Source organism: Dawidia soli (assembly GCF_018598185.1).
GTDB classification, from domain to species: Bacteria; Bacteroidota; Bacteroidia; order Cytophagales; family Cyclobacteriaceae; genus Ohtaekwangia; species Ohtaekwangia soli.
Window position 1 is genome coordinate 1 of record NZ_JAHESC010000036.1, and the last position, 57,671, is coordinate 57,671.

Below are 57,671 nucleotides of genomic sequence, written 5' to 3' on the forward strand. Positions count from 1 at the left end.
CAATAATAGAGATTTTACGTTGCTTCAACGTTTTTCCCGCGAAGAATCCTCGTCGGCCAGGACCACCCCGCAGCCTTTACGGGACCTGCACAACACCCCGTGATACATGTCCTTCCGGCGCGCCGCGTTGGAATAGAGGTGACCTTTCCGGTCACCCCTATTCCAACAAGATTGTAATAACGACTGGACGAACACCCGATCCGCTCAGGGAGCCTCGTGGTACACACCGAACCGGATGGAAGGATCTTTCACGCTGGTGAACGTGAAGACCAGGTTGGTATACCGTGTCGCGCGGCCGAGATTTTCCACGTAAAACCCTTCGGGGTCGGTCAGCACATCCAGCAGCGCGTTGTACGCTTCCTCCACCTCGGGTTTCGGCACGCTGTTGGCGTCGCGGAAGCCATTGCGATGGATCACCAGGCGATCTCCTTTATCTTCAAAGGTGAGAAGCTGCCGGATGGTACCGTTCGCTACGCTGCCCGTGCCGCCAAATGCAAAGTAGTCGATGTTCGTACCCCCGAACGGCAACTGGATCCACAGGGTGAACGATGCCGTCATCCCGACCTGTACGGCCGTGTTATAATAAAGCTCTTCAAACGCCGGCGTGGTCAGCGACCCGATGTCGGGATCGCCAAAGGAAAAAAAGACGTCGGCCGTCAGCGTAGGGTCCAGCAATACCGTTTGACCGTCCACCGGTAGGATCGGCCCATCGATGTCGCCGATCGCCAGCAGCGTACCGTCGGCAAGCGTCGTTTCAAAGCGGGCTTCGTCTTCGTTATAGACGAACTCCGGGCGTTCAACAACGCTGCCGTTGCTGAGCCGGACCGAATCGACAAATATACCGTTGCGCGTAAATCCGTACCCGGTAATATATTCATCGCCGAAAGCCGCGCCATTCTCTTCCGTCTCGATCACCGAACGGATCGAGATCACCCGCCCGTCATAGGGAAAGTCGAACGCCGAACGCGCCACGACACCGTTCTTGCTTTCTTCCAACGCCCGGTATACCGATCTGCCGCCGGTAATGCGGCCGATGTTATCATACGCCGCCGTCAGATCCGCCAGCGCGGTCGGCGTAGCCCGTTTGAAAAGGACCGTATCCTGTGTGCGGTTCGTCCGGAAGATCAGGTCGCCGCCATCATTGGTGCCATAATACAGGAACTCGAAGTCACCCTTCAACCCCGAGCCCGCATCGCCGGGAATGGGTGAAAAATTAGAATCCGACAGTTTGTGCAGCGCGCTGAACGTCGAAAACGACAGTTTGGTGGTAGAGCCCTGGATCACGTCATAGTTCGACTGCCTCAGGGTCAGGTCCTCCTGCGAAAAGTCCGATGCCATTTCTACCACCGAATCTTCCAGGAAACGGAATACGAACTGGTAATAACCGGTCTCGGTGCGGCTGGGCTTATAGGAAGCCGTCCATCCATGTTCACTGGATTTCAAAAGCTCCCGCAAGGAAGTGATATTCTCAAGACTTCGCTCGGACGCAGGCTTATCAAAAACCTCTTCCACCTTGTTGTCCTGGCATGCGGCGACGGCCAGCATGACCAGGAACCATACTGCGCCGTATCCGGCGCGCTGAAATGTTGCTGTTATCTTTCTCATCGGTAGCATGCTTTTTTATTGAATAATGCGCTGGGTGGCGCGATAGACAGAATCCTGCAGCACGTAGAGGTCTACGTCGAACTCGGTCTTGTAATAGTCGACCACAATGCGTTCTTTCCGGCGCAGGCGTTCTTCGCCGGTGCCGCCGACGGCGTCGACCAGGGCATCCCATTCTTCACGGCTCATGTTCAGCATGGCCGAACCCATTTCGGCAAAATCTTCGATCTCGCGGGCGTACGGCGTGATGAAGCCCAGTGCCTGCGAATCCTCGGTGTTCTCGTTGAACCACTGCGCCGTATAGCCTTCCGGAGAGATCGACCCATAGGCCGCTTCGTCAAACGGCTTCGTTTGGTTGAGAATGTGCACATACTCGTGCTGGATCGTGTGGATGAACTGATCTACTTCCGCGCGGCTGGCCTTGTTCAGCAAGTCGATCTCGAACAACGTGATGCGTTTGCCGGCTTCCGCCAGCCCCAGCGTGATCGTACCCGAAGGGTTTACATTCCGGCCGCCGACCAGCACCAGCTGGCGCGGGGCAATCTTTTTTACAAAGTCAGGACCGCCCACGGCCGTGTACGGCTCGATCCAAAGCTTGTATACAACGTCCAGGGCCGGCTGCACGCTGTCGGCCACCGGCGGGTACAGATACCGGTCCTGGTCGACCAACGATTCCGACCAACGGTAGATCACCTCGATGTTATAGGGTGTAGTGAAGTTCTCGCTGATCCAGGTGTCCACCGCGTTCAGTTCCGCGGGGGTGACATCCAGGTTGCTGCCGGCCGAAATCTCATCGTCGTCGCTGCAGGCGGCCACCACACCGGCGGCTATTGCCAGCAACGCCCAGAGCCGTAGGATATAATTCTTTTTACTCATAAAATACTTTGTTGTCATGGATAATACATTCTTTATCGCCGGTTGGCCGGAATACCAAAAGCCTGCGCCGATTCGGGGATCTGAATGGCGCGGCGCGGATCATCTTTTCCCAGTACCACCGCGTCGCCGTTGTCCTGCGCGTGCGTCACGACCAGGTTGAATCGTTTTATATCCAGCCACCGCAAGCCCTCGTGGTAAAACTCGCGTCTTCTGAACTCGGCAATGCCTTTCACAAACGCCGCCTGATCTTCCGTAAGGGTATAGCCGGGTGTATATTCACCGGCGATAAAAGGATACGTCTTCTTCATCAGCGCAAGATCGACCTGGTCCGTCGCCGGATCGAAGTCCTCGGTCTTTTGCGACAGGTAGGCGGTGAGGTCGGCCGAAGCATTTTCGAACTGCCCCAGCATTGCGTACGCCTCTGCACGGTTCAGCAATACCTCGTCGCTGGTAAAATGCACCAGTCCTGCATACGGGTCACCGGTGCCGGCCGTCACGTTGGTGATCCGGAAGTATTCCACATACTTGGGAATGTTGTAGAACACGTCGGTACCGAAAATGGGATACGCCCAGGCCTTGCGGAACGGATTCGTCGTTCGGTCGGCAAACAACTCGTCTACCTTGGCCGGCGTCAGGCCGTAGCGGTACGACGCATAGTTCCGGCCCTGCAGCGAGCCGGGCCAGGAAACCATCAGGTTTGCGCGCTCCGTGGCCGCCGAGTATTGCGCGGTGCGCTGCGCATACGTCAGCGTATTGACCGAAGGGGACACCCAATCGCGGATCAGCACGTCCGGCGAGCCGCTGCCCAGTACGATGTCGGCCTGCTCGATCACCTTCTCCCAGTCTCCTTTATACAGGTAGAACCGCGCGGCAAAAGCATGCGCCGCTTTCTGGTTGAAGTGGAACTTGGCCTCCTGGTATTCGTTGGTCACCAGCGGCAGGCCTGCTTCCAGGTCTGCTTCGATGAGCCGGTACGTCTCGGCGATCGTCTCCCGTTCATACTGCACAATGGCGTTCTCTTCCGGCGAAAGCACGTAGGGTATCCCCGGCTCCGTACCGGCCGTGGCGGCGTCATACCGCAGGCTGAAGAAATTCACCACCATAAAGTGCGCATAGGCCCGCGCCAGCAAGGCTTCCCCCCGCAGCGCCGCCACCACCGGTTCTTCACTCCCCATGTCCGCCAGCGAGGCCAACGCCTGGTTGGCATGCGCGATCGCCGTATAGCTCTCCATCCAAAAATACGTGGGTGCATCCTCGTCGGTGATCGACTCATAGTCGTCCCAGTGATAAGCATCGGTATTGATCTGCACCTGGGTGCCCTGGATCCCCGTGTCGGCGGGTCCTTTGTCGTCCGCATTGTCCGACATCGCTTCGGCAAAGGGAGCAAACTGTGCATCGGTATACGCGTTCACCAGCAACTGACCGACCTTCTTCTCGGTGTCGATGATCGTGCGGTTATCCTGCGGCTCGTCGAGAAAGTTGTTACACGACGCCAGGCCCAGGACGATCGCTGCTATATAGTATATTTTCGATTTCATAACTGTTGACTGTAATGGTTATTAAAATCCCAGGTTCAGCGAAAGTGTATATTGCCGCGTGATCGGCTGGGCTACGCCGCCCGAGCTGTAGAACTCGGGGTCTACGCCGTTCAGCTTGTCGTCCGCATAGATCAGCCACGGGTTTTGTACCAGCCCGCTGATCGTCATGCTCTTCACGTAAAACCGGCTCAATACAGCCTTCGGTACGGTGTAGGCTACATTGACCGTACGCAACCGCACATACGAACCGTCGGCCACGCGCTGCGTAGAGAAGTTATAGGCATTGTAAGCTCGCTTGATGTCATTCTCCTCGTTTTCCTGGATCAGCCGCGAGTCCGGAATGACGGGCACCGCCGTGTAACGCTCGTCGCCGGGAAGGATCCACCGGTTCACAAAGCTCTTCGAATACATGGTCAGATCCGTAAACGAGTTTGGACCGTACATCACCGGCAAACGCACTTTATTGCCGCCCGACGCCGTAATGAAAAAGCCCAGCGACCAGTTCTTATACTGGAAGGTGTTCTGCAGGCTGATGGCCTTGTTGGCGTCCGTCGGCCCTTCGTATTTCAGGTACGACAAGAGTCCCCTGGCCTGGCCTTCCGGTGTCGTCAGGCTCGAGCCCGTGTCCTGAAAGTCGACGTCGAATGTCTTGTCCTTATCGGGAATGTTATAGACAGGCAAGCCTTTGTCGTTCAGACCGGTGAATTGGATCGAGAACAACGAGTTGCGCGGGTAGCCGATAAAGCTGGCCCCGGTATCATCCACCGCGTCGAGCAACGTAGGCTTGCTTTCGATCTTGGTCACCTTCTGCTTGAACGCCGACAGGTTCACCGTCGACGTCCAGTGAAAATCACCGGCATCGATGTTCTTCGTGCGGATCGATACTTCGATACCCCGGGTGGTCATGTTCGCATTGTTGATCAGCTTGATGTCCTGTCCGCCCAGGCCCGCGGTGCGCACGTAGTCGAACAGGTCGAAGCCTTTGCGACGGTAAACATCGGCGGTGATATTGATCCGGTTGTTGATGATGCCCATGTCCAGGCCGATGTTCGTCTCGTATTGTTTTTCGTAGGTCAGGTCGTTGTTGCGCAGGTCCTCGATCGTGATGGACGATTCGCGATCGTCCACCGAGCGGCGGCCCTGTGTGATCGTGCTGCGGAACACCGCCAGCGTATTGGTGGCCGTACCCGCAATGGCCGTCAGACCGTAAGAGGCCCGCAGGTTCATGGTCGTCAGCCAACCGGCATTCTGCATAAACCCTTCCTCGCGGATGTTCCACTTGCCGCCAAAGGTATAGGTCGGCGTCCACCGGATCTTGCCGTTGCGCAAGCCTTGCGTGTTGGAGGCATTCAGGTTTCCGGTAAAGGAGAAGAAGTATTTGCCATCCAGGCCATACGTCAGCCGCGAGAAGAAGCTGGCCGTCCGCTCGCTGGTCGTGCCGGCGCGTTCGCCCGGGTTCCGCGGACTGCCCAGCGAGAAGTAAGATCCCGTTTCACCGAGCACTTTGGAAATAATGCGCGGATCGGTGTTCGGGATCAGGCCGCCCGAATAGTTCAGACCATACCCCTCGAAGGCCGTTTCCTCACGGTCTACAAACCGCACCTCCTGCCCGATAAAAGCATCGAACTCGTGGCGCGTGTTGAAGGTCTCTTTAAACGTGAGCGAGTTCCGGATATAGTAGTTGCGCAGGAAATTATCCGTACGGAAATACAACCCTCCCTCCGGCAGGACCACCACCGGCGGACGCGTAGGGTTATCGGGATCGTTCCACAAAAAGATGTTCGCATCGCGGATCACCGTATTTTCGTCGGCCCGGTAGGCACCCGCCACGTTGCTGTTTTCAGAGATCTGGTGCTCGCTCACGCTGTTGGCATACCGCACCGCGCCCACAAAGGCATACTGTACTTTGTTGTGGAACAACGGGATCTGGAAATCCGTCTGCAGCTTGATATCCTGAACACGCACATCCGTATAGTTGTTGTCCGTCTCGTTCAGGATATTGAACGGCGCCCAGTTGAAGGTATAGTACTCCAGCTCGCCGTTGTCGCCATACGGGCGCAGCGTGCGGCTGGTGTTGAGCGCATAGCTGTAAGGGTTGATGTCGAAGTCGCGGGTAAGCGATCCGAACACATCGTCGGAGCTGCGGTTGAACGACCCCGGCGCCAGCTGCTGGCGGTACGATCCCAACATCGAGATCGTCAGCTGGGCATCACGTTGTAAAAAGAACGTGTTCCGCAGGTTCACCGACAACCGGTCCACCTTATCCGCCACCGTCCATCCCGGGTCTTTATACAACCCGATGGACGAGTAGAACTGGTTGTTCTGACCGCCGCCGGAAAGGCCGATGGTATGGTTTTGCGTGACCGATGATTTGAATACCGTATTGAACCAATCGGTATTCGCCCGTTCATACGTTTGTAAAAATTGGTTCCGCGCCTGCGGCGTATTGGCCAGCAGGAAAGCGCCGGCTTGCGCGTCATACGTATTGATGCGGTTGGCCATGATCCCATAGACACCGCTGTACCGGCTCTGGCTGATCGTCGTAATGTCCAGCCGTCCTTTGTTCTCCAGCTCCTTCAGCACGCTGAAATTGTCTTTCGAGTTGAGGATGTCGGTATTGTCATACGTGGGGATGCTGCGCGTCGTAAACTCGCCGGCATAGCTCACCGCCAGCGGTGCCGAACGGCGGCCGCGCTTTGTTTTGATCACGATCACACCGTTGAGCGAACGCGAGCCGTACAGCGCTGTCGCCGAGGCGTCTTTGAGGATCTCGAAGCTTTCGATATCGTTCGGGTTCAGCCCCGCCACCGAAGAGCCGATCAGCGTGCTCGTATTACCCGACACCAGGTCGGCCAGCGAAAGATTCACCAGGTCCTCCTGCACCACACCGTCGATCACCCACAACGGCTTGCCGTCGCCCGTGATAGACGATGCGCCCCGGATCGTGATCTTCGGGCCGGCGCCAAACGTACCCGATACGTTCTGAATGGAAACACCCGCAGCACGGCCTTGCAGCATCTGCGAAACATCGCCAACACCCTTCACATGAATATCCTCCATTTCAATGCTCTGCGAAGCACCGGTATACGACCGCTTCGAAACATCGCCGTACCCCGTGACGACGACTTCCTCCAGCGATGTAAAACCCTTCAGCGTAACGTTGATCACCGACTGCGTACCCACGGTAATCTCCTGCGACTCAAAGCCGACGAAGGAGAACACCAGCACGTCCGCCGGGTTCACACGCAGCGTAAAGTTACCGTCCGCATCGGCCGCCGTACCTTGCGACGATCCCTTGATCAACACCGACGCGCCCGGCAGGGCGCCGCCGCTTTCGTCTACGATCTTACCGGTCACTTGTTGCTGTACACGCGCCGGCGCGATATTGACAGGCTCCGCCGTCAGCACGCGCCGCGACTTCTTAAAGATCACCGTCGTGCCGTGCACCTCGTAGTCCAGCGCATAGGGAGCGGACAGCTTATCCAGCACTTCCGTAATGGTCGAGCTGTCCAGGTCCAGGCTCATGGGCTCCCGTTCGGAAACCCAGTCGGACTTATAAATAAATTTCAGGTTGGTCTTGCTGCGGATCTCCTTCAGCACGTCGCGGAAGTTCTTCTCCTTTACATGGAGGTCGATCCGGCGTACGTCCTGCGAGTACACGGTGGCGTAGGTTTCCGACAACATACCCATCAGGAGTATCGCTGTCAGCCGCATCACAACGGCTCTCTTCTTTACCTGGCAACAGTCAGGTAGTGTGCGTAAAAGATTCATCATAGGATTTAGGAAGGGTTAATGTTTCGTTCGGAAGGTTAGGTGTGGCTTCACGACACCTTCTTCCGTTTCTTGTTTTTTTATTTTACGATGATAACGTTAGGATTCACGTCAAAGGCTACGGCCCCCGTTGCCTGCATAAGCTTCAGCACTTCGGTAGCCGATTGATATTTGTCTACGTGCGCGGTAAAACGCGCTTCTTTCTGGCTGGCGTTTGCGTACTCGATCTTTACATTATACCAGCGTTCCAGGCGTGACAAAATATTGACCAGCTTCTCGTCTTCGAAAATAAAAACGCCGTCTTTCCAGCTTGTATAGATATCTGTATCCACCGCGCGGGTCGACAACACGCCGGCGGCCTGATCAAAGACAGATTGATAGCCCGGCGTCACCTGCAGCGAGGCCCCCGTTGCGAGGTCTACGGCAATCCTTCCTTCCACCAGCGTGGTAAGGGTCTGCACTTCGTCGGGATAAGCCGTAACGTTGAACGATGTGCCCAGCACAGAGATGGTCTGGCCCGCGGTGATCACCTTAAAGGGACGCTCTTTATTCCTGGCTACTTCAAAATATGCTTCGCCCGTCAGCTCGACCCATCGTACCGGGCCGGCAAGCGTCGCAGGGTAGCGGATGGTGCTCTCGGCGTTAAGCCACACCCGCGTGCCGTCGGCCAGGGTGAGCTGAAATTCACCTCCGCGTGGAATGATGAGTGTATTGATCTCTTCGGCAGCAGCACCCGCCGCGCCGGCAAAGTATTTCAGACCGGCGTCCGAAGCCTCCGCCTGGATGCCGTGCTGGTGAAGATTGACCGCGCTATCGCCCAGGTGGATCGACTGCCCCGCGCCGGTAATAAGCGTAGCCTTCGCGTGCCCGGGCAGCAGCAGGACCTCGGCCGTCTGCACAGCCGGGGCGTTATAATAATTCCAGAGCAGCGCCGCGGTCGCGGCAAGCAAAAATACCGCGGCGGCACGGTATAATATCGTGATGATATGCGAACGCCGGTCGTGGAGCGGCCGGACAGGTGTAGCATCGATCGTGCCCTTCAACTTCTGCCAGGCTTCGTCGCGCCGTGCATCCGAGATCTTACGGGGCCCCTGCTGAAAACGCTCCAACCGGTCCAGCAATTCCTGATTCTCCGGATCGGCTTCCCGCCATTGATGGAGTGTTTCCTGCTCACGGTCGTCCAGCCGGGTAAAGAGCTTTTTCCAAAGCAGCGTAAAGTCGATGCGTCTTCTGTTCATGTAGGCGGTAAGAGGTCTTCAGTGTATGAGACCTTAAAACACCTTAGTCCGCCAGAAGGGTGACAAGCAAAAGGAATATTTTTAACCGTACTTCCGAGAGGGAAAGTTTCAGGGATGCACGACCGCGCTTGATCTGCGTTTTTACCGTATTTTCCGATACATTCAGGATGTCGGCTGTTTCAGAAACGCTTTTGCCGTGAAAATAACGCAGCTCGATCGTACGCCGCACCTGCTCGGGCAGATCACGAATGCCGCGCTTGAGCTCTTCCAGCAACGCTTCGCCGTCATCGCCATCCTCCCACACATACAGCATGGCTTGTACATAACGCAGGTTGTGAGAGTCGCGTACGTTTTGGTTCCGGATCTCATTCAGGCAACGGTTCCGAACAGCAGTATACAAGTACGCGCGCACCACAAACGCCGGATCTTTCCACAGCGCACGCTGCCAAAGATCGGTAAAGACCGTTTGCACGATATCTTCGGCTGCCGAGGTATCCAGTAAAAAAGAATCGGCAAAGAGCACCAACCGCTGATAATGGGCGTCAAACAATGACTTAAAGGCTCCCTCCTCCAAGTTGCTTCCCTCCTGTATAGTGCCCTGAACGTCCATATACGAAAGATCGGCGGGCCTTGCCACAACCGTCATGGAAAGTAAAGCATTTTTCTGAAAATGTAAAAAATGCCGATGCCATTCTTTGGACGCAAAAATGCACCCGGTGCGAAAAAAGCGTTCCGCACCCGTTTTAGGTCGTTCTGCTTTGTGTTATCGGCTATTTCGCTACCGCCTGACCTGACCGTAGTTTTTCGCGGATCTCATTCAGCAACGAGCCCAGCGGATCGTTTTCGTCAACGTTCAGGTCATCGTCGAATACACCATTCGCCAGCTGCGATGCATACTCGAGGTTCAGCGTCAGCTTGTTTGTAATTTCTTCCACGGCCACAATGTTCCGCGCATTTTCACGCGTCCGTCTATTGAGATCGTGCGCCCAGAGGCAGCAGATGAAAAGAATAATGACGGCCAGAAAGCAATGAATAATAAAGGTGGTCAGGTCCATGAACTCGAGCTGCGAGAAATACACCACATTTTCGGTCCCCGTCGTAGCGCTTTGCCATTGCAGGTAGCCGAATATCGCGTGGTGAATAACGATCACAAGCGTCAACGGTATCTGCGCTTTCCAGTTCTGATACGTGATCATCAACGTAGCGCCGATAAAAGCAAAGAAGTGCATCTCAAACATGCCGTGCATCTGGTAGATGAACTGTCCCATGAAAACGCCCACCGCGGCGCTCGCAACGTATTGGATCACGGTGCCTCCCGGAAATAATTTCTTCGTGATAAAATAGAGTGCAAGCATCAACCCTCCCACGGAGATCGCGACAAACCAGGTGTCGTAATACGACGCGATCACCAACCCGAAAATAAAATAACCGATGAGGAACAGATCGATTATCTTGTTCGATCGTTCGCGGATCTTCTCGATAAAACGGTTTGCGTAAGCTTGATCTTTGTTCTTTAAAATGTTCGTGGCAGGCGTCATGTCCTTTACTGGTTAAATAAATTTGAAAGGAGGAATTCTCCATCCGGGGTATCAGACGGTAATTCACATCCGTAAGGCAGCGTGAGCTCGTGTTGGACAAAGACCGGCAGCGGCCTATGCGCCACCAGGCTATCCAACGCGATATCGACAAATCGTGTTTGTTTATGGGTACAGAATCGTGATTTATTATAATTACCTTTAAAATAGATCCGCGAAGCATCATTCAAGATCACGGCTTGTGGCGTAGCATAGATCCCACACATATCGGAGATCCGGCCATCCCTGTCGGCGATCACCGGCACGTCCAGTGCATATTTCGCGTTGAACTCATCCCGTGCATCGTCATCGTCCGTTTGAAGGATCACAAAAAAGTCAACCTGCTCATTATACTCCCGTACCAGCGCCCTGAATTCGTTCATATTAAATTTCGAGCACGGACAACGCGGATTGAAAAAATGAAGGAGCGTCGATCTGTCAGAGGAGATGCCCCAGGCCGCAAGATCGATCTCCGCACCGAGCGGCACGTCGACAAACCCGTCGGGAACCGGCGTTGGCGTAGCGTACCTGAGCTCGTGTTGCCAGAATATAAAGCCGACCGATAACATCACGATCAGGATGATAAAGGCCAATAACATCGTCTTACGAAACTTCATTTCTCTGCAAACGGGAGCTCTTTCTGATAGCGTTCTTTTATAGACAGGCTGATGGTCCGAACAATCTCGGGATTAAGAACAGTTTCATCCGTAAATTTTGATGGAGTCACATTATGCTTGATAAAAACCTTCATGTTTTGCATGACAATGATCTGCCAGCTCAGGGGTGGAAGATTTTGATTGACCCAATCGACAATCACCTTGGCGGGGACATCCATTACTACCGGTTGTTTCATAAAATAAAAATGTAAAATACGAATATTATACCCGCATCAGGAACAGAAAAACAGACACGTGTGTAATATTTACCTCCTAAAGGTATTGAATTGATAACATCGCAACACCAGGCTGTCAGATATATAATTACACATATAACGGTATCAATCTATGACACTTATTTTTATTCTTGTTTTTCAGTAGTACGAAGGGCATTCTATTCCCCTATGCCATCGATCGATTTTGATCCGATAGTTTACCATGATCTCGTGTGTACTGTTTGAATAACGCCGTAGCGCAGACGTGGTAAAATCACTGGCATACCCCACGTGAAAGTTCTCATTGAGTTGTAATTCAAATAAACCTACAACCGAATCATCCAGGCGATACGATGCCCCCAGCCCGACGACATTGTAAAACACCGTCGTCAGGTTAAGATCAAAGCTCAGCGGTGCCTTCTCCTGGAAGCGGATCAGCGCTGAGGGTGTTACCTTGACATTTGTCGAAACCTTTTGCGTGAACCCGGCGGTAAGGTAATAATACCGATACTGGCGCGCGGAACTCGAAAACACCTTCGCATTGATCACCCTGTTGTTCAGGACGTACGGAACCGACAACCCCGCATAGAACGCATGATGCTTTAAGAACAAACCGCCACCAAAATTCCAGGTCATGTTCCGGTCCACGACCCCATAGTATGGATCCGTCTGATCCCGCGGCGTGAGCTTGCCAAAATCGGATTTCAATTCGTTGAATCCCCCCTGCAAGCCAAACGACAGATACGACTTCGAATTGAATCTCGATATCGGCAACTTATAAGAGTACAGAAGATACAACGTATTTTCCGTGTGTATCCCGATCTGGTCGTTGCCGGCCAGTATACCCAGTCCTACCCGGTTTTGTTTAAAGCCGGAGCTGGCGCTGAAGGTAAATGTCTTCGGCGCGCCGGGAAAGTTCACCCATTGGTTCCTATAAATGGCGGTTGCGCTCAGCTGCACCTGCGTGCCCGCGTACGCCGGATTGATCACCAAAGGATCAAACATGTACAGTGAATTGATAGGGCGTTGCTGTGCCGATGCCGTCAGCGACATCAACCCGCCGATGATTATGGCTGTGATCTTTTTCATCAGTGTACTAATTCAAGGTACCCGTATACCGGCTTCGAGCCATCGCGTTTGTCGATTATATAGAAATACGTGCCGTCCGGAAGCTCATTTCCAAGCGCGTAAAGTCCTCTTTCACCGATGCCTCTGAACACCACATCGACATTATTATAGCCGTCCGCTTCGTAAACCTTCACCCCCGATCGGTTGAATACCTTTACATTGTTCGACGGGAAATTCTGGATACAATCGATCGTCCAGAAGTCGTTCCGATTGTCGGCGTTAACCGACACCAGGTTGTAGGAAAGGATCTCCGTGCCCACCGCTACGCGTGATTCGCCTTCGCATCCCTCCGAGCTGATGAATTGAGCGATGTAAACACCGGTGAACAGATCATACGTGGCCGGCCCGCTGCCGACCTGTAAACCGCTCTCCTCGTTGAACCACGTAACATCCGCCAGGGTCACTTCGTCTCCGTTCACGAGTCCCAGCAGTACACTTCCCGTGGGTGTCAGGCAGTATGAGGGCGTGCTCGTCAGGTTCACGATCGGTGTCTTTCGCCAATCGGGAACAGTAATCGATGCAGGCAGCGAAACACACCCCGTCACATCGTCGGTGGCGGTGACCGAATACGCGCGAATGTCGCGACCGGTGTAGTCTACACCCGTAAAGTCATGCACCCCCTCGATATACCAATCGAAAGAATAGCCAACCGTTACGCCATCGACATCTACCGTTACCCATCCGTTCGGCGTGATACAGTTTGAGCGGCCCTGCACCAACGACGGATCCGGTGCGGGCGGCGTCACCGTACCATCGGTTATCGCACCGGTAGAATCGGCAAAGCAGAACGTGGTACTGTTGGTAACGCGTACCGTATACGCCCCGGTGGTCTTTCCGATAAGTGTATTAAAATTTGTCAGCACCGGGTCCAGGGCTTCGTCACCCTGATACCAGGCAAAAGAGTATCCTCCCACCTGGCCACCGTCGGCCGTAGCCGTCAGCTGGCCGTTCGCCCGGAGCGGATCGCAATTCGTAAGCGGATTGTCCTGAACGATCGCGATCGTCGGCGGCGTTCGGTCATCCTGGATATGGGTGGAGTCGATCGTCACACAGCCGGTATTGAGATCCGTCAAACGCACCGTATACGCTCCCTCTGCCAACCCCGCGCGCAGGAAGTTGGACGTGTATGTCGGAAACTGCGGATCGTTCGCCATGGGGCCGAGATCCGGATTGTTGATGTCCGCCGGAGGCGCTCCTGCATAGAGATCCGCCTGGTAACTGTACGGGAACGGGTAATTATTGAGCGGGTTCGAAAGGTCAATCGGGAACGGTACGCCGCTGGCGAAGAGCGAGCCGTCGGCAATATCGCATCGCGTCCGCGCGCTGGTGGAGAGCGCCAGCTGCGGCAGGAAAAGCGGCGACGCATCCGGAACAATAAACATCGCCGTACTGCTACAGTTCGTGGTAACATCCAATACCGTCACGGAATAGTGATGCGCCTTCAGGTTGGAGATGGTGGAATTGGCCGGCGCTCCAAAAAGCAACGGAGGCGTACCGTCCAACGACCGATACCATTCAAACCTATAATTCGCATTTGCGCTGGTTTGCCCGTTGTCTACCGTGGCCACCAATCTGGCGGAACCGTCTACCGAGGGCTCGCACTTGACCTGCGGCAGCGTCTGTGTAATGTCCACATCCGGATATACGATGTCGGCAGAGTCGATCACGGCTTCCACCGGCGACGATTCGCAGTTGGTCGTCAGATCGCGCACTGTCACAAAATACCGGTCGGGCAGCTGGTCCGGCAACAAGGCCTGCTGATAGGGAACGTTGCCGGCATCGGCCAGCGGCGTGCCGGGGTATGTTCCCTTGAACCAGCTGTAGTCGAAATCAGCATCCAGCTGTGCGGCATCGCTTATGGTGGTGGTGCCGCCGATGGTAATTTTTACCACTTGTGCCGTTCCCGAAGGGAAGCAATTCACCGGATCGACCACATCGATGTCCACGATATTGGGAAGGCTCATCGACAGGTCGAGCTTCAACTCCATTCCCCTTTCAAAGAAGCATCCCGTCGCGGCATTGTCGATGCGCACCGAATATACTCCTTCCGGTGCACGGTTGAGCGTGCTTACCGGGTTTACATAGTCTTCTGTGGTGGCCGGATCCAGGCCGCCGCCGTTCAAAGTCCAGGTGAAAGCATACACATCCGTCACACCATCCTTGTCGCCATCCAGGCTACCGTCTCGTTCAATCGCGGTGGCGACCAGCTGGCCATTGGGCAACGCGCCCACACAGTTGGATGCCGGTGTAAACGCAAACGACACATCCGGCGCTACGCTCTTATCAAGGATTTCCCGGCGCAGCGGCGCCGATTCACAACCAAAACCGGGACTGCCCAGAATGCGCCTGGCTTTTACATAGTAGGTGCCGGCTTTAATCGTCGGCATCGTCGTCGTATTCAGGTCGAAACGATTGATGCCGCTCGCCGACGCAAGGGTATTTCCCGCCACCGGCGAATCCTTATACCAGGTAAAATCAAACTCGGTAAAGGGACGCGTGTTGTCCGTACCGACGGCCACTTCCGTTACCACTATACGGCCGTCATTCAAACAGACGAGCTGGTCCGTAACCAATGCATCGACCGTTGTGACCGGGATCAGCGACCGCGTAATCGTTGTCGATACATCCGTAAAGCAGCCGCTGACCTCATTGGTCACACGAACCACATAGGTATCGTCGCGGAGCCCGCTGAATTTATCGGCCGCACCATCCTGTCCGGCGTTGACCACCGGCGCAGGGCTGAGGGTAGCGGTACGACTATAGGTGTAGGTCGCCACCGGTGCGGGCGTTGGCATCGCCCCGGGATTATCCACATCGACCGTCAGGGCGCCTTCAAAGAACACCGGGTCACACGACGTGTTTGTCAGCGGCGTCAGCCGGGCCACCGGGTCGAAGCTCATGTCGATAATATCCTTCCGCAACGGCGCCGAAATGCAACCAGACCCCGGGCCGCCCGCCGTACGCCTGGCCGTAACGTAATACCGGTTCGCCAGCAGCTGCGAGTACTCGCCGGCATTCGTTCCCGGCAGTAACGCTCCGCCGGTAATGGCATCGCCCAGATCGTCTTTCAGGGCCGCGGTGCTGGGGTCGGCTTTTGTCCACGTGAACACAAAATCTCCGAAGGCCGCATCGGCCGGCACATAGCTATCCGTTGCACCGACATCGATGCGCGTTACCGTCACGCTTCCGTCGGGATTGCAGATAACCTGGTCCGTCACCTCGGCCGAGGCGATGATGATCGGAACAGACGAGCGCAGAATCCGGGTTGCGGCATTTACAAAACAGCCGCTGGTATTGTTGGTGATGCGCACAGAGTAGTCTCCGTCCTTTAACCCGGTAAAAGATTCCGTATCGGAATATACCGCGCCATCGGCGGGCACAGAAGGTTCTGTGGTCGTCCAGTCATAGGTATAGTTGAGCGGCGCCGGGCCGGAGCCCGCATCGGTCACCTTCACCTGAATGCCGCCTTCAAAACCACCCACCGTCTCACACGACGTGTCGTTTGACGGCGACAAGACCGCGTTCGGGTTCCTGCGCTGATCGCCCACCTCCACGCGCAGCGGCGCAGACTCACATCCCGATCCCGGGGCGCCGACAATTCGTTTCGCTTGTACAAAGTATACACCTACGCCCATGGCCGGGTATTCACCGGCATTCGTTCCGGCCACCAATTGCGGTACCTGGATCCTGGCCGCGGCATCGTCGGTCAGGAACCCCGTTGCCGGCAGCGGGCTGTCCTTAAACCAGGAGTATGAGAAGTTGGTAAAGAACTCGGCATCTGTACCGCGCACAAAGCTCGTGGGGCCTACATCGACCTGTGTCACCGTAACGCTGCCGTCGGCGATACACAAAATCTGCGGTGCCGAAGCGGCGTTTGCGATGATGATCGGAACGAATGCCGGTGTAATGGTAGTCGAACCGGTCGTCGTACAGCCGCTGGCATTGTTTGTCAACTCGAGCGTATACCCGCCGTCGTTCAGGCCGGTAAAATTATCATCCGCGCCTACCCCGTCACCATCAGACGTTGCCGGCGGCGCTATGGCCGTGGCGGCCACCACCCAGTCGTACGTATACGCCGCGCCGGGAAGCGGATTGACCGAACCCGGCGAAGTTACCGTTACGTTAACCGTGCCTTCAAAATTAGTATCACAGGCGGTATTGGAAGTGGGCGCCAGGGTAAAGACCGGCTTGACCGTTTTGTCCATTATATCCACGCGGAACGGCGCGCTAAAACATCCTACACCCCCCGTGGCACCGGCGTTGACTTTATTGGCGACGACGTAGTAAGAGCCCGCTGTTACCTTCGCCGAAGGCAATGGCGCGCCGACGTTGGAGAGTATCTCTCCTCCTTTCGCTGCCGTACTATTTCCGTTGGCGCTCAACACACGCGAGGCGACCGTAAGCCCCGCGTCGGTATACCAGTCAAAACGGTAATCCCCCAGATCATCAGCCGGACCATGGACGATCGCGATCGACCGCACCTCTATCTGTGCATTTGTTTCAAGCGACGCTTCGCAGAACAGCGCATCCCGGCTGACCACATCGCCGTCGACCAGCTCGGCCACGGCCGGCTGATTTGGAATGGAGATCAACCGCTCGGCCACGCAACCGTTGGACGATGTTACCCGAACGGTATATTCCGGCACTTCCGTATCCGGGCGCAAACCGTTGATCGTGGCCGTCTCGGGAGCACCGGCCGTTGGGTCCGGGGCAACATAAGGGCCCGTTAGTACCGTGCCGCCCCAGCCCACCGGTGCCGGCAGCACATCCAGGGAATAGGTAAAGCCCGTGGTCACATCCGCCGGGTTCCGGTTGATCGCAACCTGTGCGGAACCGTCGGCAGCATTGGTATCACAGGAAGTATTGGCCGACAAAGCGCCATTCAGCGTAATGACCGGCGCCAGGGCCTGAGACTTCACTTCCACCACTTCGTACACCGGGCAGTTCGGCGCAAAGCCCTGTCTTACCTCGACGGTATACATGCCCGGCGCGAGCGAAGCATAGGTAATCGGATTCGGATTGCCCGGCGCAGGGCCGATATCCGGTCCGACCTGATTCGCTGCCAACGGATTTTCTCCCGTGTAGAATCGATAGATATAGTCATCGATCGTTTTGCCAACGGCCAGGCTGGTAACCGTCGCTTCCACGGCACCGTTGCCGACATCATACGGACAGATCGTAGACGGGGTCACCACCGGCGTCACGACATGGGCATTCTGGAACGGCAGGAAAATCGTTTCGTAATTACCACATCCGTTTCCTCCGTCCAGGATCACCAGCGTGTAAAGATCGGAATTAAGTCCCGTGATCTGATCAGACGCACCACCGCCGAGGTTTTGATCAAAGGCAGCCGCCGGATTAAAGACCGGAGGATTATTAAAAAAGTTGACGCTGTCATTCAGCGGACCACCCCTGAACCACGCATAGTCAAACGTAGGCCCTTCGCCGCCCGTCAGTGTCGCCGTCATCGCCCCGCCCCCCACAGCGCAGTGCGCGGGCCGCACGTCGATCGAAATGGCCAGGGTTGTTTTTTCGGTATTGTCCGCCACCTGCCGGCTTACCGGCTGGGAAACACAGCGGGTCGCATTGTCTTTCGCTACAACCGTGTAGGTACCGGGAATCAGGCTGAGATATTTACCATCGTCCACGCCGGTGGCATCGGCGTGGTCGATCACATCCTCCGCCACGGTCGTTTGGTTCAACCCTTTCTCATTCAGCCAGTAGAATGTATAACCGTTTTGCACACCGCCCACGTCCGCGAGCGCCGCACCGTTGGGAAAATCACAGCGTGTCACGTCAGCGCTTACCGCCGCCGCAACAACCGGATAGGTAATGACCTCCGGCAGGAAAACCGTCTCCGTATTGACACAACCGGTTAACAACCGAACCACCTCTACCGTGTAGAACAGGTTTCCCTTCAGACGGTTAACCTGCCCGTTGATCGCGGTTGTCGTCGTGACGGCAGTTCCCGGCGTCACGATAGGGTTGCTGCGGTTAAACCAGTTGACGTCGTACAACGATGACGAGCTCTCCGTCGCCGATCCGCCGATGGCGGTCTCATCGACCGTCGCGGTGAGCATGCCGTTGGGATTCAGATCATCACACGATGTTTGGTTAACCGGTGTGACGCTGATCGGTGGCGTAAAGAAATTATTTTTTACCTCTATCGAAACGATCTCCGATGTACAGCCGATCTCATCGATTGTTACACTGGCCGAATAGAACCCGAAGGGCAACGCGCCCATGTTTCCTACGGTCGTCTGCGCCGGTATGTGCGGCGGCAGCGGCGCCCCGGTATATTCACCGTTGAACCATTTGTACACCAGGGTTTGTGCCCCCGTATACGCTCCGCTATACGTCAGCGACAGCTGCTGCACGCTGCCATTCTCCGACACCCCTGCAATGCCGGGGTCACAAATGGTATTCGGCGTTGCCGACAATGTCAGCACGGGTTTAACCTGAGCGTCCGGCAATTCTACCGCAAACGTATTTTTGCAACCGTCGTTGGTATTCGTGACCAGTACATTATAAAATTTACCGATCGCTCCCTGCAGCGTGTCGGCACTCACCGCACCGCCGGCAATAAGCTGCCCCGCTTGCGTCAGACCGCTGCGCCAGGCAAATGTATACCCGCCGAACGGCGACATATTTCCGTCCACCTCGTCAACCTGCACCAGGCCGTTGGCTTTTGCCGGATCGCAGTTCGTAGAAGGCACCGCGCTTGCCGCGATCACGGGCAATACTTGCGCCGGCGTAACCTGCGCAACAACCTCCGGCGATTTACAGCCGGTAGGAACATGCGTGACAACCGCTGTATAAAAGCTGCTGTCGCGTTCGATCAGGTCCGGCCCTGTTACACCGGCGATCACCGCGCCCGTCTCCTGGTCTGTCCATACATACGTGAAGGTTTGAGGAACGCCCACATCCGCCAGGTTGGCGATGGTCGCCGCCACCGTTCCGTTAAAGGGTTTATTGGCAACCGCCGGATCACAAATGGAGTTCGGTGTTGCCGACAGTTGCAGTACCGGAAGCACGCGCGCATCGCCGATCTCCTTCGTATCCGTCATCTGGCAACCGTCCAGCTGGTTGGTGACCAATACCGTGCGGAATACACCGACACCGCCCTGTTGATTGATAATAGAAGGCGCGGTGGCGCCGGCAATAGTACTGCTCAGATCCGCCCCATCATGCCATTGGTATATAAACGGCGCGCCAAGGCCGGATGCAGCGCCGGCCGTCACGCTGTTGATCACCACGCGGCCGTTTCCGCCTACCGGCGGGCAGTTGGTGGAAGGATCGGCATCGGCATCGATCACGATCGGTACCTTCGCGGGTATCACGTCGATGTTTGCCGGCGCCGAAACGCACCCTGTAGGCTGATGCGTAACAACGCCTGTGTAGCTGCCATTGTTGAGAAGTGAGATCGTGGCGTCGGTGTCGGCTATGGCCGATCCGGCCGTGGTGTTGGTCCATGCAAAGACAAAGGTAGGGTCGACAAACTGACTTTCAGCCGCGTTGGTAATAGTCGCCCGTACTTCGCCGTTGAATTCACGACGGGGAACCGTAAGGGTCGGATCGCAGATCGTATTCGGATCTGCCTCCAACGCTAAAATCGGCAAAAGCCTGTTGTCGGAAACGAGCTGTGTGTTCGTACTTCGGCAGCCATCATTCGTATTGGTCACGCGCACCGTGCGGAACACGCCTATACCGCCTTGTATGCCGTCCAGGCGCGCGCCCGTCGCTCCTGGTATCGGCGTTGTTTCGTCAACGCCGTTAAACCACGCAAATACAAAAGGAGAACCCGTGCCGGAGGTGGCGCCGGAGGTTACATTCGTAACAACCATCGATCCATTCGGTGCCGTGGTACAGTTCGTTGACGGTACCGGGTTGGCCGTGATCGTTGGAATAATCCGTTCATCGTCCACGAGGCCTGTCTCCGGCGCGGCCGTACATTTCAAATCCGTCCGGCTCACCACCACGGTATAAAAACCGCTGTCAAGCCCGGCCAAAGAATTTCCGACCTCGGGCCTCGGCGCGCCTACGGCCGACGTGCCGGTATACCAGGTAAAGCTGTAGTTCGTAAAATCGGTCACAGGGCTGCCGCCAAACGTAACAGACGCAGACACCGCGCCCGAAAACGCCTTGCCGGCCAGCACCTCGTCACAAATGCCGTTGGGCGTAAGCGCCAGGATGACCTCGGGAATGTTGATGATCTCCTGAACGACCGTATCCGCCACGGCGGTACATTGAAACGCCGATGTAATCCTGACCGTGTACGACTGTCCGCCGCCTTTAACGCTCTCGGCTATGCTTCCATTCGTTCCTGAAACAGTTTTATGTGCGTTCTGAGGCAGTGTATTTTGTCCCTCGAACCATTGGAACGTAAAGTCGGAAGCGCTTTGAGGAACGCCGCCGATCAGCGCTACCGCTTGCAATCTTCCGTTCGGTGCTTTCGGATCGCACGACGTTTGAGGCGCCAGCTGCGAGAGCGCGACAGAGGGCACCACGGTTTCGTTTTTAACCTCGGCTACAAAAGGAACCGATTTACATTGCGTAGCCTTATTGATGGTTTCCACCTCGTAGAATCCGGCCGCCAACCCCGTTCGGGTGGGGCCCGTTCCGTTTGCCGGCGGAAGTATACTTCCGCGGGAGCCGTCGGCGATGTTATGGAAATACCAGTTGAACGTAAAATCCGCCGCGTTTTGAAGAACGCCCTGCAGGAGTGCCTGTGCGGTAACCGATCCGCTGCCCAGGTTCGCGCAATTCACGACAGGCGTAGACGTCGCCGTGACCGTGGGCTCGAAGGCCAGGTCGTTCACCACGGCCGATGCGGTGGTCATACAACCGTTTCGTGTCACCACAACCGTATAGTTGTTACCGATCAGGTTCGACGCCGTAGCCGTCGAGACACCCAGCGACGCCGCGTTGCTGTACCATTCAAAACTAAAGCCTGTGTTTCCACCGGTTACGACCGCTTCCAGCGCGCCGTTCGGAGGGGTACAGGTAGTCTGATGCGACATTACATTGATGGTTACCGCCGGCAACGTAATGCCCAGATCGATGTGCATACTCACCAACGTAGTCTTACATCCCTTCGACAGGTTGGTTGCCACAAAAGAATAATCGCCTTCCGGCAAGCCCGATATCGTATAGTTGTTGCCGCCCAGCGTTGCCGGCACCGGATTAGACGTATCCAATCCATAATACCACTGGAATGTATAATCGCTATAGTCGACAATCTCGTCGGTACCCGCCGTCGCCGATTTGTAGATCCGCGCGCGTAATTCGCCGACGTTCGGATCGGCCGCCACGCACTTGAGATTGTCGCGTATCTTCTCTATCCCCGCGGTAAACGGGCTCGGCGCCACCGTCACCTTGTACATGTTGTTCTCGATCTTACATTCCTTCGCAGAACCACCGGTCAGGACGACCGGCAACACCGCGCCGTTATTATAGATGACGATGTACAGATCGAACAAGGTACCCGGACCGTTGAACGTAACCGTCGGTGTTTTGAAAGTCTGATTGACCTGTAGATTCGAAATGGTGAACGTCGTACTGTTCAGGAGCTTCGCGGCGGGATTGGTCGTCGGATCACCGTTGAAGAAGCTCACCGGAACCACATCCGAGATCGGCAGGTCACCCGAATTGATGATATTGAAATACACCTGAATGCCCAGGTTACCGCAGATGGGCGGAATCACGACCACGGCGGGATCATACACGCCGTCGCCGTCAGAGTCACACCCCGGCAGCGTGGGATCGTCATTACACAGCAGGTTGGGCACATCGCCGGTAAAGGCCAGATCAGGCGCAGGAAACACCGGGCAGCCCTCAGCGCTTAGAAAGGGTATCTGATTCAAAAAAACGTTCAGCGGCGTCTGAGGTCCCGGCAGCCCGTTGGCACACGGGTTGTTGCCGAACACCATGCCCGGATCGAGCTGCGGAAAAGGCAGCGTCAGGTCGTCGTTGATATTGACGACATGATACCCGGGCTGATTCCACACTTTCCGTGTCGGCAGCCATTCGTTCCCCTTGGAAAAATAGAGACGCACTTCTCCCAGGGCCTGCTGCTGAATGTCGTCGCAGATGTCAAAGGAATTGCTTCGATTACAGGGCACGCAGATATCCGTGGCGCCGTCGCCGTTCACGTCGGCGATGATGGGGCCCTCGGTATAGGTGTGCGACTGGCAGATCGATGACCAGTATTTTGTGGTGCCGGTCGCGCCGTCGATCACAACCACTTCCTGCGAGTCGCGGTAGATCATTTCCGGCTTGCCGTTGTTATCGAAATCGTAAAGGGTCACCGTTAACACACCCGAGCGCGAGTCGTTGATCGTACGCGGATTGGACCATAACGGAACAATGTTCGTTCCCGGAGCATCGGTGGTAACACAGTATAAATGACTTCCGGCGATGAATGAAAAATCCAGCTTACCGTCGCCGTTGGCGTCACCGATATTGACACGGCCCGTTCCCCAAATCCAGCCGTTTTGATAATTCGTATAGCTGAGCCCCGAAGGACATTTGCCGGCCGGCTCCGTTCCCGGCGCTATCCCCAGGTCGGCAGCGCTCAGCGTCATAAATCCGCTCACCGTATTTTTCTGCACGTTCCAATAAAAGACGGTCGTTCTTCCCAGCGATGAATTTAACGCGCCGGTTACCACCACATCCATATACCCGTCCTTGTCGACATCGGCAATACTCGTACTGCTATGGCTGTCCACACCGTATTCCACCGGGTCGTTCATCAGCTTGACATAATACTTGTCAGGCGCACCGTCTTTGTTGATGTCGAAGCTGATCGAATTCATGTCGCGCCACAACGTCAGGGCCGCGGGACTGGCGGGATTGCGGTTTGTCAGAGACGGAACTTTATATATTCTCGGCCCCACGACAAGCTCCATTACATTTCCATCAGCCCCCGCCGACTTGATATCGACCGTTACCGGCGCGGCCGTTACATCGACGTCCCACAGCGCCGTATTGGTCATGTCCTTGCCGCCTTCGCTGGCCAGCAATTTTCCGTTTTCCGCCGCGAAGATCCGGTCGCGCAGATAAATCTCGGCTTTGTTGTCACCATCCATGTCGGCGATGCCGAAAATACCCGGGCGGTTCGTGCCTAAATAAACAGGATAACCCGGAATCAGGGTCATCCCCTGCGCTCCGTAGCTCTTCAGTTGTAAACCCACGAGAAAAAAACACGTGGGTGGGCTTTTGGGACTTCCCGCACGGTTGCTGACTACTGCAAATACTTCCGAACGGCCATCGCCATCGATGTCTGCCGTCAACACTTCATATTCAAATACCAGGTTGGCGGTGGTACCACAACCGATGTTGTTAAACCGATTGGAAATAGCCGCGCCCGAAAGTCGAAAATCGGCAATGACGTCTCCCGGCGCAAACGTACCGCCACCCAGCGCCGCCACACCGGTTTGTGCCGTCGATGCAATGAGGCGCACCTCTGCATTCCATTTGGAGGTAATCAAAATATCGGGCATCCCGTTTCCATCCACATCGGCAGCCGCTACTTTTGATTGTGTATCAGCCGTATTCTGACCCGACACGGCCGGCGGTCCCACCAGGTCAAAAGGAGTGCTGGCACCGGGAGGTGTAATACTGCAATCCGAGCCCTCGCCCACGAAAGTCAGTCCGTAATAGGTAGCGCAATTCGAATCTGCCTGATCTGCTTTACCGTCGCCATCGTTATCGACCGTATCAAAACATTCGCACCCCAGCTCCTTTCCGTCGGCAGGAATGGGCTTGCAGTACGGATCCGCGCAGTTGACACTTTTGCTGCAGTCCAGTATTTGCGCGAAGGCAGAGCCCCCCGTAAGAATTAGCAGCAGGCAACAAGCAAACCTGAGAGATCGCCCCGTAAAAAATGTAGTGGGTGGTATTACGTACTTCATCTGAATCTTACTTGACGATTAAAACTGAACCGGTCATCGGCTTTCGATCCGGGCAGGTTAGAATATAAAAGTATACGCCGTCGGGAAGCGCCTTTCCGTTATAGGTACCATCCCAACCGTTGATATCGTATCCGTTTTTGTCCCATAGTTTTACGCCCCGGTCGTCGAACACTTTCATCGTGCAGTCCGGCACGCTGTCAATGCCGCGAATCTCCCAGCGATCATTCTGCGCGTCGCCATTGGGAGAAAACATGTTCGGCACGACAATCACCACCGTAGAACAATCGGCAGAGCGATCTATTACAACGTCACTCCTCCCCGCGCATCCGTTGGTGTTTTGCACGGCTACAGCATACGAACCGGGCTCGGTAATGTCAACGGTCGGCGAGGTGCCGATGCTTGCGCTCCCCGAAAACCACTCGATGGATGTATACATGGCGGTCAGCGACAGCGTCACCGTTTTACCCGGACAGATGTCGGGCGCGCTGGCTATAATTTCGGGTGCCTCGGGAGCCAGCACGGTAATGGCCTTCGAAATGGTAGACGTGCACGTTGGCAGCCCGGTATAATTTACGGTAAGAGAAGGATCTTGAGCCGGTGAGTCAGCGTAGGGATGCGTCGGCGAGAAGTCTGTGCTGGTTCCGCCATCGCCAAAGCTCCAGGTGTAGGCCACGCCCGGCAGACCGTCAACGGTCGAGGTATTGGTAAACGCAATCTCTTCATTCATGCACGCGGTGCCAACGGTAAAATTGGCAACAGGCTTTTTCCGGATGACGACGGTCGTCGGTGACGTTTCTTCCGAGCACCCGCCAAAGGTTATACGTGTCTGGTAGCTCCCGGCAGACGCCGGTGCAGCATTTGTCAACATGAGTGTAGTGGTTGTTTGCCCGCCAACGTCTGCCCCATCCTTTATCCACTGATACGACCGGCCTGGCGCCGAACCGACCGATAGCGTGAGGTTCTCACCTTCGCACAGCGTTTGCGAAGGATTGCTGCTACTGATTGTAAAGCTCCCTACATCGGCCACGATGGCCTCTTCTGCGTCTTCATCGCCGGTACACCCGCCCATCTTCAGCCTGAGCGAATAGATCCCGGCCTGTGCCGGTGTGACCGACGAAATGACCAGTTGATTGTCTGTCTCTTCCACGGCAAAACCGTTCGGCCCTTGCCAGCTGTATGTTGCGCCGGGCACCGCGTTGGCGGTAATCGTCAGGTTGCCGCCCGCACATGCCTGCGCTATCGGAGCAATCGCCGCATCCGCCGGCACGGCGCCCGTTCCCGAACCGACAACAAGCGGAGCAGACGTAACAGCACACGCGCCACCCTCACCGGTTGCCTTTACGGTGTACGATCCCGCGCTGGTAATGTAAACAAACGGATCGATGCCGGCCGGCTTTACCGTTGCGCCATCTTTGATCCACTCGAACGTCACATTAGGTATAGGAATGGACTTGAGCCGAATGGTTTGCCCGGGGCAAATGGCCAGCGGCGGCTCGTTCAAAATTACAGGCTTGTGACAGTTCTGATTGCGCAGCATCGTAATGGTATTGGAAGCGCCAATCCCCACGGCGCTCGTAAACACGATGTCGGGCTTAGCATCGCCGTCAAAGTCTGCTACTCTGCTAAACCACCCCTGTTTTGAAGGCGTTGCAATAGTCGATGAGGTAAACGTTGGAGAGGTAGAATTTCCGTTGTGCAGAAAAACCGAGATGTACGACACTTGCCGGTTGTGTACGACGATGTCGGCAAAACCGTCGCCGTTGATGTCGGCACATTCTACGCCGAAAGGCCCGGTGCCGGTTGCTGCCGGAATTTGCGAAGAAAATGATACCGTTCCACCGCTGGTCTGATTGAGCAGCAAAAACACCTGCCCGCCAAAAACACTCGTCACAACAAGATCCAACTTGCCGTCGTGATTGAAGTCGGCAGAGCCGATGTCGTTAATCGTACCGACGACGCTAATAGTTTGCGCGGCCGCAAAATTCACCGATGCGGTGCTCGTGTTCTTCAGGAAAAATAAATTAGCACCCTGGTTTTGAGAAGCCATGATGTCCGTCTTCCCATCATTGTCAAAGTCTTGCAACTCCAGCGCCAGTGTATTGGGCGCACCCGCAACCGAAAACTTCAACGGTGTTGGATTGATACTCAATGCACCGCCCGCGCTCTGGTTCACGAACACATAAAGGTTACTGGTGTTGGCGGAGTTGGCCACAATAATCTCAGGCTTGCCATCGCCATTCAGGTCATGGATAGCGACCTGGCGGGCCAGGTTACCGATGTCCAGAAAGAGCTCGATCGCACCGGCAAAACCCGGCGCCGCGCCGCTGGTGTTCCGGAACACAAAGATGCTGTTGGCCGTCGGTCCCGCGCGCGACGCAACAACGTCAGGCTTGCCGTCCATGTTCAGATCGCCGCACGCGATGTGCTGTGTAGGCTGCGTGAGGTTGAGCACCGGTAGATTGCTCTTGTCATATTTCGTGTAGCTCACCGCGCCGACGGCGCTCTTGTTGTGAAGCACCACCAGGTCGGTGCCGCCGTCGTTTCGGGTTCCGATCAAATCGGGCTTCCCATCGCCATCCAGGTCGGCGGAACAAAGATCAAATACGGAGGGGCTATTAGTAGAAAGGTCAACAGACTGAAATTTCGCAGGATCGAAGCTCGTACCACTGAAAGAAGATAAGAATTTCAATGGCGACTTCGCCGAGAGGCGTGTCGTTAAATTGATAACCTCAACGTTGTGATACCGCGCTTGCGCGGGCACCGCAACGAGTATCGAGAACTCCGATGCGCTTACGACCCGCCCCTTTACATGATCGAACCATACCTGCACGGACGCAGGCACGTCAAAGCCCGAACCCGTTATCAGCACGGTATCTAACGGATACGTGCGCATCGGGGCGATGTTCGTGATTACCGGCTGCTGAGCCTGTACGGCAAAGAAGCCCATAATGCACATACAGGCAAGGTAAAGGTGTTTCATTTTCTTCGAAGGGGTCTTTAGAAACCGTGCATCACCACCTCTCTAGCCCTACATACCGACCAGTCTCAATTGGTAATTGGCAATGTGCTTTTTGGACTAAAGGATGCATCCCAAAAAACTTATCCGTAAAGTGCTTTGAGCATCCGGCAACGTAAGCCATGTAAGTGTCGACATTCTTGAGCGACTGGTTCGTTGCGGTAACAAAGGAACGTCTATGTGAATGTGAGTTTTTTTGAAAAAACTCACAAATCCCAAGTCACAAAAAAAGTAAACAACGTGTACCGAACATCGGTGAACAATCCTTTGCTTCCACGTGTAAGATAGCGGTTACCAATCGCCGCTTAGAGTAACTAATAAAGCAGTATGTTTGTTCGATCAGATCACCGGATGACACTTCTCAAATTCACACTTATCATCATTACATTTCTCTGTGCCATGACTGTAAAATATACACTCAAAGCGCAGGAATTTTCACTCGGGCTGAAGGCAGGTCCACTGCTGTCCCGATCGGTCATAGCCGACAAATTCGATCGCAAAGATTTTTCACAGCGCAACAAACCGGGCTTCATGGCCGCGGGGCTGATCATCTTCCCGTTAAAAAACAACTATTCCTTCGAAACAGAAGTCGGATACTCACAGCGCGGGCGCAAGATCCTCTCCAATGCAGATACGTGGACGAATGTCGCTACCTATAATTATGCCGACGCCTCCATGCTTTTGCGAAAATCTTTTCAAATACGAATCATAAAAAATGTTCCCACGCAGTGGTTCGTCAACCTGGGCCCTAACATCAGCTATTGGATCGGCGGCCGCGGCGAGATCGGATCAGGCAGCCTTCAGTCCTATGATATAGTATTCGGTCCCATGCCCCAGGAGCCGCCACAGCCGGACTTCGACAAGATGTATTTCACCGATGTAAACCGATGGCTGTTCGGAATAAATATCGGCGCGGGTTTGATCACCCCGCTGCGGCGGTCACACCGGCTGCTGACCGAGTTACGCTTCACTTCGGGCCATACCTTTTACGGTAAACCCGCCAGCGCCAGCTGGCGCACACTCGGCTTCTCCGACAATCTGCGCGCAAACGAAAAGGTACTCAGCCTTACCGTTGCCTACCTGTTCGACATCGACCTGAAAGAATCCCGGAAAGGAAAAAGCACGCAGGACAAAGACGTTCACCGGAAACCCATCCGGAAAAAACATTAGCATAGCACGAAATCTCAGGAGTAGGTTGCTATACGGCGGGGTTGTATCTTACACCGGATTTCCGCTGCATAAACAACGCACATGAAAGATTTCTTCAACGAGCTGTTTCACTATAACCACTCCTCCAATCAAAAACTGTGGGATGCCTTTCAGGCCAATGCCGGAAAGACGTCAGAAAAGGCGTTAGCATTATTCAGCCACATTGTAAACGCGCACCAGATCTGGAACAACAGGATTGACAAAAAACTCACAGCCTTCGGCGTGTGGGACGTACACACCCTCGAGGCGTGCCAGGATATTGACCGGGCGAACTACGAACACACGAAACAGATCCTCGACATACTCGATCCGAACATCATCGTGAACTTCACCATGCGGGGAAAGGCCTGCAGCAAAAAGGCTTCCGATCTCTTATTTCATGTCATCAATCATTCCACCTACCACAGGGCGCAAATTGCCACCGACTTCCGGCAAAGCGGAATTGAGCCGTTGAATACCGATTTTATTCTGTATGAACAAAGGTAACGCAACGATCTCCGGCAGCGAACCGGCAAAGAGAAAAGAAGCCGTATTTAAATACCCTTGACACCACGCCGGGCGATGAGGGTAAGTATAGCCATCGTCAGGAAATATCCAGGAATAGCGACAGCGCTCAACAATCCGCTCACTTTCCTGACCTCCGTCGCCACCATTACATCAGCCGCTACCCGCATCATCCAGGAGCCGTGCAGGAGCAACAACCAAAAGTAAAGAATCCTGCTGAACGGCGTTACCGCCAGGCCCATAATGCCGGGTAAGATCAGGGGGCCGTGCGCGAAGATCATTGAAAAAACAAAGCCGATAAAAAAGCTGTGGACGATGACATCGTAGTTCAACCACTGCTCGGACAGCACACAAAAAAATACGCCTGCTAATAATAATGCCATATACCCGGCCAGCAGGCTGACAGCCATATACCGATGCAGGCCCTTCTTTTTGATAGTAATAGCAATCAGGTCGTTCCGCATCAGCCAAACCGAGGCCGCCATAAGCGAGCCGCCGCAGATCAGGTTTCCCCAACCGTGAAAAGAAAAAAGTGCACCGCCGACAAAACACAGGAGAATACCCGTAAACACCGTCTTTTCAACGCGGGAAACCGGCAGGAACTTCATCAGCTCGAGACGCTCGGCCGCGATGATCATGAGCCCAAACGCAGCCCACCAGGGAAAAGCCAGCGGATAAAATAATTTCGTAAGCAGCAGCAGGTTTCCCGTCAGCCAGCAGGCTGCCCCCAGGAACATCAGGACATAGATCCTATCACGGCGCAACCTGAAGTAATACAAAAACACCAGCGCCAGCCCGGCACTCGAGATAATCAACGCATAGATTCCGAGTCTTACCTGTCCGGTGAAGAAAAATACAACGCTACCGGCGCTCAAAACGGGTATGCCATAGAGGATCTTCTTTTTTAAAGGAATTATCTTTTCAAGACTTATCAACGTACCCAGAAATCCACCAACCATTATGGCGCCATGGTGCGCGGCAACCGGCAGGACGGCAAGGCTCCATCCTATCCTGTTTAGCCCCGCCCAAAGCCCGCAGACCAGGCAAAACATGGCCAGAGCAACGATTGAAAGACGCTCCTTTTTTATCATTGTTTTTTTTATAAACCTACCATTCAACGTTTGCACACGTCCTGACAGTTGCTCTCTTTTCCAATGACTTTCGTCAGTCCGAACGGTTACGTCGGAGGTCCCGGGTAGCCGGCGCTGAATATTCTACCTTCTTTCCCCCGGAAAGAGTATATTGACCGCCACATTACTCGACATGTTTCGGCAGGGAAAACCAAGGGCATTTATTCACAACCTCCGGTTAGCATCGATGCTCTCCTTTGTTGCCGGTGTCGTGAATATATCCGGTGTCTTGTCCATTCACACCCTCACCACCAACGTCACAGGGCACTTTGCCTTCTTTTCAGAATACTTTGTACAAGGCCATTATCAGGTTGCGCTGGACTTTGTCAGCTACATTGCCGCGTTCCTGTTGGGAGCATTCTGCTGCGGCTTTCTGGTGGAAGTGCTCTTACGAAAGAAGCCGGCTATATCGCACACCATTCCCATGTTGCTGGAGACGGCCATCCTGATCATCGCAGCCTTTGCAAATGCATCCATTCCCACGGAGTGGCTCGCCCGCGTGCTGCTGTTCTCCATGGGGTTACAGAATGCCCTGGTAACGAAAATATCACAGGCAACGGTACGTACCACGCACCTGACAGGGCTTTTTACAGACCTGGGCATCGAGCTGTCACAGCTGTTCTTTTACCGGAATACACCATCCACAAAAAAATTATCCCGAAGCATCTACCTGCGACTCGCCATTATAGCATTCTTCTTTTTGGGTGGTGTGATCGGCGGATTTCTGTATACCGAAATACGACTCTATACCCTCCTCCTGGCAGCGGGCGCACTATTGACCGCGCTGGCGTATGACAACCTTCGCTTCGGCTTCCATTATTACGTTCGGAAAATGCGATCGAAGGCATAAGCCTATACCATTGCAGGTAACAAAATCCGTGACGCATCATGTGTATAAAAGCGAATAGGTTCCGAAACGTACAATTTTTTATTACCGGAAAAGCCTTTCTTTGATGTATATAGTATCCCCTACACACCATACCATCCTTCCTGCCATGAACCGTTATATAGTTTTAAAAAACAGATTCTTAGCATTAAGCCTTTTCCTGATCGTGGCGTATACTCCCGTCGGCGCACAGCAGTGGACGGTCTATCCCCAGACCGGCGCCGGCCTCCCGATCACGTTTAAGCGCCCCGGTATATTCGAAAAAAATGTACTGGCGATAGACAAGGAAAACACCGTATGGATGAACTTCAGCGCAAAGGTAGTGCGCTATTCCCCGGCGTCCGGCGCGTGGCAGGAAATGATCCCGGCCGGCGTCTCTGCGATCTTTGCCGACCTGGAAGGGAACATCCACGTAAAACAGGGCAACCAGATCCTGCGCTATGACGGAGCCGGTTTTACCGGGCTCTTTACCGAGCCGATCAATTCCATCTACGACTTTGCGGCCGACAGCGACGGCAACCTGTGGTACACCCCCGGTAAAAGCGGCCCGGTCGTGAAGAAATTCGATGGGACGGCACTGACGGAATTCGCCTTGCCGGTGGTGATCCATCCCTGTTGTGTGAACATGGCCGTTCCGTTGGGACGCGAGAGTAATAATACCCTCTGGACCGTGATCACCGACCTGGATGCGATCGACAAGCTTGTCGAAGTGAACGGCACCCGGGTCTATGACAATACGCATAGCGAGATCTTTAACTATCCCATTTTCTCCCTCGAAGTTTTAAGGAACAATACGATCTGGGTGGGCACGTTCCCGTTTGACCGTATACCGCCGCGCGGGGTGGCTTACCTGGACCGCCCGTCGGACACCTGGACACTGTATAACAAAAGCAACTCCCCGTTGCCGGGCGATACCGTCTTGTATGTGAAAGGCGATTACCAAAACCGCGTCTGGATCTCCACCAGTCGGGGCCTGGCCCGCTTCGATGGCACCGCCTGGAAAACGTTCGACTCCGGCAACTCCCCTCTGCCCAGCGACACGAGCACCGCGATCGCCATCGACACGCTGGGCGCCAAGTGGTTTGCCACACCCCGGGGATTGGCACGGTTCAACGAGATCGCCCCCGCGTACGACGTCAAACACTGTGGACTGTCGGTAACATTCGCCGACCGGTCTGAAAGCATCGACGGCGATGTCGTAGCCCGGCACTGGGACTTTGCAGGACTGAGCGCTTCCACATCACCTTCGCCTACCTTTGTCTTTCCCGGGCCGGGCAGCTACCCGGTCAGCCTGTGGGTACGAGACGAGAAAGGGAACCGCAATATCATGACACAAACCATCGAAGTACGCGAACCCGCCGAAGTCCTCTCCCTGGGCCCGGATATCAACGCGTGCACCCCCTCCGTACCCCTGGCGTCCAATATCACAAACGCCGACTCCTATACCTGGCAAACGCCCGACGGCACGGTCACGGCCCACGCCATAACAGCCACCGTTCCCGGCCGGTATATCCTGGCGGTGGATACGCAAGGCTGCCTGCAGAAAGACACGATCCAGGTACTGCTGAACAGCTTTACGGCCGGTAGTTTTGACATGACAGTGGGAAATGCCGCATGGCCGCTCACCGGGGGCATCGTTCTGACGCAGGTGGAAATAAGCTTTACGAACACGACGGGCTCCGGTGAGAACTTCACCTGGAGTTTCGGCGAAGGTACTACTGTCACCGGACAATCCGCGAAACATGCCTATGCCAACCCGGGCGATTATCAGGTAACGCTGGCAGGCAACGACGATCGGGACTGCCCCATCATCGTAGAGAAAACGATCCACGTAGAGGACATCGGGATCACGAATGCCATCAGCCCGGACGGTGATGGAAAAAACGACAAGTTGTTCATTGAACCTTTCTTGTATGAAGCCGAGCTGACGGTGCTTAACCGGTGGGGACAACCGGTGTATGAATCCGCCCCCTACCAGGACGATTTTACAGGAGCAAGCCTGGAGAGTGGCGTATACTACTATGAGCTCTATTTCAAGGCGATCGATAAGCGATACAAGGGTTACGTGCACATCCTGAAACAGTAAACCCGCCGCGTGGCCCCTCCCATTGTAAGAATTATAGACCAGTTTTCCCCATGAGCAGATCTTTACCGATCATTCTACTGATCCTTATCGTCACCGGTGCAAACGCCCAGCAGCAGCCCGTGCTGAGCCAGTACATGTTCCATAATCATTATTTCAACCCTGCGTATACAGGCAGTGCGCTGTATGATTTCTCCCTCATCCACCGGGCACAGTGGTCGGGTTATGAAGATTACACCGGTGGAAAAGGGGCGCCCGTCACGCAGGCGTTTACCGCGACCCTGAACCTCGACAGCACCGGCCACGGCCTGGGCCTCACGCTCTCCCGTGACAAGACCGGACTATTAAATACTTTTCGTGCCGGCATTTCGTATGCGTACCGGGTCCCGATGACAAAGAAAAGCACGCTGGCGGTAGGGGTTCGCGGAGGTATCGAAAGCCGGTCTGTCGACGGCTCCGGGTATATTGTACGGCATCCGGACGACCCGTATATCCGTGCAGGAGATCAACGGGAATCCAAACCCGACATTACCCTGGGCGTGTGGCTCGATCACGAGAAATACTACGTCGGTGTTTCCTCCGGCAGCCTGGTAACCCGCCCGGATTACAAAACGCTGGGAACCCAAAATGAAGAGAACTTCATGGTCACCGCGGGATATCACTTTATTTTATCAGGCCTGTTAAAGCTGACACCGTCCGCGCAGGTGATCACCAATACCGATCGCACGCTTGTCCAGGGCGGCATGATGCTTTTGTATGATGACTTTTTGTGGGCAGGGCTCTACTACCGGCACGAAGAGTCCGCCAGCATGCTGGCAGGGTTCAGCTTTCTGGAAAAAAAATTCCGGCTTGGCTATGCGTTTGACTACATTGTCCGCAACAAAGCGTTAAAAACAGGAACCTCCCATGAGATCATGCTCCAGTACCAGGTCGGAACGTTGTCCCGGGCTAGGCGCACGAAGTAGTACAGAGCCTGCGGCACAATTTTAATCCATCACTTCTATTTACCACAGCGCACAAATCGCCACCGATTTCCGGCAAAGCTGTGTCGAACCGTTGAATACCGACTTTATTTTGTATAAAAAAAGGGATAACGTGATCAATATTAATTCTTATACCATCACGAGTAAACCGTAAGAATAACTAAGGCTACCGTTGGTAGTCTCGTTTTTTTCTTACAAAACGGTATCCGTTGTGTTATTAGATGATAGCAGCAAGGAAACTTTCTAAGATTGGGAATCATCCGTCCCAGAATTAAAAAAGTCTGATATTGTCAGCCTTTTATTTCCCAAATAAGGATAGCCGTGCTGTACCTTGGGGTATTTTGAATATAATATTGCGTAGGCAGTTGTGAAGTGTCTTTTTCACTATATTTGTGCCGCCATTTTAGGCTTTAATCGGTTCCCAACCACTATCTCGCACTATAATAACATGAAGCTGTATGACTATTTCGTGTAGCCATAGAGATATGTGTGTATGCCGTTGAGTGCCCTGGAATGATTTAGAAACATGTATAAGACCTACCATGAAAATATTCACCTGGCTGGTATGCCTGATGATGCCCGCATGCCTGTATGCGCAAAATAGAGTAATAATCGTCGGCCCGTTAAACCCACTTGGAGGCAGAGCGCCTGAAACCTATAGTGGTGAATTTTATCTAAACGATTCCGAAGTCGGCTCGCCGGATTCCGGCTTGGGAACGTGGACCCTTACCGGGGTTGGAACAAAGGTGGAAGAAAACCACTTGCATTGCAAAATTCAATGGCCCGTTACGGGAGGGACAGCCACACTCGCCTATACCCACCGAAACGGAGGAATTCCCACCATGTCGGCAAATCCAATTACCATCATCGTTAAAATTCCAATCCAAATCCAGGCAACCAATAATGGCATGCTGCCGCTGGCTGGCCAAGTGGATCTTTCCGCTTCGAATAATTATGCCTATCAATCATATGAATGGCGAAAAGATGATGGCACAACGGTCCTATCGAGATCACCGATATTCACTGTCCGTGAGCCGGGCAAATACAACTTGAAGGTTGTGCTTACAGATGGCACAGTAGTGACAGTTCCTCCCTATACCGTTACTCGGATCAAGCTGGGCAACAACTATGTGCTCATGCAGACGTTGCAAACGCCTGAACCAGGAACCGGAATCCCCGAGACACTTCCCAATACACAAGTGCAACGGCAGATTGAGTATTACGACGGCTTGGGCCGGCCGTTACAGTCCGTGGCCATGCACGCCTCGCCGGACAAAACGGATATAGTAACACCCCGGCAATACGATGCATATGATCGCGAATCGATCACCTACTTGCCGTATGCTTCCACCGAAGCCACCGGGCAATATAAATCAGATGCAGTTAATTCAGTAAGCGGTTATATGGGCTCTGCCCAATACAGTTTTTATACGCAAAGTAGCACAACTGTAGCGCGTAGTACCAATCCCTATGCCGAAACAATATTCCGTCCCGCCCCGACAAGAGAGGTGATCAAGCAGGGAGCGCCGGGTGAGGTCTGGCAGCCAAAGCCTGACCAATCCCAGGACAAATCGACCGAGAACTTTCGCGAAGTAAACGATGACAACGAAGTACTGTACTTTCAATACGATGCGAACAACGGCGAACTACGTTGGCCAAATAATAGTCAATTGGAGTATTACGCCAAAAACCAGCTACATGCCACGCGCACGCGCGACGAAGATGATAACGAGACGATAGTATATACCGATAAAGAGGGGAAAATACTGCTCCGGCGAACACAATACGAACAAACATCGGATGGTACAAGGCACTATACCGACACCTACTATGTCTATGACGATGGCGGCAATTTGGTATATGTGCTTCCTCCGGAGGCCGTTCGATCTCTGACAAGGACTAATGAATAAAAGATCTATCGCGCGTATAAAAATATTGTCCCAGTACATAGTGTATGTTGAAAAAGATAATAGACACATTTGCAACAAAGATGCGTAAGACTGCCACCTTCGCTGCAGCGATGACCGTCCAGATTATTGTTGTCGCGCAATCGGGCTTACCTGCGCCACCGGCTTCCGAGTATCTGCCGCCGGCCCCCACAGCGGCGGGCTTTCAGAAATATGTAGATACACCCGTAAACCTCTCGACTGGAACGCCAGAGATCAGCGTTCCACTGTATGAAATCGCCGTCGGCGATTTCAAATTGCCCATTACGCTGAACTATCACGCCGGCGGTCACTTGGTGCAGGACGGTGCCTCGTGGGTAGGCCTCGGATGGAGCCTGAGTATTCCGGGCACTATCACACGTTCCATTCGAGGTCGTGAAGATGACGGTAGCTACCCTAACTTCTTTGGCGATTGGGACCAAGAAATGCTCGACGCATCGAATGCCGCGGACTATGCCAGGCTTTCTACACTGACGCAAGGTATCATTGACGGCCTGCCGGATTTATATTCTTATAACGTTCCGGGCTACAGTGGTAGATTTATGTTTCCAGACGGTGCGAACGCAGTCTTGATGCCCGTCCAACCAATGCGGATCAACGGGGCCCCAGGCTCGGTGGCAAGTATTGTTGCGGACGACGGTACTTTGTTCGCATTTGAAAAATTAGAAATTTCCAGCACGCGCTCTTCGACAACAGCCTCCCGACCAGTCACGAGCTATTATCTGACAAAGATTACAACGGCCGCAGGCAAAGTCATCGATTTTGAATACGACAAACGAACCAACTTCCAGCAGAACGTCAACATGTCGTATTCTGAGACATACAAACGCATATCCACAGGCAAGTATATGCTGGAAAGTACAAATAATGACTCCTTTGTCACAAATGTTGAAGGCCATTGTTTGACGGCCATCAAATTTCCAGGAGGAAAAGTGGTTTTCAACTCAGATAACATTCGTCGTGACGTCATCAAAAAGCAAGATACGGAGGGCGACTACCGGTTAACATCCATGGAGGTGCAAGATGAGGTAGGGACAGTCACTAAAAAAATATATTTCAATACGGATTATTTCAATTCGGGAAGCCAAGACCCCAATACATTGCGGCTTAAACTAACCGGACTGGAGATCGGCAATGGCAATGAGTATCCGCAGACATATTCCTTTACCTATAACGAGCAATACAATCTACCGTCTCGTATGTCCTATGCACGGGATCATTGGGGATATGCCAATGCTCGCGACCAACGTCTGCCTGATTTTGATCCGAACAGCGGCGTAGTCGACGCCTCTGCAAAAAATGCAGATCCTGCACGGGGGCAATCGAACATTCTAACCCGTATAACCTATCCTACCGGCGGGCATACCGAATATCTTTATGAACCGCATGACTACTACGATCCGTCTGAGTCGACATTTTATGTAAAGCGTGAAGTAATTGTCGAGGCGCCACACAACCGCCCACCGGTAGAAGGCGACCCCTATGATCCAACCATTAATGGTTCCGGGCCGATCAGCATTAAACCCGGCTCTCGTAAGGTAAACTTGTACACCTACATGGAAAAGCCATACTGGTCGAATCCCCATGGCTCGATGTATATCAAGTTGTATACCTTCGGAGCACAAGGCGAGACGATATACGCGGATGCTACCTTGTCGCAAAATGGAAATCACGATGTCTATACAACCGGCAGTGCCGTTGATAACTTCTATATATATGCCGAGGCGTCAGTACAAGACAGCTGGGTACGCGCCATCCTCACATGGGAAGAGCCCGTGCGCAGCGTCGTCTTGAATCCCATTTGCGGCGGTATTCGTATCAAAAAGATCGTACAATACGATGGCATCGATCACGCGCATGATATCATCAAAAATTACACCTATCGACAATTGGCCGATCCAGAGTACTCCAGTGGCACGCTTCTGATGCTGCCTGACTACACCGAAGATGTACATTATTTTGACAATTGTATCGGAGAGCTGGGCGTTGCCTGTGAGGAACACACCGCAAAAAGAATCACAGCACAGAGTACAGTACCCCTGGGTACGGGAAGTCATATTTCATACTCGGATGTGACTGTGACATATGGAGATCAGGGACAGAATGGAAAAACGACATACACGTTTACATACGCCCCGAATCCCAGCAAAGAAAACTCCGATACAAACTGGCGCCGAGGCATGTTACTGAGTCAGACCGATTGGGATGCAAACGGTAACCCACTGCAAAGCACCACGAACACCTATAAAGTCAAACCATCGAGCTATCAGCGTTTTTATGGGTCTATTGTTGCCGACCTGGGCAAGCACAAGGCAGCGTCCTCTACTATGCCGTCAGATGCATTTCCCCGGTATTTCGGTCAGCACCCTGCGGTGATTGAAACAGAGTTCCAGTATGTGGCTACACAGGAAGAAATCACGTATAATCCTGCCGACAGGACCAAGTATGTGCGCCAGTTTCGGGAGTTCGCGTACGAGAGCCCCGCGCACGTATACACCACGCAACAAACCATGCTGAGCAGCGTGCCAGGCGAAAAGATCTATACCAGGTTCCTGTATCCCCAGGACTATCCGGAGGGAACACCGTTTATCGATGACATGAAATCCGACTTTATTGTCCGGAAACCGATCGAAACAGTGACATATAAAACGACGCCTACAGGCTCGACCGTACTCTCGGGAAATGTTACCGTGTTCCGGACCGGCGGTCTGCCCGCGGAACAGTGGCAACTGGAGTCCTATCCACTACCGCCATTGCCGCAGTTTAGATTCTCCAACCAAAGTGTGGCAGGTATAATATCCGATGGTATCGGTGACGCTATGTTCTCAAAAGACATCCGGTATAAGATCAAGCGAAGCTATGACCTGTACGACAATAACAACAACTTGTTGCAATATACCGAGGCTTCCGTCCCAACAGCCCTTCGCTGGGGACTCCAGGGTACCGTAGTGATCGCGGTGGCAAGCTTTGCCCGCAGCGAGCAAATCTTTTATACATCGTTTGAAGAGAGTGGAGTAGTCGACGCAAATGCCAAGGCCGGATTAAAGAGCATGAACACTCCCTACAACTTCGTTCCTCCTGCCGAATTGATAATCAGTGCGGATACCGAGCTTTCTTACTGGACCTTCAAAAGCGGTTCATGGGAATTAAAGCGTCAGCCCTATACAGGTGGGGTCGTCAATATCAATGACGGCACAAAGATCGACGAACTGCGGGTCAGTCCCCGGAATGCGCAGATGTCAACGTATGCGCACAAGCCGCTCATAGGGATAAGTGGAATATTGGACTCCAATCAGCAAGCGACCTATTACGACTACAACGACGTGGGACAATTGACCCACATCCGGGATCAGAAAGGGCGCATCGTAAAAGCTTTCTCTTACCATTATAATAGCCAATAATGAGAACTTCTCCCGATGAACGTATGTCTGAATTTAAATGACGATGACGTTACCTATGAATACAATCTTACGAACGGTCACGTACCATTTAATTGACGATACTTCTGCGAATAATGTATCGTTCGTTCAGTTTATTATCACGATATAGACTTCGATCAATCTTCAGTATGACAAGACATCTCATGATACTCATTCTTGCGCTTCCGGCGATCAATCTGCACGCACAAAACATCGCTTCCACAACACTTACCTGGAAAGCAGATGCCTATCTTGACATAAATACCGGCATGGCGCGGGCCACGTCCGATCAGCTGGTTTCTTATAGCAACCAACGCATCGAGTGGCACGACGAAGCCGGCAACGTAAAAGCGACGTACTCGATCATCGAAATCAACGGACAATGGACAAACGTCATGAACAATGGCACCATACTTTATGAAGTCCGGTCCGAGGGCCGACAGGGCACAATTCAATTCAGCCGTGCAAGCGGCATACTGTCTATTCAAATCGTATTGCTAAAACCCGACGAAAATCCCGACATGTTTCGGTTTTCGGTATCAACAGTCACCCCCCTCTAGCCAGCAGCTGCATGAACACTTTCATACGTTCTCTTATCGTCTTTTCGTGGGTGGTCGGCAGCCTGGGTGCTACACCTGCCGCCCATGCCCGGCATTCCGCCGCCACCGATGCCGTCCCCGACGCCGTGGAATTTGCAGTATTAAAGTCTTTGTACGACGACCTGTCCGGCAGCACGTGGACGACAAAGACCAACTGGCCGGCTAGCGGCAGCTGGCCGGCAGCTGCCACTAGCGCCCAGTTCGGCACATGGTTCGGCGTGACCGTGGCCGACGGCGATATCGTCAAGCTCGAGCTTCCCACCAACAAGCTCCTGGGTGTGCTGCCCGAAACCCTCGGCAACTTGAGCAAGCTGACGATCCTCGACTTGTCCAACAACCAGCTCTCCGGGGCGATCCCGTCGTCGATCACCACGCTGACCGAGCTGCAGTCGCTGCGCCTGACCAATAACAAGCTCACGGGGTCCATTCCGGCAACGTTGGGAGCCCTGACGAAGCTGACGTTCCTCAGCCTGTCGCAGAACCAGCTTACCGGCGCGATTCCTACCTCGCTCAGCAATCTCACCAACCTCACGACATTGTCGTTTTTCGAAAACCAGCTGTCGGGAAACATCCCCGCCTCGATCGGCAACCTGGTCAAGCTTCAGTCCCTCACGCTGGCCAGCAATAAGCTCACGGGCAGCATTCCCGCAAGCTTCGGCCAACTGATAAAACTCCTCACCGTCAACCTGTCGGCCAACCAGCTAACGGGCAACATTCCTTCTTCCTTAGGGGCATTGACGTCGGCGACCTTTTTGAACCTGGGCAAGAACGGTCTCACCGGATCCATTCCGCCAACACTCGGCACCATGTCGGCGATGTCAGAGCTGTACCTCCACGATAATAAGCTGACCGGCGCGATTCCCGCATCGCTGGGAGATCTCTCAAAACTGCGTACCCTGTTCCTCTATACGAACCAACTTTCCGGCACGGTTCCACCGGCGCTGCGCAATCTTTCGCGCATGGAGACCTTCTACGTCTACAACAATTACCTGGAAGGTGCGCTGCCACCGGACCTGTTCAGCACCTGGACAAACCTGACGGTGGTCGATATCTCCAACAACCAGTTGACCGGCGCCTTCCCGTCTGTGTTTGACAAGATAAAATTAGTGCGCATCGTCGCAGACCGCAACCCGATGGACGCCCTGCCGGACGACATCCTCGGCCTGCCCGTCCTGGCGTCGCTCTCCATGAAAGAGACCGAGCTCAGAACGATCCCGCGGTTCTGCGACCAGGTCAACAAAGCGAATCTTACTGTTGCCCTGGCAAACAACCGGCTGGATTTCCCATCCCTCGAAAAACTGAAATGCACCGGCCTGAAGGCCGCAACCTTCATCCCCCAGCGTCCGCTGAACGATGTCACGTCGATTTCCGCCGTGGTCGGGCAACCCCTTGTAATACCGGCCGGAGCTTCCGGTGGCGGTATAACGACCATTGTATGGGAAAAACAACTGCCCGATGGCGGCTGGCAAAGCGTGGACGCCCAAAACCAGGATGCAACAAGCGGCTTTAAACGGAATGCCTACACGGCCGCTGATGAAGGCATCTACCGTTGGCGCATGACCAGCAGCATCGTGACGGAAGTGCCCCTGGAGAGCGGCCCGGTTACGGTAAAGACCGCGGTGAAGTTTGTGCTGGACAACTTCGCCTTCCAGTACAAATACGACCACCGTCGCCGCATGACGCATAAAAAAGTGCCCGGGGCGGACTGGGTATACATGGTGTACGACAACCGCGACCGGCTGGTCATGACCCAGGACGGAGAGCAGCGCAAGACAAACAGCTGGCTCTTTACCAGGTATGACGCCTTCAACCGGCCGATCATGACAGGCCTCTATCAGCACCCCACGGCGCTGGACCAGGCCGGCATGAGCGCCCTGATCAGTACGACCACCTTCTATGAAACTTATACCGGCAGCGGCACGCATCATGGTTATACCGATACGGTCTTCCCGGCAACGAGCTTCGCGGCAGACGGTTTTGATATTCAGACGGTGACGTATTACGACAACTATGACTTCAGCGCAGGCTGGGGCTACAACTACGCGTATGCCGCCGGGCAGATCCCGGCCCAGACACACGCCGGTTATGAGTACACACAAGACGCGCAACACTTCACCCGCGTGGTGGGACAGGTAACGGGCACTAAAACAAAGACCACGGGCAGCGCGCCCTATTGGCTGTATACAGTAAACTATTACGACGACAAATACCGCGTCATTCAACAGGTAAGCGATAACTACAGGGGCGGCACCGACCGGACTACGACCGTGTATGATTTCGTCGGAAAGGTATTGGCATCTAAAACCGAACATACAGTCAGCAAGCTGACCTGGCAAAACCTGACGCTGGTTGTGTCGGACGTCGACTTCATCTACAAGAACTCGGTGAGCGCGAACTGGAATGCGGGGGCTTCTTCGTCTGAGATGATCCCGGCCGGCTCAACGACCGCCAGCAACGGCTGGGTAGAAACGACCGTAGGCGAGTCGACAGGCAATCGGATGCTAGGGCTTTCGGCACAGGATCTAAATGTGTCCCATACGTCCATCGATTACGCGTTTTACGTCCGAAACCGTGAGCTGCATATTTATCAGTCGGGGACGAACGTATATACCGTTCCGGGAGGCGTGGTAGTTGGCGACCGGCTGCGGATCGAGCGCCTGGGCGGTTACATCGCATACTACCGCAACGGCATCAAGGTATACCCGGCCACGGCGACAGCCTTGCCGTGCACGACGGCTCTGCTGACGGACGTCTCGATTTACTCCGGCCGGACACCCGTCTTCTGCAACACGCAGATGTCGGCCACCCAGGTAAGCAAACAGACCGTCCTGCGGAAGTTTGCTTACGATCATGCGGGGCGTCTGTTGACCGTGCGACATACCGTCAATACCGGACCGGAGATGCTGCTGGTGAAAAACGAATACAACGCGCTGGGACAGCTCATTACCAAAAAGCTCCATTCGGAAGATAACGGCAACACCTTCAAACAGCACGAAGACTATCGCTACAACATCCGCGGCTGGCTGTCGCGCATCAACCAAAGCGACCTGACCCCCGAGCAAACCGGCGACCCGCAGGACCTCTTCGGCATGAACCTGTCCTACAACGAGATAGTCCCCACGTTGTCGAACGAGCCGCAGTTCAACGGCAACATCTCGGCCATGACCTGGAACAACGGCACCGGCCAGGGCGAAGCCAAACAAAATGGCTATCGCTACACCTACGACGCCATGAACCGAATCAAGAGCGCAGACTACCGCCAGAAAAAGACCGACTGGGGCCACCCCACCCACCTGGACAACGAAGGCGCCCCCCAAACATCCGATGCCTTCTCCGAAACCGGCTACCAATACGACCTCAACGGCAACCTGAAACGCCTGGTCCGCAAAGGTGCCAACGGCCTCAACATGGACGAGCTGACCTACAGCTATGGCACCGGCAGCCAGCAAAGCAACCGCCTGCTGGCCGTAGCCGATGCCGGCGACAAACACCAGGGCTTCAACGACGGCAACACCACCGGTGATGACTATGCCTACGACAACAACGGCAGCATGACAGTCGACAAAAACAAAAACATCGCCTCGATCACCTACAACCACCTCAACCTGCCCATCAAGGTGGTAAAGACCACCGGCGAATACATCCGCTACATCTACGACGCCGGCGGCCGCAAACACAGCCAGCAGGTATACGATGCCACCAACGCACTGACCAAGCGGTCGGACTACGTTGGCGAGCTGTTCTACGAAAACGACACCCTGCAATTCATCCACCACGAAGAGGGCCGCATCGTCATGACCGGCACCGCGCCCGAGTACCAATACCACCTCAAAGACCACCTGGGCAACGTCCGGGTGACCTTCACCTCCAAGGACGAGACCGAAACCGCCACGGCCACGCTGGAGGACGCCAACGCGCCGACCGAGCAAGGTCAGTTTCTCAACTACGAGGAAGCCGTCACCCTAAATGAACGCATGTTCGACCATACCCACCACGTACCCGGCAACCAGGGCAACACCACGTTCCGCTCTACGCGTTTGCTGGGTGGCAGTGACCCGGCCGCGGTATATGGTCTGGCAAAGTCCCTCAGTGTCATGCCCGGTGACAAGATCACGGCGAAGGTGTACGCCAAATACGTCGACTCCGACGACCCTCAAGTGGAACAGGCGTTGCGTAACTTCCTGCTCTCCCTCGGTACGGGCAGCGGCAGCGGGCCGCTCATCGACGGCGGCGGCCCCGGTAGCCTGGGCGGCAGTGTATTCCCATATGTAGACTACCTGGAACGCCAAAACGACACTGGCACAGGCCCCAAAGCCTACCTCAACTACCTGATCTTCGACCGTGAGTTTAACTACCTCAACGGCGGCTTTAAACGCCTGACAACCAGTGGCCGAGAGACGGGCGTCCTCCTGCCGGAAGGCTCTGGATACGACGAGCTTGCCTTCGGGGAAGGTGAGATCAAGATCACTGAGCCAGGATTTGTGTATATTTACCTTAGCAACGAGAACGAAAGTCGCGTTGAGGTGTTCTTTGATGATTTTGAGGTGACGCATACGAAATCTCCGGTTGTTTGCATGGATGATTATTATCCGTTTGGTTTAACTTTTAACTCTTATCAGCGTGAAAGCAGCGTTGAAAATAAATTCAAGTTTCAAGGTCAGGAACACATTGACGATCTGGATTTAGGTTGGGACTCTTTCAAATGGAGAAATCATCAACCAGATATTGGAAGATTCTTTAATATTGACCCCCTTGCTGAGAAGTATGTTTACAACAGCCCTTATGCTTTTAGTGAGAATAAGGTTACTTCGTTCATAGAATTGGAAGGTTTAGAGGCTGCACCTATTCCAACACCTGGTGTTAGAACTGCTCGATTTGCTGCGCGCCATCCTTTAGCTGCTTTGGGGATAGGAAGTGTGTCTCCCGGAACTGTTAATATATCAACAAACGCAGTTAGATTTTCAACCAGAGGTAGCGGGCCTGAATCAAGAAACTCAGTACTTGATGAGCCGCGAGGAATGGGTAATGAAGGAACACAAGTAAATGCAATGCGACATACCTTATGGCAGGCTAGTATTACGACTATTTTTGGTGAAGGCACTGCAAATGAAATAGGGCAAGCTCATGAAAACAACCCGAACGCCATTGATGGAGGTTTGGCACAGGGAGCCAACTTTGCTACTCGTGGATTGGCTGATGAATCTGTCGATCTTGCAAATAATGTGATCGGTCGAGAAATTGGAAATGCAAATCCAGAGATGGGAATGAAGGATTTGGCTTTACAAGTTTTAGAGACATTTAAGACTGACGGGCTTTGGACAGCAACACGACAGGAGGATGGAACTTTCTCCGTAAGCAGGACAAAGATTACTGATGAACAATACAAAACTTTGAAGACCGTATTTAAAAAACTAGATAACAATGGAATGACTAACGAAGAGCGTAAGCAACACTACGACAAGTACAAGACATCAAATCCAAATGTAAGGTAAGTATCAACGAGATGAAAACACGATATATTCGCTCTCTTATGGTTTGCTTCGTGGTCATTATTATGATCTCATGTGGTGAAAAAAAGTTCGAGAAAACAGGATGGACTGCTAAAACTGATAGCAATTTTCCACCCAATAAAAGAGGGGAAATGCTCAGTGATCTATTGTCTAGTCGCAAGTTGGTTGGGTTGAAATATGCAGACGTTATTGCTTTATTGGGTACTCCTGATGGTATCGATAGTAGTTCAGTGTCTTATGAAATTGAAATTGATTATGGCTCGGATATCGATCCGATTTACAGAAAAGACTTGTATTTATTTACCACCAGAGATTCAATAATAAGCTCATACGAAATTAAAGAATGGAAAAAGGAATGAAGAAATTTACTCCTACCAAAACCCAGCCACGCGCTGGTTTTTTTATGACACAAGAATTTTATTAACGTTAAGATAGATGTTACCAGTCTCGGAAGCATGACGCCTTTTTCTGTAGAGCAGATCATCCAAGCTAATGCGTTCAGTAAGGATGGCGTTCAAGTCCATGCCATCCATTAAGATCAGGCAGCGAAGATCGGAGCTAGTAGTTTGCAAACACTCCGTTGAAAAGCCATCCATCGATACGAACAGCCCGAGCGTATTTTTTCTTTTGCCGTTGATCTTGCCAGCGAAGCTGTAAAGATCGGATGCGTTAATGGGTTGCTTTACCCATCGAGCTTCCAGGAGAAAGTCATCATCCTTGAAAGTGAATGCACCGTCAATCTGCTCACCGATGATTTTGAAGGAGGCCTTCGGGTCGAGATCAAAGAGAGTAAACAGTTCGTTCAAAAGCTTTTCCAGACCATAACCGCGCTTCTGTGCATCGGAAGAAATGGCGATGTCCATAAACTTTTGGTTCAGTTCATCCAGCTTGGTTTTAAGAGCCGTGGTGTTTTTAACTTTTTCCTGAACTACTTTTTTACGCTCTTCCGTTTTCTTTTTTTCTTCCACTACCTCAAAGTATCCCTTCGCTTGTTTACGCAGAGCTTCAACAGCATCTTTCGCCCGTTGAATTTTTACATCAGGGTCATCCCAGCGTTTAAGATGTGAGAAGTCGTTGAAGTTTACGGCTTGTTCAAAGAGAGCAAAGAGATCATTCCTGTAGATGTCCTGACGGGAACACATCCTATCAATTAGATTGGAAGCAATCTCGTATTTTTTTGGCGTGACCCAGTCGATGGTATTAACAATGGCTTTATTGGTAATGGTGTTGTAGACAAATCTTTTTAGATCGTCTTTAGTCCAATAGATATGCGTGAGAGCATCTTTAAGCGCATTGATTGCGGCAGGTGATATAGTCTTGCTTGAAACGTTCATGGAGGGATTTACGAGGCATGCGCTTTTTTAATTTTTACATCACGAATTACCAGATCAATGTAGTCGAAGATCTTTTCCTTCTCCTTTTCCGGCAACGCCTCGATATCTTCTATACGCTTCATCAGTTTTTTATCCAGCACCATTTTATCAGAACCGCCGAGTAAGTAGTCAACCGTTACGCTGAGTTCATCAGCAATCTTTTTAGCGATCTCAATAGAGGGCTTGATCTCATTGCGTTCATAGCGGCCGATGATGGGGGCAGAAGTGCCGATCTTCTTCGCTAGTTCTTCTTGTGACCATTTAAGCTGCTTGCGTATTAGGGTGATCCGCTCTCCAAAAGTCATATAAAAGTGCTTTAAATACCTCAAAAATGAGGATAGGGCAAATTTATGCCACCAATAAGTACTAAACAAACTTACGGGAGCCTGCCGCAGCTACTTTGAAAATCTGAAACAGTGGCTTACAGCGAAGAGCAGAACAACCTTTACCAATCGTGAAGCAAGACAGACGCTGCGCATCAATGCAAGCAATCAGAAGCGTTATATGCTTGAGCTTACGGCTAACTATCACATCCGTGTAGCCAACGGTAAAAGAGCCAGAGGCTACGAATACGAGATCGTGAGTTATGAAGAATACGAGAAGTTGAAACAAGGCATTGAAACCGTTTTGGATGAAATCCTAGACAACCTCAAGCAGTTCAATGGTTCACCAGTGGTTCAAAAACAAAATGAACCACTGAAGGAAAAGAAGGTCAGCAAGTTAGTGGAGTAGTTCACTCCGAACAGGAAACATCAACCGAGCAAATTTTACGACTATGAAACAGTTACAGCTTAGTAACGCATCATTCCGTTACCTGGAGCAGAGCTTTAAAGAATGGCTCGACATTATGGGCTATGCCGCGATCAGCGTGTATAACATGCCGCTGCAAGTGCGGGAGCTATTGTACTACCTCGAAGGTCAGGGCATCACAAATATCAAGGAACTTAATAACAAGCACATCCAGAAGTATTACAACAAACTGAAAGAACGTGCGAATCAAAGACGTGCCGGTGGACTTAGCAACAACCATCTAAACAAACACATCCAGGCACTGCGGAAATTTATTGACTACCTCAGACAAGTCGGCAGACTGGAAATCCCTGAACTGAATTTAAAGAACGAAGAAGCAGATCCGAAGTCTATTGATGTACTGACAGAAGAAGAAATACAACTACTCTTTAAGGCCACACAGAAAAAGCCATCGAGAAATCCCAACTGCATGAGCGATGCGCAGATGGAAGCACTTCAGGCAAGAGATCGCGCAATGCTGGCAATCTTTTATGGTTGTGGTCTGAGAAGAAATGAAGGCGTAAGTGTGAATGTATGTGATGTGAATTTTGATCGTGCCATGCTACATGTACGCAAGGGAAAGAACTATAAGGAACGTTTTGTTCCAGTCAGTAAGTCATCACTGAAATACCTGCAAGACTACGTTTATGATCACCGGCCGGAACTACTGCAAGGAAGTAAATCAGAATCGTTTTTTGTTAGCCAGAGAGGCGGCAGGGTACAAGGCCAGACATTGCTTCTGCGATTGAAATACCTGCAACATCAGAGCGAAGATGAAAACCTGATCGAGAAAGAAATCGGACTACATACGCTACGCCACAGCATCGCTACGCACTTACTGCAAGCAGGAATTAAACTGGATTACATCGCACGATTTTTAGGTCATGGTTCACTTGAATCAACACAGATATACACACACCTGGCCGGAGTGGATGGAGATCAGCCACAGCCATTTAGAAATATCCCACGCTACGAAAAGACACAACTACATGAAGACGAGCTTTATTGAATACATCAAAAGAAGAAGCCTGACACCGCGCACGATCAGTAGCTTTGATCGAGTGATCGTTATCTTTTTGAAATGGCTTGAGAAAGAACAAATGAAAGTTGAGCAAGTCAGCTATCGGGATATTTTATCGTTCATGAAATCTTGCCAGAAGCAAGTGAGTCAGCGCACAGTCCAGCTATACTTGAATGTTATCAGACACTACTATGATCACTTGATCGAGGAAAATAAAATCGAAATCAATCCGGTAGCAGGGATCAAAGTACAAGGAGTAAAACGCAAAGCCTTGTATCACATCTTTGAACCTCATGAGCTGCATGCGATCTACAACAGCTATCAGGATGAGACGTTGAAAGGAAAACGAAACAAGATCATGTTAAGTCTGCTGGTGTATCAAGGCGTGAAAACGGAAGAACTGATAAAACTCGAAGTGCAGGACGTAAAGCTGAGAGAAGGAAAAATAGAAATCCCCGGAGGCGCGAAAAGTGAAAGAAGACTTTTGCAACTGGAATCACATCAGGTCTTGGAGTTTTACGACTACATCAACAATACACGAAAGGAGATAATGACGAACTCTGGCCAGAAGACAGATAAACTTTTTGTGAGCATCGAAGGCGGTGATAGTCTCGACAGCTGCATGCACCGGCTCATGTTCTGGGTGAGAAGAAAAAATAAGTTAGTGGTAAATGCAAAACAGTTGAGAGCAAGTGTTATTGTGAAGTGGCTGAAAATGTACAACCTGAGAAAAGTACAATACTTAGCCGGACATCGTTACATCAGTTCAACAGAATCTTATCAGCAAAGTGAAATGCAGGGACTGACTGAAGAAGTGAACAAGTTCCACCCACTCGGATAGCCCACCGCACAAGTCCGCCCCTGGACACACATGCTAACGCGCTTAGCCTTCGTGCCTCAGGCTTCAAGGTAGAAGCGGAGTGCTGCGCACAAGTTGTTCAGGCCTCGGAACACAGGTCACGCCAAAAGCTTCACTACAGCACTAAAAAAAATACGCGCATGGCAGAGAGCCAATGCTAAGCAGTTGAAATAAATCAGCGGAGCTTTTGCATCGGCTCACAGCCATTTTTGCCGACACGCATTCCATTATTTTTTTAACCGCTTCCGTTCCGCTTATTGTCATGCCTTGTGTACCTCGGACGTTCCATTCCTTCGTGCCTCAGTCATTGCGCTCACTTCACAACTTGTACTTGCACGGCATCAGGCCGGCCGGAAATGTTTTGCGGGGGGAAAGTGGTGGCCGGCCTGTGCCTGTTGTTCGTGCTCGCCTTGTGCCTCGCCAGCTCCCCCCGCAACCCCCGTACGCTGGCTCGGGCTCGCGTAGTACTCACCTTGATCAGCGTTGTAGTTCAGTTCATCTGACCTTGATAGTGTGCTGCCTGACCTTGTGAAGGAGAAATACTGACCTTGTCATCACCTTAATCTGCGTGGAATCGAAAGCTTGTGCAAATACCGCTGCTTAGCGCGCCATGCCGGATGAGAATCCAGATCATAAAGAGCAGTTGGGCTTGCATCATTTTTTTCAAGGCCAAATGCCGCGCAATCCCGCCCACATCCAAAGCACTTGCCCTTGAAAAAAACGACTGACTTTTAACTCATCTCACTGAATAGAAAGGGCTAGAAATCGCAGTTAGCAAGATGTATTTTTGTCCACGAAAATCGATGCTAGAGGGGCATCAGCAAGATGTACGTTTGTCCGCAAAAATGCCTCGGAGCTCGGCATTGAGACTGCGAAAAATATCAGTCTAACTGCAGGTAAATCCAGTGAGACTGAACTCCAAAAACCCCGTCTTAGGAAAGTTTTTAAACTTCCCAGACCTTCGAGCGGGGAGCGGATTTGAAGTTTTTTACGGCTGAATCCGTTCCCGAATATCACGTAGTGCCGAATTTACAATAGTGTGAAAACACCATCGTATTTTTGCAGAGGCCAGCCGCGATTGAGAGAACGGATAAGCAAATTTTAAGACTTAATCCGTTGAACATGAGCATCGAAATACAATCAATCACAATCAGCCTTCCCTGGTGGCTTATCCTTACAATCAGCCTCGCGGTAATCAGCAAAATAAAGCCAAAGCGAATTTTGAGGTTAATCAAGGACTGGATAAAAGATGATTGATCCTACCGCTGGAACAGGTGGATTTAATTATGGCAAATCCTCCGTATCTTGCCGCTACGTTCTTTGAAAAAGTTGCTGCGATTACCGGGGAATGGCCTAGTGAAAAATCGGGTTCGCTTGAAAATGGCTTTGGGGAAAATGAAAAGCCGGGTCGAAAAAATGCGATAACTATTATCCGTTCGGTCTCGCCTTTAACTCGTATTCTAGAGAGAATAGCACGCCTCAGAATTACAAATTCAATGGGAAAGAAGAACAAGCTGAATTTAGTTTAGGATGGCTTGACTACGGAGCCAGAATGTATATGCCTGAGATTGGACGGTGGGGAGTGGTGGATCCATTGGCGGGGAAGTACCGAAGATGGAGTCCGTATAACTATTGTATGGATAATCCTTTGCGGTTTATTGATCCTGACGGCATGAGGGTAGAGTTTGCTAATGATGAATCGAAAACGAAAAAAGAAAATCGTGAAGCCAAGAGGGAATTTATGAAAAGCCAAAGAGAGCTAAATCGAAAATCCGAGACGGCACGAGATAATTGGAAAGCTTTAAAGAGATCAGACAATGTTCATACCGTCCATGTCAATCAAAAAGGCACCGATGGAAAGATTATTGACAATAAAGTAACGCCTAAAGAAGGTTACAGCCAAAAAACCGGAGGCGGAACAGATATTTATATAAATACCCAAAGCACAACAATTGAAGGCAAGGATTTGGACACCAATATTATTGGAATAGCTCATGAAGAGGGACATGCTACTCGTTTTGATCAGGGGCTTGTGGCAGAACGGACTATGCAGGACAATTTGAATGATCCCAAAGCGTTTGTGAAGAGTCTTCTGGAGCTTGACAAAATTAAAGTCACCGAAGAGGTAGGAGCTAGTCGAATCGAAAATAAGGTCCGGTCCGAGGTAGGTATTCCGTTAAGGGAAAAGTATAGCAATATACCACAGCATGTGGATCCCGTTACTCATCAAATAAGGGTTTTCACTATAGATGCAAAAATCGAATAAGAGATGATCAAGGATATGAAAAGTAGTAGAATGGGGATTGTTCTTGTTGCGTGCGGAGCCATTTTAAGTTTTTGTGGTTCTAGCCGTAGTATTACTACGGTCTCACATAATTGCAATTTTATTCAACAAGAATTTGAAATTGATGAAAATGGTTTCAAACAATTTAATTCAGAGCTGGCGGACTTTCTGAAAGCCCATCAGGATTTTGATGCAATGATTATTGAAATGAAAGGCGGAGAACATGAGCCTTCGTATTTGAAAAGATGGACTGTAATCAATGGCGAGTTATTTAAGACGGAGATGGTTCAGGCTTCTAGAAGCGTTAAAAAAATGAGCTCAATTGATCTTGACGAGCTAGTTGCTAAGTACAGTGACAAGATGAGTCCGGGGAGTTATATGCAAATCTGTCCGTATTCTTCAGATAGCAACTTGTTGCTGTTCTTAATTAGAAATAAAAATGGCATTTTCTTTAAATATTCGGCTGCTGAAAGTTATAGCTCGCTAGAAGGAAAGTATTTGAAACAAATAAAAGATGCTGTTTCCATATTTGACTTATTGCAAAGTCGCTGATAGTGGAAATTTATAACAGAAATTCCTTCATATCAGAAAGGACGTTCGAAAGAGCGTCCTTTAATTTTTTGTACCTATGAAACAGAAAAAATTATGATGATACTCACAAGAAGACTGGCAATTAATACCCTGTTTTTTTTGGTGCTTGTTATTAATGCCAGTTGCCAACATAACAATAATAATACAGCCACACCTGGCTTTCCCGGTGGAAAAGTGAAACTGGAGCAGTTTATTAAAAAAAACCTGCAATGGAGGCAAGGCCAACTTACAGTTGAGGGCACCGTATTTGTCTCTTTTATCGTAGACTCACTTGGGAAAATCAATGACATTAAGGTCATAAAAAGTTTATGCGAAAGCTGTGATCAAGAAGCTGTACGAATCGTTAAGGCTATGCCAGATTGGATTCCTGCAAAAAGGAATGGAGAGCCCTTCAGTTCTCAGGCAATGGTTTCAATCCCGTTTAAATTATCAGCAGATAAATAAGGCATAAAACAGAACGATGACCATTATCATCCCCTGAATCACGTAACCTGCAACCAGGGGCAACACAACGTTCCGCTCCACGCGCTTGCTGGGCGGCAGCGACCCGGCCGCTGTATACGGTCTGGCAAAATCACTCAGCGTCATGCCTGGCGACAAGATCGCGGCGAAGGTATACGCGAAATATGTCGATTCTAACGACCCCAGGTAGAACAGGCGCTTCGTAACTTCTTGCTGTCCCTCGGTATGGGCAACAACGGCGGCCCGCTGGTCGACGGAGGCAGCCCCGGCAGCCTGGGCGGTAGTGCCTTCCCTTTCCCCACTTTCTTCAACCACCAAAACGAACCCGGCACCGGTCCCAAAGCCTACCTCAACTACCTGATCTTCGACCGCGACTTTAACTACCTTGACGGTGGCTTTGAACGTTTGACAGCCGACGGTCGCGAAACCGGCGCCCTCCTGCCAGAAGGCTCCGGATTCGACGAGCTCAGCTTCGCAGAAGGAGATATCAAGATCATGGAGCCAGGATTTGTGTATATTTACTTCAGCAACGAGAATGACAATCGCGTTGAAGTGTTCTTTGATGATTTTACTGTGACGCATACAAAATCACCGGTGGTGCAGGTCGATGATTATTACCCGTACGGGTTGACCTTTAACTCGTATCAACGGGAAAATGGTCTTAGCCAAAAGTATCTTTTTAACGGAAAGGAGTTTTTGGATGAAATGAATATTGACTGGCATGACTATCAAGCCAGACAGTACGACTCAAAAATTGGACGCTTCTTATCAGTAGATCCTGCGACCGAGGCTATGAGGAAATTCTCAGTTTACAGCTATGCGTTTGGTAATCCGATAAGATTTATCGATCCGGATGGCATGATGCCTGAAGAAGTTATTGATCCTACAAAGCAAAAGAATGAAAAAAACATACAGCAGAAGGTAGATAGAGTCTATGAGCAACCGCTACGCAATACTCCGTTGCCTGGTCAAGGAGCGAGTGTCGAACTATCAGGGTCAGTATCCATAGGGTTACAAGGCGGATTTAGTGTTAAGGTCCTGGGCGAGAACATGTCAGTCTTTGTGAATTTTGGAAGTTTTGACCTTGTAACGGCAAGCACTAGTGAAGGAGTCAAGTCTGGAGATGGCAATGTTAAAGAAGGAGCCGAACTCGGAATCGGCCCTGTCGGAGTTAGTAAGGAGATAGAAACTTCAAAAGAGGGAGAAAACGGCAACTTTACGGTTACTTCCACAGAAAAGACCACTTTCAATTTTTTTAACATTGAAGGATCTGGAACAAGCCAGACGGATGTAAAAAATCCCGAGTCGACTAATCCCCAGACGACGCGCATGACGAGCACCTCACTTGGTGCGTCACAATCCGCGAAAGCTGGCCTAGGCATTGTGATAAGCGGAGGTGTGAGCGGCAGTATTACTCCAGGAAGAGTTACTGGTGTAGGCGACCTGAATCCGAAGTATGTAGCCTCAGACGCCACGCGCGTGTCTATAAATAAATTACCTCCAAAAAAATAATAGCAATCATGACAATGACACTTATCAGCTTTGTGTTCTTTTCCTATTTGACTAAATTCATATTACATTTTATTTATCTAAAAAGAAATCTGATATATGTTAAATCAACCAATACGGGAAATTTGAGCAAAAAGATTGATGAACTGTTCGAAAAATACAGATTGTTTTTTCTAGCATCTATTATGTTCCCAATCATTAAGAGAAAAAATGACCGTAGGTTAAAATTAATTATTAATGCACTAGTTGCTATTTTCTACATAAGTCTGGCGCTGTTTTTAATCTACTCTTAATCAGTCAATCAAAATCCAAATGAAACAAATACTCATTACTTCTCTAATCTTATGGTCATTCAACTCGGAGGCGCAAGATACACCTCAAAAATTCGTGGATCGTTTTTTTGTCTTGTACCAAACAAAAGGAGCCAATGAGGCAATAGATTATATTTTTTCAACCAACAATTGGATGAATGAATCGAAAGACCAAGTGGAAAATGTAAAATTCAAACTCAACAGCACATTAAAACTGCTGGGAAAATATGAAGGTTACGATTTGATAACAAAAAAGAGTATTGGCGAACATCTTTCATTGTATACATTCTTAATAAGATATGACAGACAACCACTCAGATTCACTATGACGTTCTATAATCCATCAAAGGATTGGAGATTATATAACTTTAGTTATGACGATTCCCTTGATGAAGAACTTAAGGAAGCAGGAAAGGCATATCGACTGAAAGAAAATCTAGATTACTAACACTAATCATATTCCGCAAATCTACACAAAGTTGCTTCGGGGCTGTTGTCGAATCCCCGTACAAGTTTATCATAACTGATACATTTTAAGACAGAAACTATTGGCGGGCCCACTATACACAGGGGAAACTTTTCAAATAACTCGTAAATGACAGATTTCCAATACCGGACAGGAAGGAACGCCTACTGAACAACAGACAGCATTTTATAATTCTATGTCTGCAGTTACAAGTTTGGAAGGAAGTGCAGTTAAAGCCGGACTCGTTGAGGGCACTCCGGAAGTAATTGTTGGAAGCTATGAGCTAGGTCAATTAGATGTTGATGACATGCTTCCATTCGGAGACGGCCCTGTTGCATCAGCAGCTGGAACGCTGATACGAAGACTATGATAGCCTCTCATATGAGAAAACACTAAACAGCATAAAAATCGTTGAAGGGTGATAATTTAAAAATACTAGCTCGGCACCGGGTAATATGGAAGTTTCCGCCCTGCCCCTGCATGCCATGACTTTTTTTGAAGAGTTAATTGAGGCGTCCAATCATTCCACAATACAGATGATAATTTTTGATGAAAGTAAAGTGTCTCAGATAGGCAAAGTGCTTGAGGATTTAAAATGTTTCGTGGGAGGGAAGTCATCTTAAGAATCTTATTGCTGTAGATGTTCCTCCAAATGTCTCCTATAAGGTTATTAAAGAATACCTTGATAAAGGCGAAAAAGAAAGTCGTTGGAGTTATAAGGAGGCCTGCTTGGGACAGTAGCCCAGGTGGCGGCAAATTCAGATTAGATTTTCATAGCTTTAGTACAAGAGGATCGACATTACATTTTCCATACTAACAACAGAGGCAATTCAATTAGTCTCCACAGAAGTTTAAAGTCCACTGAGATTTTGGCAACCAATCAAATAAAAATAAAAAAAGTAAAAGAATAACAGATAGCCTAACCAGGTCGTTTTTATTAATTTTGATTTTTACGAAAGCCAAGATGATCGCGTTTTATTGAAAGAAATTCTCAAGTCCTTTTTACTCTTTGAGATCGCCTGTTTTTTTTCTTTTCGTAGAGAGGAAAACTTAACGGATGACAATGAGCTACTGAAATTAAGGAAACGAGTTCCACTCACTTTTGAGAAATAGGCGATCTTCCACTGCAACATATTCAATAGACTCTTATAGGAATTTGACAAACGTTCATTTCAACACACAGCAAAATCTTACAGACCATGATTAATCCACGTAACATATTGATTTTGACGTTGACACTTTTTTCTCTTAATCAGGATGCAAAAGGCCAGACGGATTACATTTTTTACGACTTGCCAGAAAAGGTAACATTAAAAGCAAAAGAGTATATAGATCAATATACTAATCGAAATGGCAAGATTGGTTTTATTGCTCAGCTTGACAAAAATGTTGATGACAACTATTTACTCTTCATTATCATAGATGATTTCGCAAAACAAGAACCCCCAAATCTCCTGTACGAAGCTGTGATAAAAAAAACCAATAGGATGATTAGGTTAGATGATGATAATCTTCTTCCCCTAATTACAGGTGAAGATGTGCATTTTGCATATCTTGGGGACGCACCGCCTCGCAAACCTGGTGGCCCAAAGGGAAAAAAAAAGGTGGTATTTAATCATGAATCGTATTCTATAACTTTTGATTTAACGGGGAAGATTTATTAATAATGAAAGCCCAGCCTCGCCGGTTTTTATTGCTGAAAGAGATCGCCCTGATCACTACGATTATCACCGCGCCTGTGAATGTCACGTACGTTTGGAATATTGAGAATTATACAGCGGAAAAATCTGACGATGACTGGTGTTTTTTTCTAAATATTAAGAACACTGTCTAGGAACTCAACTATTCTGTTTTTTGGAGTACCTTGCTTTACGGGATAGTGATAACACAAATAAAAACAATGCACCCTACAAAAACATTATTTTTCTTATCGTTATCCAGTGTAATGCTCTCGTGCTCCAGACCCAACAATTGTCTGTCGCCAATCCAATTTGCGCCAGGCGACCAGCCATACGTATACATCCAACACCCACATCCCTCGGGTCAACCATGTACTTATTCCGTAGCAACGCAATTCCAAACTGATGAAGGGGCCGTTACTTCGAATGGCTTTCTTGTATTTGAAGACCTTAAATTTAAAATTAAGCTGGACTCGGCAAAAGGGAAACCAATAACATTTTTTTATTTCTCAAAGCATGTAGGCAAAATCTA

General features: G+C 51.6%; 36 protein-coding genes and 1 pseudogene (1 of these 37 running past the window's edge). 22 read left to right on the forward strand and 15 right to left on the reverse strand.

Annotated features, from left to right (window positions below):
- Positions 1-204: 204 nt before the first annotated feature.
- The 12 genes from KK078_RS21315 to KK078_RS21370 all read right to left on the reverse strand — a co-directional run bounded on the left by KK078_RS21315 (position 205) and on the right by KK078_RS21370 (position 27,490).
- Positions 205-1,605 (reverse strand): DUF4302 domain-containing protein, encoded by a 1,401-nt coding sequence (locus KK078_RS21315; RefSeq protein ID WP_254092345.1) that lies wholly within the window; start codon positions 1,603-1,605, stop codon positions 205-207.
- 15 nt (positions 1,606-1,620) lie between these two features.
- Positions 1,621-2,478, reverse strand: coding sequence for a zinc-binding metallopeptidase (locus KK078_RS21320; protein ID WP_254092346.1), 858 nt, complete (start codon positions 2,476-2,478; stop codon positions 1,621-1,623).
- A gap of 32 nt (positions 2,479-2,510) precedes the next feature.
- Positions 2,511-4,016, reverse strand: coding sequence for a RagB/SusD family nutrient uptake outer membrane protein (locus KK078_RS21325; RefSeq protein ID WP_254092347.1), 1,506 nt, complete (start codon positions 4,014-4,016; stop codon positions 2,511-2,513).
- A 21-nt stretch (positions 4,017-4,037) separates the two neighbouring features.
- Entirely contained in the window at positions 4,038-7,790 is a 3,753-nt protein-coding gene (locus KK078_RS21330) for a SusC/RagA family TonB-linked outer membrane protein (RefSeq protein WP_254092348.1), read from the reverse strand.
- Positions 7,791-7,867: 77 nt separating this feature from the next.
- Complete coding sequence (locus KK078_RS21335) at positions 7,868-9,025, reverse strand: FecR family protein (RefSeq protein ID WP_254092349.1); 1,158 nt, start codon at positions 9,023-9,025, stop codon at positions 7,868-7,870.
- Positions 9,026-9,068: 43 nt separating this feature from the next.
- The gene (locus tag KK078_RS21340; protein WP_254092350.1) at positions 9,069-9,671 is read right to left on the reverse strand and encodes a sigma-70 family RNA polymerase sigma factor; all 603 of its coding nucleotides are present in this window, start codon (positions 9,669-9,671) and stop codon (positions 9,069-9,071) included.
- A gap of 124 nt (positions 9,672-9,795) precedes the next feature.
- Positions 9,796-10,563 carry a hypothetical protein gene (locus KK078_RS21345; RefSeq protein WP_254092351.1) on the reverse strand — a complete coding sequence of 256 codons (768 nt, stop codon included), beginning with the start codon at positions 10,561-10,563 and terminating at the stop codon, positions 9,796-9,798.
- A 5-nt stretch (positions 10,564-10,568) separates the two neighbouring features.
- Positions 10,569-11,216: a TlpA family protein disulfide reductase gene (locus tag KK078_RS21350; RefSeq protein ID WP_254092352.1), complete on the reverse strand. Its 648-nt coding sequence runs from the start codon at positions 11,214-11,216 to the stop codon at positions 10,569-10,571.
- Complete coding sequence (locus KK078_RS21355; protein WP_254092353.1) at positions 11,213-11,452, reverse strand: hypothetical protein; 240 nt, start codon at positions 11,450-11,452, stop codon at positions 11,213-11,215. Before KK078_RS21355 ends, KK078_RS21350 begins: the two co-directional genes overlap by 4 nt.
- A gap of 177 nt (positions 11,453-11,629) precedes the next feature.
- Positions 11,630-12,559, reverse strand: a complete 930-nt coding sequence (locus KK078_RS21360; protein WP_254092354.1) for a PorP/SprF family type IX secretion system membrane protein — start codon at positions 12,557-12,559, stop codon at positions 11,630-11,632.
- On the reverse strand, positions 12,559-24,510 hold the full coding sequence (locus tag KK078_RS21365) for a T9SS type B sorting domain-containing protein (protein WP_254092355.1): 11,952 nt from the start codon (positions 24,508-24,510) through the stop codon (positions 12,559-12,561). Before KK078_RS21365 ends, KK078_RS21360 begins: the two co-directional genes overlap by 1 nt.
- Before the next feature lie 7 nt (positions 24,511-24,517).
- The gene (locus KK078_RS21370; RefSeq protein WP_254092356.1) at positions 24,518-27,490 is read right to left on the reverse strand and encodes an FG-GAP-like repeat-containing protein; all 2,973 of its coding nucleotides are present in this window, start codon (positions 27,488-27,490) and stop codon (positions 24,518-24,520) included.
- A 363-nt stretch (positions 27,491-27,853) separates the two neighbouring features.
- On the opposite strand from KK078_RS21370, the gene KK078_RS21375 reads away from it, so the two are divergent.
- Both KK078_RS21375 and KK078_RS21380 read left to right on the forward strand, forming a co-directional pair.
- Positions 27,854-28,696, forward strand: coding sequence for a porin family protein (locus KK078_RS21375; RefSeq protein ID WP_254092357.1), 843 nt, complete (start codon positions 27,854-27,856; stop codon positions 28,694-28,696).
- An 81-nt stretch (positions 28,697-28,777) separates the two neighbouring features.
- Positions 28,778-29,221, forward strand: a complete 444-nt coding sequence (locus tag KK078_RS21380) for a DinB family protein (RefSeq protein ID WP_254092358.1) — start codon at positions 28,778-28,780, stop codon at positions 29,219-29,221.
- A 47-nt stretch (positions 29,222-29,268) separates the two neighbouring features.
- Here KK078_RS21380 and KK078_RS21385 read toward each other — a convergent pair whose 3' ends face one another.
- Positions 29,269-30,366, reverse strand: coding sequence for a hypothetical protein (locus tag KK078_RS21385; RefSeq protein WP_254092359.1), 1,098 nt, complete (start codon positions 30,364-30,366; stop codon positions 29,269-29,271).
- A gap of 190 nt (positions 30,367-30,556) precedes the next feature.
- Between KK078_RS21385 and KK078_RS21390 the strand changes: the two genes are divergently transcribed.
- The 8 genes from KK078_RS21390 (at position 30,557) to KK078_RS21425 (ending at position 46,154) form a co-directional block, all read left to right on the forward strand.
- Positions 30,557-31,219, forward strand: a complete 663-nt coding sequence (locus KK078_RS21390; protein ID WP_254092360.1) for a YoaK family protein — start codon at positions 30,557-30,559, stop codon at positions 31,217-31,219.
- Positions 31,220-31,364: 145 nt separating this feature from the next.
- Entirely contained in the window at positions 31,365-33,341 is a 1,977-nt protein-coding gene (locus KK078_RS21395) for a PKD domain-containing protein (RefSeq protein WP_254092361.1), read from the forward strand.
- A gap of 50 nt (positions 33,342-33,391) precedes the next feature.
- A complete protein-coding gene (locus tag KK078_RS21400) occupies positions 33,392-34,303 on the forward strand; it encodes a PorP/SprF family type IX secretion system membrane protein (protein ID WP_254092362.1) in 912 nt (303 codons plus the stop codon).
- Positions 34,304-34,863: 560 nt separating this feature from the next.
- Complete coding sequence (locus tag KK078_RS21405) at positions 34,864-36,231, forward strand: DUF6443 domain-containing protein (RefSeq protein WP_254092363.1); 1,368 nt, start codon at positions 34,864-34,866, stop codon at positions 36,229-36,231.
- Positions 36,232-36,311: 80 nt separating this feature from the next.
- Complete coding sequence (locus KK078_RS21410) at positions 36,312-39,668, forward strand: RHS repeat domain-containing protein (RefSeq protein ID WP_254092364.1); 3,357 nt, start codon at positions 36,312-36,314, stop codon at positions 39,666-39,668.
- 182 nt (positions 39,669-39,850) lie between these two features.
- The gene (locus KK078_RS21415) at positions 39,851-40,246 is read left to right on the forward strand and encodes a hypothetical protein (RefSeq protein WP_254092365.1); all 396 of its coding nucleotides are present in this window, start codon (positions 39,851-39,853) and stop codon (positions 40,244-40,246) included.
- Positions 40,247-40,257: 11 nt separating this feature from the next.
- Positions 40,258-45,777: a DUF6973 domain-containing protein gene (locus tag KK078_RS21420; protein WP_254092366.1), complete on the forward strand. Its 5,520-nt coding sequence runs from the start codon at positions 40,258-40,260 to the stop codon at positions 45,775-45,777.
- Between the two features lie 11 nt (positions 45,778-45,788).
- Complete coding sequence (locus tag KK078_RS21425) at positions 45,789-46,154, forward strand: hypothetical protein (RefSeq protein WP_254092367.1); 366 nt, start codon at positions 45,789-45,791, stop codon at positions 46,152-46,154.
- A gap of 42 nt (positions 46,155-46,196) precedes the next feature.
- On the opposite strand, the gene KK078_RS21430 is transcribed toward KK078_RS21425, so the two are convergent.
- Positions 46,197-47,129 (reverse strand): hypothetical protein, encoded by a 933-nt coding sequence (locus KK078_RS21430; RefSeq protein ID WP_254092368.1) that lies wholly within the window; start codon positions 47,127-47,129, stop codon positions 46,197-46,199.
- 8 nt (positions 47,130-47,137) lie between these two features.
- Complete coding sequence (locus tag KK078_RS21435; protein ID WP_254092369.1) at positions 47,138-47,473, reverse strand: helix-turn-helix domain-containing protein; 336 nt, start codon at positions 47,471-47,473, stop codon at positions 47,138-47,140.
- A 199-nt stretch (positions 47,474-47,672) separates the two neighbouring features.
- Between KK078_RS21435 and KK078_RS21440 the strand changes: the two genes are divergently transcribed.
- The 12 genes and pseudogenes from KK078_RS21440 to KK078_RS21490 form a co-directional block, all read left to right on the forward strand.
- Positions 47,673-47,900: a hypothetical protein gene (locus KK078_RS21440; protein ID WP_254092370.1), complete on the forward strand. Its 228-nt coding sequence runs from the start codon at positions 47,673-47,675 to the stop codon at positions 47,898-47,900.
- Positions 47,901-47,943: 43 nt separating this feature from the next.
- Positions 47,944-48,966, forward strand: a complete 1,023-nt coding sequence (locus tag KK078_RS21445; protein WP_254092371.1) for a tyrosine-type recombinase/integrase — start codon at positions 47,944-47,946, stop codon at positions 48,964-48,966.
- Complete coding sequence (locus KK078_RS21450; protein WP_254092372.1) at positions 48,947-49,819, forward strand: tyrosine-type recombinase/integrase; 873 nt, start codon at positions 48,947-48,949, stop codon at positions 49,817-49,819. The genes KK078_RS21445 and KK078_RS21450 overlap by 20 nt, the downstream gene beginning before the upstream one ends.
- A gap of 1,271 nt (positions 49,820-51,090) precedes the next feature.
- Positions 51,091-51,366, forward strand: coding sequence for a hypothetical protein (locus tag KK078_RS21455; protein ID WP_254092373.1), 276 nt, complete (start codon positions 51,091-51,093; stop codon positions 51,364-51,366).
- Positions 51,324-51,452, forward strand: a pseudogene (locus KK078_RS30865) (RHS repeat-associated core domain-containing protein); the annotation flags it as partial. The gene KK078_RS21455 and the pseudogene KK078_RS30865, both read left to right, overlap by 43 nt.
- 21 nt (positions 51,453-51,473) lie before the next feature.
- Entirely contained in the window at positions 51,474-52,103 is a 630-nt protein-coding gene (locus tag KK078_RS21460; protein ID WP_254092374.1) for a type III secretion system effector protein, read from the forward strand.
- Between the two features lie 3 nt (positions 52,104-52,106).
- Positions 52,107-52,673, forward strand: coding sequence for a hypothetical protein (locus tag KK078_RS21465; protein ID WP_254092375.1), 567 nt, complete (start codon positions 52,107-52,109; stop codon positions 52,671-52,673).
- A 93-nt stretch (positions 52,674-52,766) separates the two neighbouring features.
- The gene (locus tag KK078_RS21470; protein ID WP_254092376.1) at positions 52,767-53,156 is read left to right on the forward strand and encodes an energy transducer TonB; all 390 of its coding nucleotides are present in this window, start codon (positions 52,767-52,769) and stop codon (positions 53,154-53,156) included.
- A gap of 243 nt (positions 53,157-53,399) precedes the next feature.
- Positions 53,400-54,686 carry an RHS repeat-associated core domain-containing protein gene (locus tag KK078_RS21475; protein WP_254092377.1) on the forward strand — a complete coding sequence of 429 codons (1,287 nt, stop codon included), beginning with the start codon at positions 53,400-53,402 and terminating at the stop codon, positions 54,684-54,686.
- 309 nt (positions 54,687-54,995) lie between these two features.
- Complete coding sequence (locus KK078_RS21480) at positions 54,996-55,442, forward strand: hypothetical protein (RefSeq protein ID WP_254092378.1); 447 nt, start codon at positions 54,996-54,998, stop codon at positions 55,440-55,442.
- A 1,217-nt stretch (positions 55,443-56,659) separates the two neighbouring features.
- Entirely contained in the window at positions 56,660-57,124 is a 465-nt protein-coding gene (locus tag KK078_RS21485) for a hypothetical protein (RefSeq protein ID WP_254092379.1), read from the forward strand.
- A gap of 236 nt (positions 57,125-57,360) precedes the next feature.
- On the forward strand, positions 57,361-57,671 hold the 5' portion of the coding sequence (locus KK078_RS21490) for a hypothetical protein (protein ID WP_254092380.1). It continues 289 nt past the right edge of the window; 311 of the gene's 600 nt are visible here — the first part of the coding sequence; it begins with the start codon at positions 57,361-57,363; the stop codon falls past the right edge of the window.

What these genes read in the sequence shown, in the direction of transcription:
- KK078_RS21450 (WP_254092372.1), top strand. Translation starts at nt 48,947, where the DNA reads ATGAAGACGAGCTTTATTGAATACATCAAAAGAAGAAGCCTGACACCG.
- KK078_RS21320 (WP_254092346.1), bottom strand. Translation starts at nt 2,478, where the DNA reads ATGAGTAAAAAGAATTATATCCTACGGCTCTGGGCGTTGCTGGCAATA.
- KK078_RS21430 (WP_254092368.1), bottom strand. Translation starts at nt 47,129, where the DNA reads ATGAACGTTTCAAGCAAGACTATATCACCTGCCGCAATCAATGCGCTT.
- KK078_RS21405 (WP_254092363.1), top strand. Translation starts at nt 34,864, where the DNA reads ATGAAAATATTCACCTGGCTGGTATGCCTGATGATGCCCGCATGCCTG.
- KK078_RS21340 (WP_254092350.1), bottom strand. Translation starts at nt 9,671, where the DNA reads ATGACGGTTGTGGCAAGGCCCGCCGATCTTTCGTATATGGACGTTCAG.
- KK078_RS21375 (WP_254092357.1), top strand. Translation starts at nt 27,854, where the DNA reads ATGTTTGTTCGATCAGATCACCGGATGACACTTCTCAAATTCACACTT.
- KK078_RS21440 (WP_254092370.1), top strand. Translation starts at nt 47,673, where the DNA reads ATGCTTGAGCTTACGGCTAACTATCACATCCGTGTAGCCAACGGTAAA.
- KK078_RS21335 (WP_254092349.1), bottom strand. Translation starts at nt 9,025, where the DNA reads ATGAACAGAAGACGCATCGACTTTACGCTGCTTTGGAAAAAGCTCTTT.
- KK078_RS21395 (WP_254092361.1), top strand. Translation starts at nt 31,365, where the DNA reads ATGAACCGTTATATAGTTTTAAAAAACAGATTCTTAGCATTAAGCCTT.
- KK078_RS21380 (WP_254092358.1), top strand. Translation starts at nt 28,778, where the DNA reads ATGAAAGATTTCTTCAACGAGCTGTTTCACTATAACCACTCCTCCAAT.
- KK078_RS21475 (WP_254092377.1), top strand. Translation starts at nt 53,400, where the DNA reads ATGGGCAACAACGGCGGCCCGCTGGTCGACGGAGGCAGCCCCGGCAGC.
- KK078_RS21485 (WP_254092379.1), top strand. Translation starts at nt 56,660, where the DNA reads ATGATTAATCCACGTAACATATTGATTTTGACGTTGACACTTTTTTCT.
- KK078_RS21345 (WP_254092351.1), bottom strand. Translation starts at nt 10,563, where the DNA reads ATGACGCCTGCCACGAACATTTTAAAGAACAAAGATCAAGCTTACGCA.
- KK078_RS21330 (WP_254092348.1), bottom strand. Translation starts at nt 7,790, where the DNA reads ATGATGAATCTTTTACGCACACTACCTGACTGTTGCCAGGTAAAGAAG.
- KK078_RS21350 (WP_254092352.1), bottom strand. Translation starts at nt 11,216, where the DNA reads ATGAAGTTTCGTAAGACGATGTTATTGGCCTTTATCATCCTGATCGTG.
- KK078_RS21415 (WP_254092365.1), top strand. Translation starts at nt 39,851, where the DNA reads ATGATACTCATTCTTGCGCTTCCGGCGATCAATCTGCACGCACAAAAC.
- KK078_RS21400 (WP_254092362.1), top strand. Translation starts at nt 33,392, where the DNA reads ATGAGCAGATCTTTACCGATCATTCTACTGATCCTTATCGTCACCGGT.
- KK078_RS21370 (WP_254092356.1), bottom strand. Translation starts at nt 27,490, where the DNA reads ATGAAACACCTTTACCTTGCCTGTATGTGCATTATGGGCTTCTTTGCC.
- KK078_RS21425 (WP_254092367.1), top strand. Translation starts at nt 45,789, where the DNA reads ATGAAAACACGATATATTCGCTCTCTTATGGTTTGCTTCGTGGTCATT.
- KK078_RS21420 (WP_254092366.1), top strand. Translation starts at nt 40,258, where the DNA reads ATGAACACTTTCATACGTTCTCTTATCGTCTTTTCGTGGGTGGTCGGC.
- KK078_RS21355 (WP_254092353.1), bottom strand. Translation starts at nt 11,452, where the DNA reads ATGAAACAACCGGTAGTAATGGATGTCCCCGCCAAGGTGATTGTCGAT.
- KK078_RS21325 (WP_254092347.1), bottom strand. Translation starts at nt 4,016, where the DNA reads ATGAAATCGAAAATATACTATATAGCAGCGATCGTCCTGGGCCTGGCG.
- KK078_RS21360 (WP_254092354.1), bottom strand. Translation starts at nt 12,559, where the DNA reads ATGAAAAAGATCACAGCCATAATCATCGGCGGGTTGATGTCGCTGACG.
- KK078_RS21445 (WP_254092371.1), top strand. Translation starts at nt 47,944, where the DNA reads ATGAAACAGTTACAGCTTAGTAACGCATCATTCCGTTACCTGGAGCAG.
- KK078_RS21410 (WP_254092364.1), top strand. Translation starts at nt 36,312, where the DNA reads ATGCGTAAGACTGCCACCTTCGCTGCAGCGATGACCGTCCAGATTATT.
- KK078_RS21365 (WP_254092355.1), bottom strand. Translation starts at nt 24,510, where the DNA reads ATGAAGTACGTAATACCACCCACTACATTTTTTACGGGGCGATCTCTC.
- KK078_RS21390 (WP_254092360.1), top strand. Translation starts at nt 30,557, where the DNA reads ATGCTCTCCTTTGTTGCCGGTGTCGTGAATATATCCGGTGTCTTGTCC.
- KK078_RS21435 (WP_254092369.1), bottom strand. Translation starts at nt 47,473, where the DNA reads ATGACTTTTGGAGAGCGGATCACCCTAATACGCAAGCAGCTTAAATGG.
- KK078_RS21470 (WP_254092376.1), top strand. Translation starts at nt 52,767, where the DNA reads ATGATGATACTCACAAGAAGACTGGCAATTAATACCCTGTTTTTTTTG.
- KK078_RS21465 (WP_254092375.1), top strand. Translation starts at nt 52,107, where the DNA reads ATGATCAAGGATATGAAAAGTAGTAGAATGGGGATTGTTCTTGTTGCG.
- KK078_RS21460 (WP_254092374.1), top strand. Translation starts at nt 51,474, where the DNA reads ATGGATAATCCTTTGCGGTTTATTGATCCTGACGGCATGAGGGTAGAG.
- KK078_RS21480 (WP_254092378.1), top strand. Translation starts at nt 54,996, where the DNA reads ATGAAACAAATACTCATTACTTCTCTAATCTTATGGTCATTCAACTCG.
- KK078_RS21315 (WP_254092345.1), bottom strand. Translation starts at nt 1,605, where the DNA reads ATGAGAAAGATAACAGCAACATTTCAGCGCGCCGGATACGGCGCAGTA.